Source organism: Microlunatus speluncae (assembly GCF_009299835.1).
GTDB lineage: Bacteria > Actinomycetota > Actinomycetes > Propionibacteriales > Propionibacteriaceae > Microlunatus > Microlunatus speluncae.
This window is the reverse complement of record NZ_VKCZ01000011.1, coordinates 57,672-115,342: the sequence shown is the minus strand read 5'-3', so window position 1 is coordinate 115,342 and position 57,671 is coordinate 57,672. Positions and strand designations below refer to the sequence as shown.

Sequence of the window (57,671 nt, the reverse complement as noted above, 5' to 3'; positions counted from 1 at the left end):
GCGGCCACCGCCAGGGCCAGGAAGAGGCCGGGGCGGAACTGGTCCAGCATCTGTTGCGGGGTCGCGGTCGCCCCGGCGGCGGCGTGGCCACCGCCGACCACCAGGGCGGTGGTCACGGCCAGCACCAGCGCGGCGCCGACCTGGGTGCTGGTCTGCAGCAGTCCGGCGGCCAGGCCCTGCTCGGAGTTCTTGATCCCGGAGGTGGCCTGGACGTTGATCGACGGGAAGCCGAGGGCGAAGCCGACACCGAGCAGGATCACCGAGGGCAGGATGTCGAGCAGGTAGTTCGGGGAGGTCCCGACGCGCAGGAACAGGATGTAGCCCAGGGCCAGCGCGCCCAGCCCGACCATGATCAACTTCCGGGCGCCGATCCGATCGATGAAACGGTCGGCGAAGGGGGCGGTGAAGGCCACCAGCAGGCCGGCCGGCAACAGGGCGAGGGCCATCTGCAGTGGCTGCCAACCGAGCACCGACTGCAGGTACAGCGTGACGATGAACTGGAAGCTCAGGTAGGAGCCGAAGAGCGCCACGATGCTCAGGTTGGCCCGGGCCACCCAACCCTGCTTGAGGATGCCGAATCTGATCAAGGGATGCTTGGCCCTGGTCTCGATCAGACCGAAGGCGCCCAGGATCAGCGCGGCCAGCACGAAACCGCCGATCGTCCGCGGTTCGGTCCAGCCGACGTCCGGCGCCGAGACCAGGGTATAGACCAAGATCAGCATGCCGATCGGCAGCGTGATCGCGCCGGCCAGATCATGACCGCCGCCGGGCTCGGGCTTGTCCTTCGGCACGAAGAGCAGGCCCATGATCACCGCGGCCACCGCGAACGGCACCGAGAAGAGGAAGGTCCAGCGCCAGCTGAGGGTGGTCATCAGCCCGCCGACGATCAGGCCGAGCGAGAAGCCCGAGGCGCCGAAGGTGGAGAAGATCGAGATCGCCTTGTTCCGGGCCGGGCCCTCGGCGAAGTTGGTGGTGATGATCGAGAAGCCGGTCGGCGCGGTGAACGCGGCGGCGACGCCCTTGATGAAGCGCATCGCGATCACCAGCGTCGGATCGGAGACCAGCCCGCCGACCAGCGACGCGAGCGCGAAGACGGTCAGCGCGATCAGGAAGATCCGGCGCCGGCCGAGCAGGTCGGCCAGTCGGCCGCCGAGCAGCAGCAGGCTGCCGTAGCCGAGCACGTAACCGGAGACGATCCATTGCAGGGCGGCGGTGTCGAGCCGCAGTTCGCGGCCGATGGAGGGCAGCGCGACACCGACCATCGAGACGTCCAGACCGTCCAGCGCCAGCACGATGCTGACCGTCAGCAGCAGGATCCACCGGCGACGGGTCCAGGTCGAGGAGTCCGCGGCGTTCGCCGCGGCGGTGTTGAGTGAAGTCACCTGAGGAAGATATATGCGGAAGCATTGAATGCGCAAGCAACTTATGCCTTTGCATTTTGTACGTCCGCATGATAAGACTGTGGTCATGAGCGGAGTCGTCGAGACTCAATTGGTCGAGCAATGGCGCGAGTTGCAGGGCACCTACCTGCGGACCTCCATGGCGATCGACCGCGAACTGACCCACGAGTTCGGCATCGGACTGAGCGAGTTCGAGGTGCTGGACCTGGTCTGCGACGTGCAGGACCCCGAGCAGCCGTGCCGGATGAAGGACCTGAGCCAGCTCACCTCGATGACCCAGAGCGCACTGTCCCGGGTCGTCGACCGGCTGCACAAGGCCGACCTGGTGCATCGCAAGACCTGCGACGACGATCGCCGGGCGCTCCTGGTCGGCCTGACCGAGAAGGGGCGCGAGCTGCACGACCGGGCCGTCGTCGCCCATCGTCACCTGCTCGCCGAGCACCTGTCCTGACGTCAGGGTAGGCCGCGCGCCCAGGCCAGCACGTCGTACGGATACGGCAGTTCGCGCTCGCTCGCCGTCGTCAACGTCTCCAGTTGATCATGGTCCAGGGACCAGCCGACGGCACCGAGATTGTCGTCGAACTGCTCGAGGGTCCGCGCCCCGATGATCGGGGCGGTGACACCCGGTCGCTGCAGCAACCAGCGCAACGCCACCTGGGCGACGCTGCGTCCGGTCTCGGCCGCCACCTTGTCGAGCGCGTCCAGCACCCGCCAGGTCGGCTCGCCCGCATACCTGCTCCAGGCCGGGTCGCCGCCGGCGTTCAGCCGCTCGATCCGGCTGCCCGACAAGGGTTCGGTCATCCCGCGCCGATAGCGGCCGGTCAGCAGCCCCATCCGCAACGGGCTCCAGGCGATCAGGCCGAGCCCCTCGGCCAGGCAGAGCGGCACCAGCTCCCACTCGGCGTCGCGGTCGAGCAGGTTGTAGAGCGGCTGCAGACAGACGTACGCCTCGCGGCCGGCCTGCCGGGCCAGGGCGATCGACTTCTGCAACTGCCAGCCGGAGAAGCTGCTGGCGCCGAGGTAGCGGACCTTGCCGGCGCGAACAAGATCATCCAGCGTCGACAGGGTCTCCTCCAGCGGCGTCGTCTCGTCGAAGACGTGCGCCTGGTACAGATCGAGATAGTCGGTGCGCAGCCGCCGCAGGCTGCCCTCGACCGCGGCGATCAGGTGCTTGCGGCCGAGGCCGCGGTCGTTGGGGCCGGGCCCGGTGCGATGGAACACCTTCGTCGCGATCACCAGGTCCTCGCGCGAACGGCCGGCCAGCCAGCGACCGAGGATCTCCTCGGACCGGCCGTCCTGGTATCCGTCGGCGGTGTCGATCAAGGTCCCGCCGGACGCCGCGAAGCGGTCCAGCATCCGGCCCGCGGTCTCCTCGTCGGTGTCGCCGCCGAACGTCATCGTGCCCAGGCCCAGCTCGGAGACCCGCAGGCCGGTCCGTCCCAGAAACCGTTGCTCCATGGCGATTCCCCCCTTGTTCATGATCATCACGTCCACGGTAGGTCTCGGACATTGATGCGTCCAATGCAATCATCGGGACGATTCCATGCATGCGACGCATAAAATGATGGGATGGAGTTCTATCGGTTGCGCTCCTTCGTCGTGGTCGCCGAGGAGCTGCATGTCGGCCGGGCAGCCGACCGGCTGCGGCTGGCCCAGCCGACCCTGAGCCGTCAGATCGCTGCGCTGGAAGGCGATCTCGGGGTGTTGCTGTTCAGTCGAGATCGCCGCCGGCTGCGGCTGACCTCGGCCGGCCAGGTGTTTCTCGAGCACGCCAGAGACCTGCTGCAGCGGGCGGACGGCGCGGCCGTCGCGGCTAAACGCGCGGCCGCCGGTGAGCTCGGTGAGCTCCGCCTGGCCTTCGTCCAGTCGGCCACCTACGAAGCGCTGCCCGAGCTGCTCGGCCGGTTCCGGCAGAGCTGTCCCGAGGTCCGGTTGAAGCTCAGCCCACTGACCACGTTGCGGCAGCTGCCGGCGCTGCTCGGCGGCGGGCTCGACGTCGGTCTGCTCCGCCCGCGGCAGCCCCGGGCCGGGCTGCCCGACCTGCGGACCCACGTGATCTCACACGACCCCTGGACCGTCGCGCTGCCGGCCGGGCACCGCCTGGCGCGGCTCCGCCGGGTCCGGGTCGCCGATCTCGCCACCGAGGATTTCGTGCTGTACGCCAGCGAGGCCGGATCGACCGGCCACGATCAGATCCTCGACGGCTGCCGGGCCGCGGGCTTCGAGCCCCGGATCATCCAGGAGACCGCTGACGCCCAGACCACCGTGGCGATGGTCGCCGCCGGCCTCGGGGTGTCGCTGCTGCTCCGCCCGGCGCCGCCGATGGATCCTGGCCTCGTCGCCTACCGGCCGCTCCGGGATCCCTGGCCTGGTTGGGATCTCGCGATCGCCTGGTCACCCGACAACCCGTCGGCCACGCTGCGCCGCTTCCTCGAGCTGGCCGGGGTGCGACCGGCGAGCCGGACGCCCGGCAAGGCCGGCATCCCAACGGCACCAGCAGGTGGCCCGGTCGCCGGGTAAGGTCGCCCGCGCGTCTGCGGGCGGCGCGACTGTCGGGCGAGCCGGGAGGCCAGATGAATTCACGCAACGCGGGCGGCGCGAACAGCTCCGCGACGACGCCCCGTCCCACCGCGCGCGACCTGCTCCTCGGTCGCCGCTACGGGGTGCACCGGTTGATCGTGTTCTGCCTCGTCGTCGTCCTGGTGGTCGTGATCGTTTACGCGGTCATCGCCGGCCGGACCGCCACGTTGGAGGGCCTGCCCGGAGTCGCTCGGATCGACGGCGTGAAGCACGAGGTGGAGCTGGCGGCCCGGGTTACCCCCGCCGAGGCCCGGGTGATCTTCGACCGCGCCCAGCAGCTCGAGGACTCCTGGACCCTGCGGCTCGGTTCGGTCAGCCTGGCCACCCCGCAGGAACCCGAGGTGATCGACCAGCCGAGGTCCGTCGACCTGTTGCAGCGGCTCGGCACCGCCCGGCTGGCCGAGCCGGGAGTGATCATCGTCGATCCGTACTCGCCGGTGATCGACGCCGAGCCCGCCACTCCGGACCGGGCCATCCCGCTGGCCCGGGCCCTGGTCGCCGCCCTGGCGGCCGGCGAGCCCGTGCCGGCCGACCGGCTCGCGGTGCGGGACTCCCCGACGGCCGGGGCCAAGGTGACCGTGGCCGAGGCCGCGCTGCACCGGCCGGCCGAGGTCGACGAGGTGCTGGCCCTGCTGCAGCGCGTACCGAAGCTCCACCAGGCGGTGCTCGGCGAGCGGCTCAAGGTCCGCGTCCAGGCCAAGGTGGAGGCGGGCGCCGAGTCGGCCTGCCGCGATGCCCGGCAGGTCCTCGGCCAGCGGGCCGACCTCGACCTCTCGGTGCAGTTCGGCCACCAGCCGGAGCCGGGCGATGATGCCGAGAGCAAGTCGCGTCCCTGCTGACCTCGGTCGGTGATGGTCAGCCGTCCGCCCGCCGCGGGAAGCAGAAATCGCACCAGTGGTAGCCGGTCGGTCGGGTGCCGACGACCTGCCGGTTGCGCTCGCCGATCAACGCCACGAACCGGCACGGCCGCTCCAACGAATGCGTCTCCCTGGTCCGTCGGTTGGCCACCAGTAGTTCGGTGACCGCCGAGACTCCGGCCGCGCAGGCCGGATGCCCGGACAGCGCGTCCCAGCCGTTCAGGAACCCACCGGCGAAGAACTCCTGCTCCGGAGTCAGCTCGAGCGGCGGCGGCGCCAGGCTGGTCGGCACCCGGCCCGGCAGCCCGTCGCCGAACTCCGGCGGCAGATACTTGCCGAAGAACATCGTCACCAGGTCGTCCACCGCCGGGCCGAGATGCGGACAGGCGCCGGTGCTGTTGCGGCACGGCACGTCCACGCCCTTCAGGTAGTCCCAGTGCTCGCCCTCGGCGAAGATCACCCGGTGCCGCGGCCGGCGCAGCTGATTCCACTCGGCGTCGGACAGTTGGGTGAACAGGTCGCCCGCCCCGCCCCAGACCAGCAGCGTCGGCAGGTCGAGCAGCGGCAGCGGCCTCGGCGCATCCCCGAACCAGTCGCCCCAGCCGCCGCTCAGTCCGGCGTAGCCGGCGACCGGCCGGGTGCTGGCAAACCGGGCCGCGAGCATGGCGCCGTAGCTGTGCCCGGCCAGCCCGGTGGCCGGTGGCGGCAGCAGCACCGCGGCGTGCTCCCAGCCGGACCGGGCCCAGCCGGCGACCGCCTGCAGCGTGGCCAGGTCGGGATGATCGGCGACCGACGGGCTCTGCCCGCTCGAGATGCCGGCCAGCCGGGGGACCACGACGACGTACCCGCTCCGGGCGAGCTGGGCCGGCAACCGGAACCAGCGCCGGTGATGATCGGGATCGCCGATGCAGTGTCCGTGACAGAAGATGATCAAGGGATAGCGACCGCAGCCGGCAAGGATCGGCGCGCTCTCGACCGCGCCGTCGAGGCTGGGGAAGAAGATCCGCAGCGGGACCGGCGCGCCGTCGGCCGGGCCGAGGCTGCGGGCCCCGAAGAACACCGGGGCCAGGGCGTTCGGCTGCCAGCCGATCGGGCAGGTGTCCGGCAGCGCCCCGCCGGTGCTCATGATCGACTTCCGGAGCGCCGGAAGCCGGCTGACGTCGTTGTCATGCAGCCACGGTACGGCGACGGCTCCCGCGCCGCCGGTGATTCGCCGAAGTCAGCCGGTACGACGACAGGGCGTCGATCAGGCCGGATACCGTCCTCGATCTCTGACCGAGGCTCAATTCTGCCGAGCTCGTGAACTGTCCTGTCGGCCGGATCGCGGACTCCCGAAAGGCTATGGTGCTCCGAGCCGGACCGAGCTGCCGAGGAGAACATGCCGATCCATCGAGTCGTCGCCGGTGACGATCTGCGGTCGCTCGCCCGACGCTATTACGGCGATTCGGCGCAGTGGCGACTGATCGCCACGGCCAACCGGGGCGTTGTCGGCGACGCCGAACGTGCGCTCCCCGCCGGGCAGGAGTTGATCATCCCGATCTCCGCCGCCGACGCGATGGATCATGCGGCCGCCTCCGTCCGGCCGCCCTACCCGGACGAGAAGGGAGCGACCTGGCATGTCCGTCGTCGGCACCGGGTCGCCGGCTCCGACGTGCCGCACGGCCATTGGTTGAGGGACCGTCGGGTCATGATCAGGGTGATCACCGGCGCCGTGATCATCGCGTTGGTGATCACGTCGACCGTCCTGTTCCGAGCCGTGCGACAGGACCGACTCGAGCAGGACCTACGGTCCCTGCCGGGAGTCGCTGGGAGCCGTGTCCCGGGCAAGGTGCTGGACCTCGAGCCGGGCAGTTCGCGGCGGGAGGTCCGAAGGATCTTCGACACCCTGATCGAGCTCCGGGCCTACAGCGGCACCGGCTGGACGGTCCGGATGGGCCGGGCAGTCCTGGTGACGAACGTCTTCCTGACTCCCGCCGCGGCCGACCTGCTGGTGGCGTCCGGGCGAGTCGACGCGGCCGGGGTCGACCGGATCGACCTGCAGCCGGTCCCGGGTCCCGATCCGACCGACCCGGACTCAGGGCCGGGACCAGCGATCCGGATCAGCATTCTGACCGACGGCCCCGAACAGCGCTCGGCGGCCGCAGAGGCCATGATCCGGGAGATCGCCGCGACCGGAGCGGCCGCGGACACTGTCGTCGAGACCCTCTCGGTCACGCATCGCGACCGCGACTCCGACTGGTTGTTCCATGGTCGTCCGCTCGTCGAAGTCGACCGTACGGTCCGCGCGTTGCAAGTCGTAGCGCGTATCCCCGACGTCAAGACCCTCAGCATGTACGACGAGACAAACAGCGTCACTCTGGTCGGTCAATGGGAACGCGACCGGGCAACCCTCTGTCGCCGGGCCCGGGAAGAGTTGGCCGCGCAGCCGCTCCACTTCGACCTCCGGGTCGTCGTGTCCGAACGCCGGGAGGACTGTTGACCCGGCGAGCTAGGACGCATCGATGATCAGGTTTGCCATGTCGACCACCGGTCGGTAGCCGATCGCCTCGTAGACCTTGTTCGAAACCGGGTTGGCCTGATCGGTGAACAGGCACATCCGGGTCCCGGCGGCCAGGCCGCGGGCGGTCAGTTCGGCGACCACGTGCGAGGCGATCCCGCGGCCACGGTGCGACTTCGGGGTGTAGACCGGGCCGATCCGGCTCACCCCGAAGGCCGGCGGATTGACTCCGGTCAGGTGGGCCGGAGCACCGTCCGGGCCGACGAACAGCCAGAGCTTGCCGGCGGCGATCTGGCGCCGGACGCCGTCGGGGTCGGGCCCGTTGTCGGTGCCGGGGTCCCGCCCGGCCTGCTCGGCCGCCTCGACGTGGAAGGCCTCGACCCAGCGCTGGACCAGGTCGAGGTCGGTCGCCTCGGCCGGCCTCAGGACACCGGCAACGGCCGCCGGCGGGACCACGGCGCGGCACTCGAACAGCCGGGTGCGCTGCTCCACCGCGGTCGAGCCGCCCCAGAGCCGGACGGACTCCTCGGCCAGCACCTGGGCCGCCGGCAGCGCGCCGTTGCTGCCGCCGGGGTGTTCACCGCGATCGTGCAGGGTGGTCGCCAGCAGTCGGGCCGCGGCGTCCGGCATCGGCAGCACGAACATCGGGTACGGCGGTCGCGGCGCGGTCCGCATGGCCAGGCCGACCACCGCGTCGCCGTCGGTGATCACGGCCCACCAGCACGGCCCGTCCGGCGGCGGCACACCGTCCGCCCGCTCCCGTACGGCTCGCTCGCTGATCGTCGCCACCACGCTGCCGACCACCGGATCGGCGGCCAGCACGCTCCCGGCGACGGCCAGGAACTCCGACGGATCGGTGAAGAACTGCAGCTTCATAGCGGCCGACTCTAAGCCGCCGGTGCCCGCCGGCGGAGCGATTTATTCGGTCGGCAGCCGGAAGACGTCGATCGGGATCGTGCTGACCAGATCCCGGGCGATCGCCTGCGCCTCGGCCGGCTCCAGCTGGTGGGTGGCGACCAGTTCGGCGAGGAAGGCGGCATCGGTGCGCCGGGACATGTCGTGCCGGGCCGGGATGGACAGGAAGGCCCGGGTGTCGTCGATGAAGCCGGAGGTCTTGTAGAACCCGGTGCTGTCGGTCACCGCGGCCCGGTAGCGCAGGATCGCCGCCGGCGTGTCCAGGAACCACCACGGTGCGCCGGCGTACACGCTCGGATAGAAGCCGGCCAGCGGCGCGATCTCCCGGGAGAACGTGGTCTCGTCGACGGTGAACAGCACCAGCCGGAAGGTCGGGTCGGTGCCGAAGTCGTTGAGGATCCGGCGCAGCGGCTCGGTGTAGCCGCCGACCGCGGGCAGATCATGACCGGCATCGGTGCCGTAGGCGGCGAGCGAGGGCGCGTGATGGCTCCGGTGCACGCCCGGGTGCAGCTGCATCACCAAGCCGTCGTCGGCCGACATCGCGGCCAGTTGGTAGAAGAGATTGCGCCGGTACGCGACCGCCTCGGCCGCACTCACCGTGCCGGCCAGGCCGGCGGCGTGGATCCGTTCCGCCTCGGCGTCCGGCAGCGGCTCGCCCCAGGTGTCGGCCGGGCTGGTGTCGGTCGCGGTGCAGCCGTGCTCGGCGAAATACCGGCGGCGGGCCCGCAAGGCCTCGATCAGCCCGGTATAACGGTCGGTCGACGTCCCCGCTGCCTCGCTCAGCCGGCGCAGCCGGTCGGACCAGCCGGCGGCCGAGGGATCGAGATAGGCGTCGGCCCGGAAGGTCGGCAACACCCGGCCGTGGAAGGTGGGATCCTCGGCCAGTGCCCGGTGCGCGGCAAGATCATCGGCCGGGTCGTCGGTGGTGGCCAGGACTTTGATCTTGAACCGGTCGAACAGCGGCCGGGGCCGGAATTCCTCGGTCAGCAACAGTTCCGACAGCTCGTCGTACAACTGATCGGCGGTCGCCTCGCTCGGCCGGGCGGTGAGGCCGAAGATCTCCACCAGCTGTGATTCCAGCCAGTAGCGGACCGGGGTGCCGGCGAAGATGTGCCAGTTGCGGCAGAGGATCCGCCAGATCTCCCGACCGTCCGGAGCAGGCTCCGAGCGACCGTCGAGCCGCGGCCGACCAAGATCACCAAGGCCGACGCCGACGGCGTGCAGCAGCCGCAACACGTAGTGATCAGGAGTGATCAACAACTCTGCCGGGTCGCCGAACGGCTCGTTGGCCAGCAGCAGGGCGGGGTCGACGTGCCCGTGCGGCGAATAGATCGGCGCGTCGGCGACCGGCTCGTACAGCTCCCGGGCCAGCGCGCGGACGCCGGGATCGATGGGGAACAGCCGATCCGGGTCGAGCTGAAGCGTCGGGGTGGCGATGTCGGTCACGCGGGTTCCTTAGCGTTCGGGGCGGCCGCGGCACCGACCCGGACCACGGGGCCGGTGGAGTCGCGGATGGTCAGGTGGGTCGGCACGAGGGTCAGGTGGCGCCGGCTCGGCCGGCCGCCGTTGCCGGGTGCGCCGATCAGGCCGGGGCTGATCTGCGACAGCAGCATCGTCGTCGCCACCTGGCCGACGCGTTCGATCGGCGCGGTGCAGGTGGTCAGCGGCGGATGGCAGAACGAGGCGCCGAAGATGTCGTCGCAGCCGACGATGCTCAGCTCGTCCGGCACGGCGATGCCACGGCCGCGGCACCGTTCCAGCATGCCGATCGCGATCAGGTCGTTGTAGGCGATGCAGGCCGTCGCGCCCGCGTTCAGCACGGCGTCGACCGCGGGCCCGCCCGACGTCGTGGTCGGCGCGAACGGGCCGAGCCGGATGACCTCGAGTTCCGGCCGGGCCTCCATCTCCTCCGACAGGGTCTTCCAGCGCAGCCCGTTGGAGAAGGAGTTGATCGGCCCGCCGAGGTAGGCCAGCCGCCGATGTCCCAACGACAGCAGGTGATCGACGGCCTGGCGCAGCGCCGTCGGGGTGTCGATCACCACGGTCGGCACCGTTCCGGCGTTGCGGTTGATCGTGACCACCGGCCGGGTCCGGTGGGTGGCCAGGATCTGCTCGTCGGTCAGCCGGGAGGCGGTCAGGATGACCCCGTCGGTGGCGGTCCGCAGCCGGTCCAGCGCCTCGGCCTCGACGTCGGCCGACTCCTCGGTGTCGACCAGCAGCTGGGTGTAGCCGGAGGCCTTCAGCTGGTGCTGGGTGCCGCGGATCAGGTCGAAGTAGAACGGGTTGGTGATGTCGGGGACCAGCAGGCCGACGGTGCGGGTCCGGCCGGAGGAGAGGGCCCGGGCCTGGGTGCTCGGCACGTAGTTCAGGTCCGCGGCGATGCGCTCGATCCGTTCCCGGGTCCGGGCGTTGACCCGGCCCGGGTTGTTCAGCGCCCGCGACACCGTGGACGCGGCGACACCGGCCGCCGCGGCGACGTCGCCGATGGTAGCCGGACGGTCGTTCCGATCGTCGGTCACGATCCGTAGGCAAACACATCTGGCAACCGACGACAAACGATTGCCACAAATTGCCACCGGCCGATTTCGGCCCCGGTGAACTCAGCGGGTCGGAATCGGGTTCGGATCGGTGTTCGGCACACCCCGATCGCGGCTCGTCCGGGTTTACGGTCTGCTGGCCGCGGGGTCTAGCATGAGGGCTTCCACCGTGTGCGAAAGGTGTCTCGTGTCCCAGTCTCCCGGTGACCTCACTGCGGCCGGCGTTCCTGATCCGTTCAACACGCTCGGCCTGACGTTCGACGACGTCTTGTTGCAACCCGGCCTGAGCGACGTCAATCCGTCCGAGGCCGATACATCGTCGCGGGTGTCGCGGCGGATCTCGATCAAGGTGCCGTTGCTGTCCTCGCCGATGGACACCGTCACCGAGTCCCGGATGGCGGTGGCGATCGCCCGCCAGGGCGGGCTCGGGGTGATCCACCGCAACCTGTCGATCGAGGACCAGGCGCACCAGGTCGACGTGGTCAAACGCTCCGAGGCCGGGATGGTCGACGAGCCGATCACCATCTCGCCGGATGCGACGATCGGCGAGGCCGACGCGATGTGCGGCCGCTACCACATCTCCGGCGTCCCGGTCGTCGACGCCGATCTCAAGCTGCTCGGCATCGTCACCAACCGGGACATGCGCTTCGAGACCGACCCGACCCGGCTGGTCGGCGACGTGATGACGAAGATGCCGCTGATCACCGGCCACGTCGGGATCAAGGGCGACGAGGCGATGAAGCTGCTGGCCCAGAACAAGATCGAGAAGCTGCCGCTGGTCGACGACCAGGGCCGGCTGCGCGGGCTGATCACGCTGAAGGACTTCGTCAAGTCCGACCAGTTCCCGAACGCCTCCAAAGATGATCAAGGTCGGCTCCGGGTCGCGGCCGCGGTCGGCTTCTTCGGCGACGCCTGGAAGCGGGCGATGGCGCTGATCGAGGAGGGTGTCGACCTGCTGATCGTCGATACCGCACACGGTCACTCGCGCGGCGTGATCGACATGGTGCGCCGGCTGAAGGCCGAGCAGGCCGCCTCCGGGGTCGACATCGTCGGCGGCAACGTCGCGTCGTACGAGGGCGCCAAAGCGCTGGTCGACGCCGGTGCCGACGGAGTCAAGGTCGGAGTCGGTCCCGGCTCGATCTGCACCACCCGGGTGGTTTCCGGGGTCGGGGTGCCGCAGGTGAGCGCGATCTACAACGCCTCCCGGGCCTGCAAGCCGGCCGACGTGCCGGTGATCGGCGACGGCGGGCTGCAGTATTCCGGCGACATCGCCAAGGCCCTGGTGGCCGGCGCGGACACGGTGATGCTCGGCTCGCTGCTGGCCGGCTGCGACGAGAGCCCGGGCGATCTGATCTTCGTCAATGGCAAGCAGTACAAGACCTATCGCGGGATGGGCTCGCTCGGCGCGATGGCCAGCCGGGGCCGATCGCGGTCGTTCTCGCGGGACCGGTACTTCCAGACCGACGTCAATTCGGATGAGCATCTGATCGCGGAGGGGATCGAGGGCCAGGTGCCCTACCGCGGCCCGGTCGCGGCGGTCGCGTACCAGCTGGTCGGCGGGTTGCGGCAGTCGATGTGGTACGTCGGTGCCCAGACCGTGCCCGAGCTGCAGCAGCGCGGCAAGTTCGTCCGGATCACCTCCTCCGGCCTGCGTGAATCCCACCCGCATGACATCCAGATGACCGTCGAGGCGCCGAACTATTCCGGCAAGTAAGCCCTTCGACTGGTTCGGCCCAACTCCAGGAACGGACGAGGTTTCATGATCGACATCGGTCGTAGCAAGCGTGCCGAGCAGGCGTACGCGTTCGACGACATCGCCATCGTCCCGTCCCGTCGCACCCGGGGCGAGGAGGAGGTGTCGCTGGCCTGGCGGATCGACGCCAATACGTTCGAGCACCCGCTGATCGCGGCGCCGATGGATTCGATCATGTCGCCGGAGACGGCGATCGCGGTCGGCCGGATGGGCGGGCTCGGCGTGCTCAACCTCGAGGGCCTGTGGACCCGCTACGACGACCCGCTGCCGCTGCTGGAGGAGATCGCGGCGATCACAGACCCGATCCAGGCGACCCGGCGGATGCAGGAGATCTACGCGGCCGAGATCAAGCAGGAGTTGATCTTGGCCCGGGTGGCCCAGATCAAGGAGGCCGGGGTCCCGGCGGCCGGCGCGCTGTCGCCGCAGAACACCGCCGAGTACGCCAAGGCCGTGGTCGAGTCCGGCGTCGACTACTTCGTCATCCGCGGCACCACGGTCTCGGCCGAACACGTCTCCACCACGAGCCAGCCGCTGAACCTGAAGCAGTTCATCTACGAGCTGGATGTGCCGGTGATCGTCGGCGGCTGCGCCACCTACCACTCGGCGCTGCACCTGATGCGGACCGGTGCGGCGGGCGTGCTGGTCGGCTTCGGCGGCGGCGCGGCGTACACGACGCGGTCGGTGCTCGGCATCGCCGTACCGATGGCGTCGGCGGTCTCCGACGTCGCCGAGGCGCGGCGGGACTACCTGGACGAATCCGGCGGCCGCTATGTGCACGTGATCGCCGACGGTTCGGTCGGCCGGTCCGGCGACATCGCCAAGGCGATCGCCTGCGGCGCCGACGCGGTGATGGTCGGCTCGCCGCTGGCCAAGGCCCAGGAGGCTCCCGGCCGCGGGTTCCACTGGGGCGCCGAGGCCTGGCACCCGACCCTGCCGCGCGGTGAGCGGGCCAGGTTCGACACCGTCGGCACCCTGGAGCAGATCCTGCTCGGCCCGTCCACGGTGCCCGACGGCACGATGAACCTGGTCGGCGCCCTGCGCCGGGCCATGGCCACCACCGGCTACACCGAGCTCAAGGAGTTCCAACGCGTCGAGGTAGTCCTCGGCTGAAACACCCCAAGTTGTCAGAACTAGGGGACGCTATAGCGTGCTCTCGTTCTGACAAGTCTGCGGAGAGTGGGCGATGGACGGGCGGTTGAATGCCGAGCAGCGGGCTGCCGCTGTGACGGAACTACCGAAGACGCGGTACGACCTCGTCGTGGTCGGCGGCGGGGTGCTCGGCGCCGGGATCGCGCTGGACGCGACCACCCGGGGGCTGCGGGTCGCGCTGATCGAGGCGGCGGACTGGGCCGGCGGTGCGTCGGGCCGGACCGGCAAGATCATGGCCGGACGGCCCCGGACCAGGACCGAGGATCTGCTGGCCATTCCGGTGCTGCGACGGGAACGGACCCGGCTGCTGGACCGGCTCGCCCCACACCTGGTCCGCCGGGTGCCGATGCTGCAGCCGGTGTCGTCGCCCTGGGACCGAGCGGTGATCGCCGCCGAACTGGTGGCCCAGGACGCGCCGGTGCCGCGGACCGGCCGGGCCGGACTGCTGCCGGCACATCGCCAGCTGCCGCGACGGGTGGTGCGCCGGATCGCGCCGGCGCTGCGGCCGGATCTGATCACCGGCGGCGTGCAGTATTTCGAGGCCGAGTGCGACGACGCCCGGTTCGTCCTCGGGCTGGTCCGCACCGCCGAGTTGTACGGGACGACGCTGGCGCACCACTGCCCGGCGACCGAGTTGATCACCGTCGACGGGACGGTCACCGGGGTCCGGGCGCGGGATGCGCTCGGCGGGGCCGAGTTCGTGATCAACGCCGCGACGGTGGTGGTCGCGACCGGGTCGGCGACGCCGAGCCTGGTCGGTGACCTGATCGCGCTGCCGCGGATCGAGCGGCAGCGCCGCGCCTACCTGGTGCTGCCGCGGGACCGGATCCGGGCCTCGACCGGGATCGTGGTCGATGATCAACTGATCGTGCCCTGGGGTCGGCATTGGATCGTCGGCCCGTCCGCCTCGCCGGTCGAGAGCGACGGAGTGCCGCCGACGCTCGAATCCGGCCCGATCCGGGGCTTCGACGATCATGATCGCCGGCTGATCCTGGATGCGATCAATCCCTGCCTGGGCCGTCCGCTCGGCCCGGACGACGTCGAGTCAGGCTTCGCCGGCAGCCATCCGGTGATCACCACCGCCGACGGCCGTGATCGGGACCGGTGGATCGGCACCGCGCCCGGTTTGGTCGCGGCGGTCACGGCCGAGGCGGCGGGTTACCGTGATCTTGCCGCCCGGGCCGTCGATGCGGCCGGCGGCCTGATCGGCGGGCTGGTGCCGAAGGCGATCACCGACCGGGTCCCGCTGCTCGGCGCCGACGGCTACTTCGCCCGCTGGAATCAGCGTCACCTGCTGGCCCGCCGGGCCGGCCTGCACGTCGCCCGGTTGGAGCACCTGCTCCGCCGCCACGGCTCGGCCCTGGACCCGGTGCTCGAGTTGATCATGAATTCCCCGGACCTCGCCCGCCCGATCCCGGGCGCCGAGGACTACCTGGCCGCCGAGGTCGTACACGCCGTGACGCACGAGGGTGCGGTGACCGTCGACGACATCCTCCATCGCCGGACCGGGATCGCGTACGAGACTGTTGATCATGGTGAGACCGCGGCCGCGGCGATCGCCGACCTGATGGGTGCCGCGACGTAAGAATCTCGTTCCCCGAGCCTTGTCGAGGGGCAAGCCGGGCCCCGTTCCGAGGCTCGGCCTGTCGGGCCGAACGACGCGCCGAGGCGGGTGGGTTTGGATGGTGGGTGGGGATCGCGGCCGGCCGCCGGTTCAGCGCTGATCCCGCCTGTCCCTTCCAGACTTGGGTGTGCGCGTCGCGACGGCGATGTGGAGAGCTACAGGCGGCAGCAAAAGGGGGCGGGTTCGGCGTTGGTCGGGACTGCTCGCCGGGTCGGGTTCGCCGAGTGGTGACCTAACGACGTCGCGAGGCGGAATTCAGGTAGTCGTCGCGGTACAGCGTGGGGTGCGCACGTGCGCGTCGAGTGTCGCCTTCCCAACCTCGAAGTTGCCGTTCTGGCGTGGATAAGGTCACTCTCGGCGCTCGACTCCCGTGACGGGACGACGCGACGCCGACGCCCGGCCCAGGGGGTTTACCTCGACGCGACCCTTCCAGGCCGACGCGACTGCTGTGGCGGTCGCGGGGACCGATACCGGTCGCGGCGCTGAATCTTGGCGGGTGAGCGGGGTCGTGACGGGGCGGACCGATCGCGAGCGACGCCGAGGCCGCCCCCACTCGCTGCTGTCTGAAGCTCTCCACGCGCCAACCCGAACCGCGACCGCATCGACGACCACCGATTCTCGCGTCCAGAGCCCGCCGGCAGCCCGGGGCTCGACGCGACCCTTGCAGGCCGACGCGACTGCTGTGGCGGTCGCGGGGACCGATACCGGTCGCGGCGCTGAATCTCGGCGGTTGAGCGGGGTCGTGACGGGGTGGACGATCGCGACCGACGCCGGGGCCGCCCCTTCGCTGCTGTCTGAAGCTCTCCACGCGCCAACCCGAGGCGCGACCGCATCGACGACCACCGATTCTCGCGTCCTGAGCCCGCCGGCAGCCCGGGGGCTCGACGCGACCCTTCCAGGCCGACGCGACCGCCGCAGCAGTCGCGCGGGCCGGCAACGGTCGCGCCGCCGAACCTCGCCGCCCCGAAGCCGAGGACGGCGCGGAGCTGACCGTGCGCTAGGAGAGGTCGATCAGGGTGAGGTCGCGGTCGATGGCGGTCCAGGCGGTGTTGCCGCGGCCGGAGGGGATGATCCGGGGGACGGTGTACCAGTTGGTGCCGATGCCGGTGTGCAGCAGCTCGGCCTGGGTCAGGCCGGGGCCGATCCGGTACAGGTTGTCGCCGAAGTTCGCGCCGGCGTAGACCTGGCCTCGGTAGGGCGTGATCACGCCGTAGCCGGAGAGCTTGCCCTGGGCGATCACGGTCCGCTGGGCCAGGTCGTACGCGATCCAGGTGCCCGAGGTCCGCTTGTACGACACGTACAGGATGCCGTCGTGCACGGCGACGCTCTGGATGCTCGGCTGGCCGGGCAGCGGCGCGATCCGTTCCACCACGGTGCCCGTGGCGACGTCGAAGATCGCGACCTGGCTGGTCGGCTCGGTCGGCGGAGTCCCGCCACCGCCCCATGTGTCACCGGCGATGTAGGCCAGGTCGCCGTCCAGCGAGATCGAGGTCAGGCCCTGGTTGGGCAGGATGTCCAACCGCACCTCGAAATCTCCGGAGACCGGATCGAGCAGCGTCAGTCCGCCCTGCAGGGAGCCGGTCGGCGGCGCGCTGGCGATCAGCACCGTGCCCGTCCCGGGGTGCCGGACGATCGACCACGGCCGCTGCTGACCGTTCATGATCCGGCCGTAGCTGCGGATGTGGCCGTTGTTCGGCCGGAGCATGATCAACTCGGTGCTCGGATACAGCGCGGCGATGATGCCGTCCCGCCACGGGATCATGTCCTTCGGCTCGCCGGCGACGTGAAAGCGTTCGGTGGTCCGCCGCGATGGCTGGTGCACGGTGATCGAGAAATGGCCGCCGGCGGCGACCGTGCCGCCCGGTCCGAGGCAGAGCGACTGCAACAGTTCCGGCCCGGCGGCGTCCGGATCCGCGGTCAGGTCGCTGGCCTGCAACTCGCCCGAGTCCGGGTCGAAGGTGAAGATCAATCCGCTGCCGCAGGCGCCGATGATCCGGCCGTCGTCGAGCACGGCGACGCCGCGGTTCTCATCGCCGGCGGGCCCCTGCCCGATCAATGCCATGGTGTTGCCGTCGCGGCGCAGGATGTGGCCGGTCCGCCGGCCGAGCCCGATCACCGTGCCGTCGGCGTCGAAGGTGAGCGCGTCGATCGAGTACTCGTCCGGCGGGGCCGGCAGGTCGACGAAGCCGGAGCCGTCCCGGTTGATCTCGATCACGCCCTGGCCCGTCCCGGCGTACACCTTGCCGTCGCGGACCGCCAGGGCCGCCAGCCCAGACAGGGTGGTGTCGGCCGGCAGCAGCTCGACCTTCTCGCCGCTGACCCGGTCGATCCGGATGATGTGCGCGGGGATGGTGCCGACGTAGAGGTACTGGTCGTCGACGGTGAGCAGCCGCGCGTACTGCGAGCCGGGCACCGTCTGGCCGAGATTGGTCAGCGTGCCGGTCGCCGGGTCGTAGGACCACACCTCACCCCGCGGATAGGTGCCGAGGTAGATCACGCCGTCCGGCGCGGCCACCGTCTGCCAGGGGATCGTCCCGGTCGGGCCGATGGAGCCGAGGGTGGTCGCGGTCCCCGTCGCAGGGTCGTACTCGATCAGGTCGCCGAAGCTGTACGTGCCGAGATAGAGCTTGCCGCCGGACAGCCCGGCCGCCCATGCGCCGTCGCCGCGCTCGAGCCCGACCACCCGGGTGACCGCCTGCGAGGCGATGTCGAAGGTGATCACCTTGGGCGGCGTCTGACCCCGGCTGACACACCAGGCGGTGCTGCCGTCGGTGGCGAAGCCGACGATGGCGGCGCTCAGGGCCGCGATGCCGTACGACTTCGGCGGCGCCGGCTCGGCGTGCGCGGGCAGGGTGCCGAGGCCGGTCAGTCCGCCGCCGGCCAGAGCGGCCAGGCCGCCGGACTTGAGGAGCTGTCGTCGATCCATTCGCTTACGCTAGATGGCCGTGCTCTTTCCGGCAAGACCCTAACTGTGATTCCGGTCGGTCACTATGCCCGGGGCTGGGGCGTTCCGGGCCGGTACTACGCTGACCCGGTGACAGATCAGGTGGTGGCGGAGCTGCGCCGACTGCGGGACAGCATCGACAACATGGACGCGGCCTTGATTCATCTGCTGGCCGAGCGGTTCAAGATCACGCAACGGGTGGGGGAGCTGAAGGCGCAGCACGGCCTGCCGCCGGCCGACCCGGCCCGCGAGGCCCAGCAGATCGCCCGGCTCCGCGATCTCGCCGTCGACGCCAAACTCGACCCCGAGTTTGCCGAGAAGCTGCAGAACTTCATCGTCGCCGAGGTCATCCGCCACCACGAGGCCATCGCCCAACACCACGCCGCCTCCTGAACACAACCCCGAATTGTCAGACTCTCACCATGCTCTGGCGTGGTGAGAGTCTGACAACTCGGGGTTGGGGGTGGGGTCAGTAGGGTGAGGGGGTGAGCTTGGCGCGGCGTCCGACCCTGCATGATGTCGCCGCTCTGGCCGAGGTCTCGCACCAGACCGTGTCCCGGTTTCTGCGGTCGGATCCGACCGTGGGAGCGGCGACGGGGCAGCGGGTACGGGCCGCGATCGACGAGCTCGGCTATCGGCCCAATCTGATGGCCCGGGCGATGCGAACCCGGAGCACCGGCGTGGTCGCGATCATCCTGCCCGGCTGGACCGGGCCGGAGCGTACCGTCGCCGCCGCCAGCGAGGAGGCTCAGCGGCACGGCTACCGGGTTGAGATCGTGATCGGGATGAACGAGTTGCCGGAGTCGCTCAGTACCGTGGCGGCCGAGTTGCTGGCCAGTGGTCAGGTCGACGGGGTCCTGTCGGTCACGCCGTTGATGATCACTCCGGACAGCGGCGGAGTGGTGGTGCAGACCGAGGAGTACGACGATCGGCTGCGCGCCGTCGAAGCGGTCGTCGCCGATGCCGAGACCATGATCGAGATCGTACGCCGGCTGGCCGACCTCGGCCATCGCGAGCTGTTCCATGCGGCCGGACCGCCGGACTGGCGCTCCGCGCAACTGCGTCGGGCCGGCTATCTGGAGGCCTGTGAGCGATTCGGGCTCCGGTCGCACGGGGAGTTCGCCGGGCCGTGGCACCCCGACACCGGGGTCCGGGCCGTCGAGTCGTTGCCCGACGACAGCCCGGTCACCGCGGTGGTCGCGGCCAGTGATCACATTGCGGTCGGCGTGATGCACGCCGCCTTCCGGCGCGGCTGGCGGGTGCCGGACGACCTGAGCGTCACCGGCTGGGACGACCTCACCCTGGTCCGCTATGGCACGCCCGCCCTGTCCACCGTACGGGTCGACCGGGAGACCTCCGGCCGGCACGGGATGCGCCGCCTGATCGCCGCCATCCGCGGTGAACCCGAGCCCGATCCGCCCACCGCGGCCCCCACCGAGATCGTCTTCCGCGACACCACCGTCCCTCCCCGCCGACCCGTTCCCTGAGCTTGTCCATTTGTTCGGTCCCTGAGCCTGTCCCCGCTCGTTCGTTCCCTGAGCCTGTCGAAGGGCAAGCCAGATCGTGCCCCTTCGGTTTCGGCCTGGCGGCCGGAAAGGCGCGCCAAGGGACGGGCAGGTCTCGGCGTCGCCTCGGAGTTCCGGCCGGGTTGCGGTTGGGCTGTGGCGGGATCGTCGACTGTGACGTTTCCCGGCTCGATCGGCGGCGGAAGGCCGGGAAACGTCACAGTCGATGTCCAGTCAGCGACTTTCGCCTTCCAAACCGGCGCCCGGCCGCATGAACGCGACGAACGGCCTGACCCGCCAGCTCCTTGGTGCGTCTTTACGGCCGCCAGGCCGAAACCGAAGGGGTACGATCTGGCTTGCCCTTCGACAGGCTCAGGGAACGAACGTGTGGGTCATTCGGGGTTCATGATCACCAGGGCGCCGAGGTGCCAGAAGCGGTCCGGGTGGCTGTCGAAGATCAGGTCGGCGGTGCGGCCGGTGGGGCCGCCGTCGAGCTCGAAGTGCAGCCAGTCGAAGGTGCCGCCGGGGAGGTCGGGGGAGGTGGCGAGCACGGTGCCTGCCTCGGCGATGATCGTCGGCGGGCAGTCGGGGCCGCCGTCGCCGACCAGCACGGCCACCCGGCGACGTCCGGCCGGCAGCCGCAGCCGCAGGGTCCGGGCGGGATAGTCGCCGCAGAAGTCCCGGCGCAGGGGATCCCAACTGCTGCCGCGATCCCGGCCCTGTGGCGCGCTGCCGACCCAGCCGTAGCCGCGCGTCTCGTCCCAGGCCGAGCCGGGCGCCAGCCGGGCATAGCCGGTGACCAGCGGGCTGTCCGCCGTCCCGACGTCCAACGCCAGGTCGCAGTGTTCGGCGGCGGGCGTGATCACGAACGTCTGGCCCTGTCCGCCGAGCGCGGTCAGAGCCGGCTCCAGGTCGACGGACAGTTCGGCATGATCGGCGATCAGCGGCGGTGTGACCGGCAGGGCGACCGTGACCGACTTCCCGGAGTCGATCATGGTCGTCGTCGGCTCGACCTGCCAGTCGGCGTTGACCGGGTGCACGGTCGCGATCATGGTCTGCCGATCCCGGGTCGCGTTGGTCAGCTCGACCGCGAGGTCGTTGGCCCGGCCGCCGAAGAGCAGCCGTCCGCCCGGGTACGCCAGCTGCAGCCAGCCGGCCCCGGTGGACAGGATCCGTGACCAGCCGAAGAAGTACGCGACGATGCTGTCCCGCCACCGGGTGGCCTCGACGACATGATCATCGAAGGTGGCGGCTATGTCGGCGTGCCGGGCCGGGTCGATCAGCTTGGCCAGCCGCTGCCAGTCGCTCCGGAACGCCCGGACCCGTTCCACCCCGTCGAAGTGGCTGTCGTAGATGTGCTGGATCACCGTCCGTCCGGAACGGAGCCGATGCGTGTATGGCACCCAGTGCAGGAACAGCAACAGTTCGTCCGGGCACTGCTCCAGCGACTCGTAGCGGTCGCGCCAGTGATCGGCGTACAGGGCCGGATAGCCGGTGCCGGTGGCCACGGTCCGATCGAAGCCGGTCCCCTCGGCCGTGCTGTGGTGGGACAGGTTCTGGGTCGTCGCCGGCGCCGGATCGAAGTGAGCTCCCAGCGGATAGGTGAGGTAACCCATCCCCAGCGGGGAGGTGTAGTCCTCGTAGGTCCGCCAGGAGGCGAGCATGATCGACTTCAGGGTGTCCACCACGCGGTGATCACTGCCGAAGGTGAGCTCGATCCACTCCGTCACCAGTTCCTCGGCGGACAGCCGCGGATCCCAGGCCAGCCGGGCGAAGCCGTGCGTGTTGGCGGCGCCCAGTTGATAGCCGGTCCAGTCGCGGTCGTCGCCGAAGTTGATCACTCCGGCGAACCCGACCTGCTGCTGGTCGTAGGCGGTGCCGGTGACGATGTCGGCGACGGTCGGCCCCGATCCGGAGCCGGTGTGGGTCGGGAAGTCCAAGATCGTCTTCCACTGCGGCACCAGATAGCACAGGTGGGTCGCGTGGCCGGTGTATTCCTGGGTGATCTGCAGCTCGATCAGCTGGTTGGTCTTCGGCAGGGCGCCGAACAGCGGATTGACCGGTTCCCTGACCTGGAAGTCGATCGGGCCGTTCTTGGTCTGCACGATCGCGTTGGCCGCGAAGTCACCGTCGAGCGGCTGGAAGACCCGATGTTGGTACTCGGCCCAGTCGTCGAAGCCCTCGTGGACGAAGGAGCGCCAGGCCAGCCGACCGCCGTGCGGTGCGAGCAGGTCGGCCAGCAGGTTGGCCCCGTCGGCGTGGGTCCGGCCGTAGTCGAGCGGGCCGGGCTGGCCCTCGGAGTTGGCCTTGACCAGGAAGCCGCCGAAGTCCGGCACCAGGGCGTAGAGCTCGGCGATCTTGTCCTGCCACCAGTCCCGCACCCGGGCGTCGAACGGATCGGCCACCGTGATCGGGTCGGCATCGCCGGCGGTCAGGGTGATCGGGCTGGCGTAGTTGGCCGACACCCACAGCCGCACGCCCCAGCCCCGAAACACGCCGGCCAACGCCTTCAGGTCGGGCAGCCGTTCGGTGCGCAGGAACTCAGCACTGGCGTTGACGTTGTTGATCACCGTGTGGTTGATCCCGACCGAGGCGAGCAGCCGCGCGTAGTCGGTGTAGCGCTGCCGCAGCTCGGGCAGCTGGTCCCAGTCGAAGATCGACTTCCCGGCGTAGCCTCGCTCCACGGTGCGGTTCGGGTTGTCCCAGTGGTTGACCATCCGCAGCGGTGCGGCCGGCCGGTCGGTCTGCGCCAGCCGGTCGACCGGCCGTTGCCGCTGCAGCTGCTGCAGGAACCGAAACGCGCCGTACAACACGCCGCGCTCACCGGCCGAGCCGATCACCAGCCGATCCGGGCGGTGCCGTCGGCCGATCACGAAACCCTCCGGGCCGAGGTCGTCGAGCTCTCCGGGACGGACGATCTCGGCCACTTCGCGGGCGGCCTGGGTGCCGATCACCACGGCGCCGGCGCCGATCTGATCACGCACCGGCACGCTGCGGCCGAGCAGCCCCGACAGCCCGCGCGCCAACTCCTCGCCGGCGGACCGCAGCACCTCGTGATCACCCAGGACCACCACATGATCGAATGCAGCCCGATAGCTCCGCAACAGGTCCCCGTCGGCGACAGTGCGGTAGCGCAGCCACAGGTCGTAGCCGTCCTCGGCCTGCGGGACGGCGAAGGCGTACGGCGTCGCCCCCGGCAGCAGCCCGGCGGCCAGGGCACCAGCCGCCCCGGTCGCCAGCAGGCCCCGGCGGCTGATGATCATCGGGGATTCGCGCCGGCCGTTCATGATCGAAACGTCCGCACGTAGTCGAACCGGGCGGTGGTCCCGGTGCCGCCCATCGACACCAGCCCGAACTGCAGCGGGCCGGCGTCGGCCGGCAGATGCCAGAAGCTGCCCCACTGCCAGTGCCGGCCGTCCAGGCTGGTCGCGGCCTGGAACAGATGCTCGCCGGTGTCCGGCTGTCGGGTGTGCCGCAGCCGCAGCCACATCGTGTCGGCGCTCGGGCCGAGCTGGATCGCCTCCGGCCACGGACTGTCGTCGGCACCGGGCCAGAGGAACGCCTGGCGGACGGCGCCGGTCCGGGTCGGCGCGAGCTGCAGCGACTCGGTCCGCGACGCCCAGGCGATCAGCCCGGCCCGCGCGTTGCCGGTGCTGCCCGAGAACGGCAGCGACAGCCGCGTCTCCACCGTGAAGTCACCCTCCGGCGCGTCCCGCAGCAGCACGGTCGCGGCCGGCCCCTTCTCCTCGCTCAGGTCGAGCGCCTGGGTGTCCCAGACCAGCCGGCCGTCCTCGAGCCGACCTTGATCAACAGCTCCGGTCCACCGCCACGCCGGGTCCAACGGCCCGCGGCGGAACTCGTCGCTGTAGTCGGCCAGCGGCCGGCCGATCTCGGGATCGGGCAGTTTCTCGGTGACCGGCCGATACAGCCGGGCCATCCCGAGGTTGTCGCCCCGGGCTCCGCCGACCGAGGCGACGCCGAGCTGGGCCGCCCCGGTCAGCGGCCGCGCCAGCTGCACGGTCAGTTCGGCCAGCGGGTTGTCGCCCTGGGCCGGCGCGACCTGGATGGTCGCCTGACCATCGCGCACCTCGACGCTGGCCGAGTGCCAGGTGTCGTACCGGAATCCCTGGTGCAGTGGGGCTTCAGCGATCTCGATCACGCGGCCGCCGACCCGTTGCTCGACCCGCAGCGACTCCTGATCGGGATCGAGCCAGGCCACCGCATAGTCCCGCGGCGACCGGTAACCGAAGACCAGGCCGGCCTTTCCGGACCGCTCGCTCGCCGTACGAAGATCACCTTCGACCCGGTAGTCGGCCGGCCCACGGGAGCGGCTGACCAGCAAGGACGGCTGCGTTGTGATGATCTTGGGATGCACGTACCCGCCGCTGGATGGGTCCTGGCCGACCGCCCAGTCGGCGCCGACGGAGCGCCAGTCGGAGAGTTCGGTGGAATCGTTGAAGCTGCTGCCGGCCGACCAGGCCGCGGCGGGCGCCGGCTGGGGCTGGTCGGAGGTCCAGCGCCCGGCCCGGACCGTCGGCCAGCCGTCGATCCAGTCCAGCCGATCCATCGACTGCGGCCGGCCGCCCCAGGGCAGCTCGAACCGGAAATCGGAGTTGACCAGATTCCACTGCTGCCCGGACCGGTCGACGGTGACCGCGTTGTGCCCGGTGGCCGACAGGGTGTTGCCGTTGAACGAGTTCACGATCGTGCCGCCCGGCTGCGCCGCGGTCAGCGAGACGCCGTTCTCGTCGAGGAACGGCCCGACCGGCGACTTCGACCGGCCGGCCAGCACCGGATAGCCACCGCCGCCGACATCACCCATGCAGCAGCCGTAACCGGAGTAGAACAGGTAGTAGAAGGAGTCGCGCTTGGTCACCCAGGCCGCCTCGCCGCGTTCGCCGGCGACGACCTGCCGCGATTCGCCGACGGTGCTCTTCCCGTCCGCGGCCAGCTTCACGACGTGCAGCCCGCCGCGCCGGAACGAGCCGTAGTACAGATACTTGGTGCCGTCGTCGTCGATGAACATCATCGGGTCGATCTCCATCACCTCGCTGTCGGCGACGAAGTTGACCACCGGATGCCCGATGTCGGTCCACGGCCCGGCCGGCGTCGGCGCGGTCGCGAGCCCGATCGCGGCGTCCAGTGCGGTGGAGCCGGGGGCGGAGTAGTACATGAAGTACTGCCCGTCGACGTAGCGCACGTCCGGCGCCCAGTAGCCCTTGTTCGGCCAGCCCGCCCACTGCGGATGGTTGGCCTCGTTGAACGCGTCGCCGAGGAACTCCCAGTGCACCAGGTCCGTCGAGCGGACCATCGGGATCAGGTGCCCGGGCCCACCGTTCTGCTGGTTCTCGTGGGTCATGATCGTGTTCGTCGCGTACGCATACCAGGCGCCGTCCTTGGCCCTGATCAGCCCGACGTCGGAGAACGCCTGCGCGACGTCCTGCATCAGTGGATTGCTGTAACGGCCGGAACCGTCGGGGGCGGCGCCGGCGGGTGCCAGCCCGGCGACGGTGGTGATCAACGCGACCACCAGGCCGGTGATGATCAGGCGGAACGAGAGCGCACGAGCCATGGACCTGCTCCTCATCGAGTCAGCTACGGCGGATTAACGATCACCCAGACAGTAAGTGATCGTTAATTCGGCTGACAAGAGCTTGCCGCCGTTGCCAGTAGGAGGGTCGCTGCCGGTCGGCTCAGACCGCGCCGTGATCTAGTACGGGCTCGTCACGCAACTGCTCGGCCAGGGCGGCCCGGCCGCGGGAGAGCCGGGCCTTGATGGTGCCCACCGGCACCCCGACCTCGCGGGCGATCTCGGCCACCGGCAGGTCGCACAGATGATGCAGCACGATCGCCCGGCGTTGCTCGGCCGGCAGCTTGGCCAGCGCCGTGGCCAGCGCGACCCGGGTCACGTCGGGCTCGGCGGGTGACTGTTGCGGCTGCTTGGCGCGGTCCGCGGGCTGGCGCGCGCGGACGACCCGGCGCCAGCGACTGACCGCCAGCCGGTAGGCGACCGTGCGCACCCAGGCTTCCGGTGACTGCTCGGCGTCGAGCATCCGGCGCTTGTCCCAGGCGCGGACGAACGCCTCCTGGACGCAGTCCTGCGCCTCGGTCACATTGCCGCACATGGCGTAGATCTGACCGACCAAGCGGCTGAACGACGTCGTATAGAACGCGTCGAACGCATCTGAATCCATCGACTGCCCCCGCGGCGGTAGGGCAGACAGCGGGGCCGATCGGGTGAGAGCACACGAGGCATACCGGAGTCTGCCTGACCATGTCTACGCCGCGGCCGTACTCCGGATGCATGCCGAATGCACTTCGGCGGAGCCGGTCACTCCCACTCGATGGTGCCCGGCGGCTTGCTGGTGATGTCCAGCACCACCCGGTTGACCTCGGCCACCTCGTTGGTGATCCGGGTGCTGATCTTCTCCAGGAGTTCGTACGGCAGCCGGCCCCAGTCGGCCGTCATCGCGTCCTCGCTGGTCACCGGGCGGAGCACGATCGGATGCCCGTACGACCGCCCGTCGCCCTGCACCCCGACCGAGCGGACGTCGGCCAGCAGCACCACCGGGAACTGCCAGATGTCCCGGTCGAGCCCGGCCGCGGTGACCTCCTCGCGGGTGATCAGATCGGCCTGCCGGAGCAGCTCGAGCCGCTCGGCGGTGACCGCGCCGACGATCCGGATCGCCAGCCCGGGGCCGGGGAACGGGTGCCGCCAGACCATCGCCGGCGGCAGCCCGAGCTGTTCGCCGACCTTGCGGACCTCGTCCTTGAACAGGGTGCGCAGCGGTTCGATCAGCCGGAACTGAAGATCATCGGGGAGCCCGCCGACGTTGTGGTGGCTCTTGATGTTGGCCGCGCCCTCGCCGCCGCCGGACTCGACCACGTCGGGATAGAGGGTGCCCTGGACCAGGAACTCGACCGTCTCGCCGCTGCCGGACTCGACGCTGGCCACGACGTCGCGCGCCGCCGCCTCGAAGGTGCGGATGAACTCCCGGCCGATGATCTTGCGCTTGGTCTCCGGGTCGCTCACGCCATCCAGCGCGGTGAGGAACTGCTCCTGGACATTGACAACCTTGAGGTTGACGTCGGTCGCGTCCACGTAGTCGCGCTCGACCTGCTCGGCTTCACCGGCCCGGAGCAGACCATGATCAACAAAGACGCAGGTGAGTTGATCACCGATCGCCCGCTGCACCAGAGCCGCGGCCACAGAGGAGTCCACACCGCCCGAGAGGGCACAGACGACCTGCTTGTCGCCGACCTCGGCGCGGATCCGCTCCACCTGCTCGTCGACGATGTTGACCATCGTCCAGGTCTGTTGGCAGCCGGCGATGTCGACCAGGAAGTGTTCCAGGATCTGCTGCCCGTGCTCGCTGTGCATCACCTCGGGATGCCACTGCACCCCGGCCAGCTGCCGGTCCGCGTTCTCGAAGGCGGCCACCGTGGCGCGCGGCGAGGTCGCGTTGACGACGAAGCCCTCCGGCGCACCGACCACCTCGTCGCCGTGCGACATCCAGGAACTCAACTGCTCCGGCAGCCCGGCCAGCAGCAGGCCCGGTTCCTTGACGGTGACCGCGGTCCGGCCGTACTCCCGCTGACCGGTGTGGGCCACGTTGCCGCCGAGTGCCTGGGCCATGGCCATGAAGCCGTAACAGATCCCGAACACCGGGGTGCCGCTGGTCAGCATCGCCGGGTCGAGCGCCGGGGCGCCCGGGGCGTAGACCGAGGCCGGCCCGCCGGACAGGATGATCGCCTTCGGCTTGCGGGCCAGGATCTCTTCCACCGATGCCGTGTGCGGCATGATCTCGGAATAGACCTTGGCTTCGCGGACCCGGCGCGCGATCAGCTGCGCGTACTGCGCGCCGTAGTCGACGACGATCACCAGGTCATGATCAAACGGGCTCATCTGGTTGTGCCTTCGCAGTGGTGCGGATCGAAGCCTGGAGTCTAGCCATCCCCGTCGCTGGTCAGGGGATCGGTAGCGTGTCGAGGTCGGCCAGCACGACCTCGCGGTTCTCCGGGTCCCGGACGGCCTCGGCCAGGGCCCGGGCCCGATCCCGGGCGTCCTGGGCGAGCTCACGTTCACCGGCGACGGCGTAACCGCGGGCGAGGGCCTCCTCGGCGCTGGCGGCGACCCAGTCCGCGACGCCGACCCGGCCGGCGTAGGAGATGCTCCGCCGCGCATGGTGCAGCGCAGGCTCGGCCCGGCCGAGCGTGGCGTAGACCCGGGCGCACTGCCACTCTCCGATCGCCCGCTGCTGGTCGCCACCCGCGTTGTCCCAGTGGAACCGCGACGCATGCGCCTGGTGCACCAGCCGGTCCTCCTCGTCGGCGGTCCGCGACTGCTGCTCGAGCAACGCCCAGGCGTCGTTGAACAACTGCGCGGCGAGCGCTCGCTCATCGGTGATCAACTCGGTACGAGCATCGTCGGGCATGATCGATCCCTTCCCTACGGCGAGCCCCAACCCCAAGCATGCCGCCGATCGCCCGGCCGCGGGAACGGCGGCGGGTTTGCGTGTTCGTTTCCCTGAGCCTGTCGAAGGGCAAACCAGTCGGTACGCCTTCTCGGGTTCGAGCCTGACGCCACAAAAAGAGACGCACCAAAGGGCGGGCCGGTTGGTGCGCCCGGAGGATTCGCGGCCGGGTGCCGGTTTTGCGTTACCCAAGCCCGGCCCGGTCATCGAGTGTGACGTTTCCCGTCCGTTCCGCGCCGATCGAGCCGGGAAACGTCCCACTCGATGAACTCACCCCGCCTCTCTCACCCACCGGCACCAGCGCGACCGCCACCCGGGCGCGAAACCCACCGGGCACTTCAACCCGCCCGCCCTTTGATGCGTCTTTCGGCCAACCGAACCACCGGCCGAGCCCACCTCGAACACCAAGACGCACCAGGGGCGGGGTGGCAGGACGCCCTCGCCGAGCTCAGCGCGACGGCGACTGGGATCGGTCGGAAGGGTGGACCCCGATGTCGCAGATCAGGCTGACTCTGTCGAACGGCAGCCACGGGTCAGGGAACGGAGCTCGGACCCGGGAAGTCTGGCAGCATGCAGTCATGGACGCTGATGTGATCGTCGTCGGCGCCGGCCTGTCCGGCCTGGTCGCGACCGCGGAACTCGCCGAAGCCGGCAAGTCCGTACTGCTGCTGGACGCCGAACCGATCCAGTCGCTCGGTGGCCAGGCGCACTGGTCGTTCGGCGGGCTGTTCCTGGTCGACACCCCGGAGCAGCGACGGCTGGGGGTCAAGGACTGCGAGGAACTGGCCCTGGCCGACTGGTACGGCTCGGCCCACTTCGACCGGACCGAAGACTTCTGGCCGCGCAAGTGGGCCGAGTCGTTCGTCCACTTCGCCTCCGGTGACGCGCGCAGCTGGCTGCATCAGCTCGGTGTGCGCTGGTTCCCGCTGGTGCAGTGGGCCGAACGCGGCGGCTACACCACGCCGGGCCACGGCAACTCGGTGCCGCGGTTCCATGTCACCTGGGGCACCGGGCCGGGGATCGTCGAACCGTTCGCCAACCAGGTGCTGGCCTCGCCCCAGGTCCGGCTGCGGAACCGGCACCGGGTGACCGGCCTGACCGCGGACGCCACCGGGGCGACGGTGACCGGCTCGGTGCTGGCGCCGACCGACGCGCCGCGCGGGGTGAAGACCGACCGGACCGAGATCGGTGAGTTCTCCTTCACCGCGCAGGCGGTGGTGATCGCGGCCGGCGGGATCGGCGGCAACCTCGAGCTGGTGCGCAAGAACTGGCCGCGGCACTGGGGCGGCGAACCGCCGGAGTCCATGATCATCGGCGTACCGGATTTCGTCGACGGCTCGATGCTCGGCGTCGCCGAGGCGGCCGGCGGCCGGGTGATCAATCCCGACCGGATGTGGCACTACCCGGAAGGGATCGTCAACCACTCGCCGATCTGGACCAAGCACGGAATCCGGATCCTGCCCGGCCCGTCATCGCTGTGGCTGGACGCGGAAGGCCGCCGGCTGCCGGCGCCGCTGTTCCCCGGCTTCGACGCGCTCGGAGCACTGCAAAAGATCACCACCGGCGGGTACGACTACTCCTGGTTCGTCACCGATGTCGAGACGGTGGGCAAGGAGTTCGCGCTGTCCGGGTCGGAGCAGAACGCCGACCTCACCGGCAAGAACCTGCGGCTGCTCGCCGGCCGGGTCGCCCCCGGCCCGACGCCCGAGGTGCAGTCGTTCCTTGATCATGGAGTCGACTTCCTCTCCGCGCAGACGGTGACCGAGCTGGCCGCCAAGATGAACCAGCTGGCCGGCCGGCCGCGGATCGATCCGGAGGGGCTGCAGCAGACGATCGAGCTGCATGATCTTCAGATCGGCAGCGGGCTGGGCAAGGACCCGCAGGTCACCGCGATCGCCGCCGCCCGCCGCTTCGTCGTCGACCGCTTGATGCGGGTCGCCCCGCCGCACACGCTGCTGGACAAGAAGCATCCGGGACGGGCCGGCACCGGCGGCCCCCTGGTCGCCGTCCGGCTGCACATCCTGACCCGGAAGACCCTGGGCGGCCTGGAGACCGACCTGGACGGCCGGGTGCTGCGGCCCGGCGGTGAACCGCTGCCCGGGGTGTACGCGGTCGGCGAGGCGGCCGGCTTCGGCGGCGGCGGGATGCACGGCTACCGGGCCCTGGAGGGCACCTTCCTCGGCGGCTGTCTGTTCAGCGGCCGGACCGTCGGACGGTCCCTGGCCGGCGCGCTGGCCTGACCGGTCGCGGGGGTCGTCCCGGCGGGAGGACACAGCACAACGCCCCACCTCCGATTCCGAAGGTGGGGCGTCGCGATTGCTGCGTACGGCCTAGCTATTGCTCGAGCCGGATCCGCTGTCCGAGCTACCGGATCCGCTGTCCGAGCCGGAGCCGCTGTCGGAGCTGGAGTCACTGTCACTCGCGCCGGAGTCGCCGCCGGAGTTGGAGTCGGTCGACTCCGCACCGGTCGCGCCGCCGAAGGACGAGTCCGATTCGGCCGGCGCGGTCTCGGCCGGTGCGTCGTCCGGAGCCGGGGTGTCCCACGGAGCCGGCGCGTCGGCCGAGGCGGGCTCGGCTTCGGCCGGGGCGTCGGGCTGGGCCGGGGCGTCGGCTTGGGCCGGAGCATCGGGCTGGGCCGGCGCGTCGGGCTGAGCCGGTGCATCCGACGGCGCCGGGAACGGATCGGGCGCCGGGGTCGGCGTCGGCTCCGGGAACGGGCCGGGCTCGGGGAAGGACGACGGCGGGAACGGCTGGGCCGGCGGCGGGGTGCCGGGGCCACCCTGCGGGAAGCCGGACTGCTGCTGCGGCTGCTGCTCCCACGGCGCACCGCTGCTGCCCCAGACCGGATCGGCGGACTGCTGCTGCTGCGGGGCCTGGTACGGCGCGTACCCCTGATCCTGCGGCTGCGGCCCGCTCACCGGCGGATAGCCACTCGGCGTCGTGTTCTCCTGCAACGCCAGGGCCAACACGATGTACAGGATCACGCCGATCCCACCGCCGGTCACCAGGGTGAGCACGACCCAGAGCACCCGGACCAGGGTGACGTCCATGTTGAGGTATTCACCGACCCCGCCACAGACGCCGGCCAGCACCTTGTTGTTCGTACTTCTCAGAAATCGCTTCGGTGGCGGGTACTGGTTGCTCATCGTGTGCTCCTTAGTTCTGGTCGACGATCCATGTTCTTAGATCTATTCCTTGCCCCGAGAGAGGGCAAGACCGAGAACGCCGACCACAACCAGGGTCAACGGTCCGGCCACCCGCAGTACGCTCCATTCGATCCGCCCTGCGATCGCAGTCCACAGTGCGAAGACAGCGATCGTACTGAGCAACAGCCCCGAGATGAGCGAGACCACATCAACCCGCTTCATCGTGTCACCTCCAACGTGCCCTGATCGATCGTGAGATGGAGGGTCAGCGTCGGCGCGTCGGGGCGGCTCTCGATCTGCAGGATGTCGCCGAGGTCCGAGCCGGACTGCTCGCGCCGATCCAGCACCCGCGCGCTGCCGTTGTCGATCCGGTAGCGGACGTTCAGGTTCACGTCATCGGGCACCTTGACCCGCAGCGCGCCGAACTCGACGTTCGCGGTCAACGTCGTGTCCCGCTTCAACTCGACCTGGCTGAGGTCGAGCTCGAGCCCGCCGAAGTCCTTGGTGATCGGTTCGGTCGGCAGCTCGGCGGCGGAGTTGTAGACCCGCGTGTCCCGGGCCAGGTCCCGCACCTGGTCGGCCTGGCCCGCCGCGGTCACGCAGGCCAGGGCGATCGCCAGCAGAATGCCGATCGGCAGCACCCCGCGGGCCCGGCCGAGCCAGGTGCCGGCGACCAGGGTCAGGCCGACCACCAGCAGGGCGACGCCGACGTAGATCGTCGCGGTGATCGGGGCGCCCAGCGCGTCGGCGGTGCCCAGTCCGGCCAGCACCAGCCCGAGCGCGACCAGGCCGACCAGCCGAAGCCGGCGGGCCGACGGCCGGTCGCCGGGCCGCGGCGGCGCGACCGGGACGGGCACGGCCGGCTCCGGCCGGTAGAGGCCGATCGGGTCGGGGTTGCTGAAGTAATCGGCCCTGGCCCGGCGGTCCTCCTCGGCCCGGGCTGCGGCCCAGGGCGGCTGAGTGAACTCGGTGCCGGTGGCCGGATTCGGCGGGCCGACCGGGCCGGACGGCTCGGCCGCCCGCGGCGCGTTCGGCGCGTTCGGTGCGGTCCAGGTGTACGGCGGTTGGGCCGGCGGCTGCGCGGCCGGAGGCTGACGATCCACCGGCGGAGCGGCGGCCGACTCCTCGGTGCCGGTCGACGCCTCCGCGACCCGACGCCGCCAGGCCTCGGCGGCCTGCGCGAACGGGCTGTCCGGGGGCGTACCGTACGGGGCCGTGCCGTGCGGGGCGGGGCCGACGGTGGGCGGGGCCTGGTGGTTCGGCTCCGGCGGGGACGGCTGGGACGACGGGCGGGAACCCCGGCTGCGGTAGTAGCCGAAATACCAGATCCCGGCCAGGATCAGCGCCGGGCCGAGGCCGAACGGCAGCAGCGAGCCGAGGATCCCGGTGGCGATCAGGCAGGCGACGACCACGATGACGATCCAGGCTCCGCGCGGCACCTTGTGCATCCGGGGCCCGATCAACTCCTCCAGCTTGGACCGGTCCGTTCCCTGCTCGGGGATGAACAGCCAGCCGGCCAGGTAGAGGACCAGGCCGATGCCGCCGCTGACCGCGAGCACGACCCCGCCGATCCGGACCAGCAGCGGGTCGATGCCCCAGTGCGCGGCGATGCCACCGCAGAGGCCGGTCAGCTTGCGGTCGGCCGTGCTGCGGCGGATCGTCCAGATCGATGCCATGCGCCTATCCTTCCCGGCCCGGCGGCGGAGACCATCCGGGACCACCCCCAAATCGACCGGACCAGCCCCAATCATCCTCGCTCGATTACCGCTCGCGCGGTTTAATGGCCGAAGAACAGTCCCGGCACCGGCGCCCCGCTGCCAGCCGGGCACGGCCACGGGCCGGCGCGGCACTGCGGGGACCGAAAGCGACGGCCAAGGAGCCCATGTCAGCCACCGAACCGCGGTCGAGGCCCGCTCCGGGTGATCCGGGCGCGGACGGATCCCGGCTCGACGTCGCGGCCGACGCGGACCAGGCTTCCACCAGCGGCCCGGAACGATCGGCCTCGGCCGCGAGCCCGGCACCGCCGCTGAACCTCATCACCCCACCGAGTCTGCTCGGCCCGTCCCAGCTCCCGACCCCACCGGAGCAGCCCACCCGCCCGGATCTCCCGACCCCGCCGGCCGCCGCTGCCGTACCGGCTGTGACTCCGGCGGCCCCCGTCGGCTCGGCGCCCACCGCGAAGCCGAACCCCGAAGCCGAGCCGGACCGGCCCCGAGCGATGCGGACCGCGGAGACGGCGATGCTCGGCGGGGTCTGCGCCGGCCTGGCCCGGCACCTCGGCTGGCCGGTGATGGTGCTCCGGGTCGGCTTCGTGGTGCTGATGTGCATCCAGTTCGTCGGCGTCGTGATCTACGGTCTGCTGTGGCTGCTGCTGCCGCCGGAGCCGATCCGCGCCGCGCCCGGGCTGGAGTCCGCCGCGCGCAGCGGGATGCGGGACACGGCGTCGCTGCACCGCCGCTCCGACTGGGGCGGGATTTTCGCCCTGCTCGCGCTCGGGGTCGGGCTGCTCTGGATGATCCAGATCAGCGGCCTCGGGATGAGCCAGCAGATCTTCTGGCCGATCCTGCTCGCCTGCGCCGGGGTCGCGCTGGTCTGGCGGCAGGCCGACGTCAGCCGGCAGCGGCAGGCGCTGGCCGAGTTGTCGGCCCGGCCGCGGACCGCGGCGTCGATCGCCCGCGGCCGCACCGTCACGGTGGTCTCGGTGATCGTCGGGCTGACCCTGGTCGCCGGCGCCGGGGCGCTGCTGCTGGCCCAGGCGGGCAGCGTCGAGCTGCTGCCACAGGTGCTGGCGATGACGATGCTCGCGCTGGCGGTGCTGGCGATCGTGCTGGCGCCCTGGCTGCACCGGTCCCGGGCCGAGCTGAACGAGGCCCGGGCGGAGAAGGTCCGGGCCGAGACCCGGGCCGACATGGCGGCGCACCTGCACGACTCGGTGCTGCAGACGCTGGCGCTGATCCAGCGGCAGTCCGACGATCCGAAGGTGGTGCAGCGGCTGGCCCGCCGGCAGGAGCGCGAGCTCCGGGGCTGGCTGTACGACGAGCAGACCGAGCAGGTGACCTTCAAGGCCGCGCTGACAGCGGCCGCCGGTGACGTCGAGGACGACCGCGGGATCCCGATCGAGCTGGTCACGGTCGGCGACAGCCGGCCCGGTGAGGCCGTCCAGGCCATCGTCGCCGCGGCCCGGGAGGCGATGGTCAACGCCGCCAAGCATTCCGGGGCGGACAAGATCGACGTCTACGCCGAGGTGTTCGACAACGAGCTCGAGGTGTTCGTCCGCGACCGCGGGCAGGGTTTCGACCCGGCTAGCGTGGGATCGGACCGGATGGGAGTACGACACAGCATCATCGACCGCATGCAACGCCACGGTGGCAGCGCCGAGATCCGCAGCGATCCCGAGGACGGCACCGAGGTCCGGCTCAAGATCAACAACGATTCATGATCACCGAAGGAAAGCCATGACGCAACCGCCCAACATCCCGCCGCAGCCCCGATCCGCCGGCCCCGCAGCCGGTTCACCGACCCCTGGTCAGGCAGCCGGGTCGCAACCGGCCGGCGCGCAGTCGACGGGACGGCATCGGGTCGTCGTGGTCGATGATCACGCCATGTTCCGGACCGGCGTCAAGGCCGAGATCGGCCGCGCCGTCGACGTCATCGGTGAGGCGGCCGACGCCGACACCGCGATCAAGGTTGTGCTGGCCACTCAGCCCGACGTGGTCCTGCTCGACGTCCACCTGCCCGGCGGCGGCGGGATCGAGGTCCTGCGCAAGGTGCACGAGAAGAACCCGGAACAGAAGTTCCTCGCCCTCTCGGTCTCCGACGCCGCCGAGGACGTGATCGGCGTGATCCGAGCCGGCGCCCGCGGCTACGTCACCAAGTCGATCGCCGGCAATGAGCTGATCGACGCGATCCGCCGGGTGGCCGACGGCGACGCCGTGTTTTCGCCACGCCTGGCCGGCTTCGTGCTGGACGCCTTCTCCGGCGCGATCGACATCGCCAGCGTGGACGAGGACCTCGACCGGCTCTCCCAGCGGGAGCGCGAGGTGCTGCGCCTGATCGCCCGCGGCTATGCGTACAAGGAGGTCGCGAAGGAGCTGTTCATCTCGATCAAGACCGTCGAGACCCACGTCAGCAGCGTGCTGCGCAAGCTCCAGCTCTCCAACCGGCACCAGCTGACCCGCTGGGCCACCGACCGCCGACTGGTCTGACCCCTGCGGTTTTCACGTTGACGGTGGCATGCGAAACCCGACCGGTGATCACCGGCCGGGTTTTCGCTGTCTCCGCGGTGGAGAGGTCAGCTGCGGGCCGAGGACTTGCGGCCCTTGATGACGCCGTAGAGGGCCAGTACGACGAGGCTGCCGGCGAGGGCCAGCACCCAGGTCCAGAGCGAGAAGAAGCCGCTCAGCCCGCGATTGAAGATCATGTCGCCGATGAACCCACCGACGATCGCCCCGACGACGCCGACGACCAGCGTGCTGATCCAGCCGCCGTTCACCCGGCCGGGAAGGATCGCCTTGGCCAGCGTGCCCATGACCAGGCCGACGATGATGTAGGAGAAGAAGCTCATGGCGGCGACGCTACTGCCGCCCCCCGGTCGATCCCAGCGCTCCGGACCGAATTCAGGGGAGCGGTCGCCGGAAACCAGGGAAGACCAGGACCGCCGTGGTGTTTCTGGACCTGAGGCGTGACCAGCAACACTAAGCTCGACGGCATGCAGCTCGCGCATCAGATCCTGCTGTTGATCACGCTGCTCGGGTTCGCTGCCACCTGTGGTGGGATTCTGGCCCAGGTCAAGGTCCGCGATCCCGAGGTGAACGAGGCGATGCTGGCCGGTGGCTGGGTCCAACTGGTCGGCTCGGTCGGCCTGTCGGTCTGGCGGATCGTCGGCCTGCCGCCGTACGCGGAGCCTTCGACCTCCTACGTCCAGCCCGCCGTCGTCGCGGTGATCATGGTGCTGCAGTTGATCTTGCTGGCCAAGAACAGGAAGTTCACCACCATTCCGCGGGGTTTGTGGGGAATTCTCCTCCTGATGTCCCTCGCGGAGTCTGCAGTCGCGGTCATCTGGCAGTAAGGTCAGCGGCACGATGAGACTGTCTGCCCGAGTGGATTACGCGCTCCGCGCCGCAGCAGAGCTGGCGGCGGCGGGAGAGCCACGCACCGTCGATCAGCTGGCGGCCGCGCAACAGATCCCGGCGAAGTATTTGGAGAGCATCCTCGGCGAGCTGCGGCGCGGCGGCCTGCTGCGCAGTCAGCGCGGCCCGGACGGCGGCTACCGACTGGCCCGGCCGGCGGGCGAGATCAGCATCGCCGACGTGATCAGGGCGCTGGACGGCGAACTGGCGAACATCCGCGGCAGCCGACCGGAACAGCTCGAGTACGTCGGCGCCGCGGTCACCCTGCAGAAGGTGTGGATCGCGCTTCGGGCCTCGGAGCGGGCGATCCTGGAGCAGGTCACGCTGGACCACGTGGCGAAGGCCCGGTTGCCCCGCCCCGTCGCGCACCTGGTCGACAATCCCGACGCCTGGGTCTGATCCTCTCCTCGGCCCGACGCGGCACCCGATTGGGCGCGGCCCAGGGGCGATCGGTATGCTGGAGTCTCAACTCGTCGAGTTCCTGCCGCGGGTTGACCGCGCGTCGTAGCAAGTGGCATCTGCTCCGTGCGTAACCTGCCGGATCCATCCGGCTCCGGTTGTCGGCGGGACGATCTCACAGATAGTGCAGCTTCTTTGACTTCTTTCACCGACCTCGGCGTGCCCGCACGCCTGGCCGACGTTCTCAGCGAACTCGGATTCGAAACTCCTACTCCCATTCAGCAGGCGACCCTGCCCGACGCGTTCGCCGGCCGGGACCTGCTCGGCCGCGGCCGGACCGGCTCGGGCAAGACGCTGGCGTTCCTGCTGCCGCTGGTCGCCCGGCTGACCGGGTCCAAGCGGACCCGGCCCGGCGCGCCGCGCGCGATGATCCTGGCGCCGACCCGTGAACTGGTCGCGCAGATCGACACCGCGCTGCAGCCGCTGGCGAAGGCGGCGCGGCTCACCTCGCGTACCGTTTTCGGCGGCGTCGGCCAGGGCGCGCAGGTCGCCGCGATCCGCCGCGGTGCCGACATCATCGTCGCCTGCCCCGGCCGGCTGGAGGACCTGATCGACCAGGGCCACTGCTCGCTCGCCGACATCGAGATCTCGGTGCTCGACGAGGCCGATCACATGGCCGATCTCGGCTTCCTGCCCGCCGTCCGCCGGCTCCTCGCCCGGACTCCGGCAGGCGGCCAGCGGATGCTGTTCTCCGCCACCCTGGACCGGGCCGTCGATGCCCTGGTGAAGCAGTTCCTGGTCAAGCCGCAGGTGCACCAGGCCGACTCGGCCCAGTCGCCGGTGAGCACCATGTCGCACCACGTCCTGCAGATCGCCCGGGAGAACCGGCTGCCGATCCTGGTCGACCTGACCAGCGCGCCGGGACGGACCGTCGTCTTCACCCGGACCAAGCACGGCGCCCGGGGCCTCGCCCGCCAGCTCAACCGGAACGGCGTTCCGGCCGTCGAGTTGCACGGCAACCTCAACCAGAACGCGCGGACGCGCAACCTGGACGCCTTCCACAGCGGCCAGGCCTCGACCCTGGTGGCCACCGACATCGCCGCCCGCGGCATCCATGTCGACGACGTGGCCCTGGTCATCCACGCCGATCCGCCGGTCGATCCCAAGGCCTACCTGCACCGCTCCGGTCGCACCGCCCGCGCCGGCAACTCCGGCTCGGTGATCACGCTGGCGACGCCGGATCAGGCGCAGGAGGTACGGCAGTTGACCAAGGCGGCCGGCATCTCGCCGACCACCACCAAGATCAGCTCCACTCAGCACGCGGTGCTCAGCGAGCTCGCCCCCGGACCGCGGGTGCGGGTCGAGGTCACTCCGCCGGCACCGCAGCCCGAATCGACGGGCCGACCGGCGCGCGGTGGTGGACGATCCGGCTCCCCGCGTGCGGGCGCGCCGCGGACGGCCGATGCCGGCGGCGGTGGTGGTCGTGGTCGTCGCCGCGGATCGGGCCGGGGTCGTGGCAATTCGGCGGCCAACGGTGCACCGGTCGCGAACGGCGCCTCGGCCGCGACCGCGACCGCGGATCGGGAGTCCAAGTCGGGCAACCGAACAGGCTCCGGATCCCGATCCCGGCGCCGCTCGCCGTCGTCCTCGAACCGGTCCTCCTCGCCGACCCACAGCGCGGCGGCGTTCAGCGCCAAGCGCCGCTGATCATGCCGCGGCGGATGCGTTAGCGTCGTGATCATGAAGGGCTACGCGATCTCCGAGGTCAAGATCATCGATCCCGCCGCGGCCGAGCGCTATCGGGCGCTGGCCGCGGCGTCGATCGCGCGACACGGCGGACGCTACCTCGTCCGGGGCGCGGACCCGATCGTCCCGGAGGGCGAGTGGGACGACGGACGTCGCGTCGTCGTGGTCGAGTTCCCCAGCCTGGACGGCCTGCGGCAGTGGTACTCCTCGGACGACTACGCCGAAGCCCTCGCCCTGAGCCCCTCCGCCCTCGACCGCCGGCTGATCTTCGTCCCCGGCTACGACGCCGGCTGACCCTCGCCCGCGACGGTCCGCCGGGACTCGTCGCGATCTCTCTTCGCGCTGGGTGTTGCCACGTGGAAACGGCCGTTAGCGGCCAGCCAGCAGTGAGATTGCGACACGTCATCCGGACCGGTCGGGTTCAGCTGCCACTAGCCCACGCCGTGCTCCGCTGGTAAGGGAACAGGTCCCAGGCGGGCGTGTGCAGGCCCGCTTCGAACTCGTCGCGGAAGTGCACGATGGCCGACGTGATCGGCGAGGTGGCCCCGTCACCCAGAGCGCAGAGGGAGCGGCCGAGGATGTTGTCGCAGAGGTCGAGGAGTTTGTCGACGTCACCCGCCTGACCCCGGCCGGCCTCCAGTCGGGTGAGGATCTGGACCAACCACCAGGTGCCCTCGCGGCACGGCGTGCACTTGCCACAGGACTCGTGGCGGTAGAACTCGGCCCACCGCTTGACCACTCTGACGACCGAAGTGGTCTCGTCGAAGATCTGCAAAGCCCTGGTGCCGAGCGTCGACCCGACCGCGGCCACGGACTCGAAGTCCAGCGGTGTGTCGAGGTGCTGGTCGGTCAGCATCGGAGTCGATGACCCGCCCGGCGTCCAGAACTTCAGCCGGTGACCGTGGCGCACGCCGCCGGCCAGCTCGATCAGTCGGCGCAGGGTGATGCCCAGTGGGGCTTCGAACTGGCCGGGGTGAGTGACGTGTCCGGACAGCGAATAGATGCCCATCCCCGGCGAACGTTCCGTGCCCAGGGCGGCGAACCAGGCCGGCCCGCGGCTCACGATGGTCGGCACGGAGGCGATGGTCTCGACGTTGTTGATCACTGTCGGCGAGGCGTACAGCCCGGCGATTGCGGGATACGGTGGTCGGAGTCGAGGCTGGCCGCGGCGGCCCTCGAGTGAGTCAAGGAGGGCGGTTTCCTCACCGCAGATGTAGGCGCCGGCGCCGGCGTGCACGATCACGTCGACGTCCAGGCCGCTCTTCAGGATGTTTCGCCCCAGATATCCGGCGGCGTAGGCGTGGAGCACGGCCTGTTGCAGCCGTCGGACGACCTGCAACACCTCGCCGCGGACGTAGATGAACGCCTGCCTCGCCCTGATCGCGTGGCAGGAGATGATCATTCCCTCGAGCACAGTGTGCGGGCTCGCCAACATCAACGGGATGTCCTTGCACGTGCCTGGTTCGGACTCGTCGGCATTGATGATCAGGTAGGTCGGCCTCGGATCGTCCGGTGGGAGGAGCGACCATTTCGTTCCGGTCGGAAAGCCCGAACCGCTACGGCCGCGGAGCCGAGAGTCCTTGATCATCGTGATGATCTCTCCCGGCTCCAGGGTCAGCGCCCGGCGCAGCGCCTGATAGCCGCCGATGCCTTCATACGACTCCAGTCGCCACGCCTGCTCGTCGCCCCAGTTGCTGGTGAGGACAGGGGTCAGGGTGCTCGGAACGGTCATCGGACCTACCTCCCGAATCGTGGGAGAGCCAGTCCAGCAGTGGCTGTCTCGGCTGGCAGTGGATTCGATCCGGATCGAATGATTGTGGCCGGATAGCGTGGGGCCGTGCGTTCCTTCCCGCTGTCCGGAGAACAGATCCGGGACGTGGAGTTCTCGGCCTCACCGGTGTGGGAGTTGCTGCTGTCCAGGTTGGCGTTGCGCTGGCCGAAGCGGCACGCGCAGCACACCTGGTGGATCGAACGGGTGGGTCGAGCCGACGCGGACCGAGGCTTCGCGGAGCATCGCGCGGTGCTCGATTCCCTGATCCGCCCGTACGGATGGATCCCGCAGTTCGTGATGCCGTCGAGCCTGCCGACGCCGCGGGCCTGGCCGGACGAACGAGCCTTGATCGTGCAGACGGCGCCGGACCGGGTCAGGTCCAACATCGAGGAATTGTCGGCGCGCGGCCCACTGCCCGACACGATCCGGCGCATCCTCGCCGAGCCCGATGCCGGACTGACCAAGATCATCGCCGCGCTCGACGCCTGGTGGGAACTCGGCATCGAGCCCTATTGGTCCCGGATCGTGGCACTGCTCGACGCCGACATCCAACATCGGCGGCACACCCTGCATACGCGCAGTCCGCGGCTGCTGTTCTCCTCCATCGATCGCAGGCTGCGCTGGGACGGCCACACCCTGCACCTTCCGTCGGAGTCGGGAAACGTGCCCAGCCACCCGACGACCGGCCTGATCCTGATCCCCTCGGTGTTTCTTGATCATCGACCGATGGCATCGATCGACGGTCCGGCGCCGCGGCTGCTGTTCTATCCGGCTCGCAACGTGGCCACGCTCTGGTCGGCCGCCCCGACGGCGCCGCGGCACAGTGAAAGACTGCTCGGAACCAGCCGAGCGCAGCTGCTCAGCCTGCTGGCCAAGCCCCGAACGACCGCCGGGCTGGCCGAACTGACCGGACTGGCGCCGGCGTCGGTGTCCTTCCACCTCGGAATCCTGCGTGATGCCGGCCTCGCCCGGCGTCAGCGCGTCGGTCGAGATGTCCTCTATACGGCGACGTCGCTCGGCACCCGGCTGATCAATGGGCCAGCAGGTTGAACCGGCAACGGGATCAGATCAGCGGCCGGAACGGGGAGAGTACGGCCTCGGAGAACTTGACCATCAGGTTGCGGCGGTTCCACGACTCCAGGGTGAGCTCGATCGTGTTCGACGAGTCGATGGAGAAGATCTCCTCCATCTGCCGGGCCACGCCGGGGTCGTACACCTCGAGGTTGATCTCGTAGTTGCCGAGCAGGCTGAGCCGATCGATGTTGGCGGTGCCGATCGTCGACCACTGGCCGTCGATGGTCGCCGTCTTTGCGTGCACCATGGCGCCCTGATAGAGGAACAGCCGGACGCCGGAGCTGAGCAGCTGGTTGTAGAAGCCGCGGGACAGCCAGTCGGCGACGATGTGGTTCGACTCCTTGGGCACGATGATCCGGACGTCGACGCCGCGCCGGGATGCCCGGGTGAGGGCGTTCAGCATGTCCTCGTCCGGGATCAGGTAGGCGTGGGTCAGGTAGACGTGATGCGACGCCCGGTCGATCGCCTCCAGATACATGCCGCGGATCGGGTAGACCATGTTGCGCGGGATGTTGCGGTGCACCCGGATGTTCGGCTGCCAGATCGGCGCACCGGTGTCGGGCAGCGCCGGCCGCCGGCGTCCGGCGAAGAGGTTCCAGTAGTCGATGAACGCGTTCTGCACGTCCCAGACCATGTCGCCGGTCAGCCGGGCGTGGGTGTCGCGCCAGTCGGTCGCGTACAGCGAGCCGATGTTGTAGCCGCCGAGGAACGCGGCCTTACTGTCCACCACCAGCAGCTTGCGGTGATCCCGGCCGGAGTTGCGCGGGAACCGCAGCGGGCTGGCGATCAGCGGGTGCCGGCGCAGGTGGATGTGCCCGGGGAAGGTGAAGAAGCGCCGCGGGACCACCAGGTTGGCGAACTCGTCGAAGACGATGTAGACCTCGACGCCCCGGTCGGCCGCGTCGAACAATGCCTCCTTGAACGCCTGCCCGACCGCGTCCGACTTCCAGATGAAGGTCTCGAAGAAGATCCGTTCCTTGGCCTGCCGGATCGCGTCCAGCATGTCGGCGTACAGATCCTCGCCGTACGTATAGACGGTGACCTCGGAGCCGCCCACCGTGACCGAGCGCGGCGGCAGGCGCGGGAACACCGCCGGTGCCCGCTTGCGCTTCCGCCAGACGTCGACGATCCGCAACCCGAGCAGGGTCGCACCCTGGATGGCGACGATCACCAGCAGGATCCGCTTGATGATGGTGCTGATCCGCAGCCGGCCGAGCCTCATGGGGCACAGCGTAGTGGGGTGGCCCAGTGGCCAGGCGTTCCGTCACCCGGGACGCGTCGTCGCCGCCCGGATTCGGTGCCCTGACGGAGTGTCGCCGCCACGCATTAGGGTGGTTCGAGTCATGAATTCCTCGCATCCGGTAGCAGCAGCCGACACCAGCATCGAGCTCGTCGCCTCGGCGGCCGAGGAGGTCGCGCGCGCCATGAGCGGAGGTCAGGACGGGCTGTTCGAGACCGCCGCCGAGCCGAAACCGAAGCGGAAGAAGTTCGATCTGGAAGCGTTGCTGGACGGGCTGAACCCGCCGCAGCGGCAGGCGGTGCTGCACGACGGCGGCCCGGTGGTCGTGGTGGCCGGCGCCGGCTCCGGCAAGACGCGGGTGCTGACCCGGCGGATCGCCTATCTGGTGGGCGAGCGGAGGGTGCATCCGGGCTCGATCCTGGCGATCACCTTCACCAACAAGGCGGCCGCGGAGATGCGGCACCGGGTGATGGACCTGGTCGGCAACCGGGCCAAGCTGATGTGGGTCTCCACCTTCCACTCGGCCTGCGTCCGGATCCTCCGGGCCGAGATCGGCCGGTTCGGCATGAACCGCACCTTCTCGATCTACGACGACGCCGACCAGAAGCGGCTGATGCAGCTGGTCGCGCGCGATCTTGATCTTGACCCGAAGCGGTTCGGAGTCCGGTCGATCATGAACTGGGTCTCCGACTGCAAGAACGACCTGGTTGATCACGAGTCGGCCCGAGAGCGGGTCAAGGGTCCGGACGACGAGCGCTTTCTCGAGGCCTATCAGGAATATCAGCGGCGGCTGGTCGCGGCGAACGCGCTCGACTTCGACGATCTGATCATGACCACGGTGCATCTGTTCCAGGCGTTCCCGGAGGTACGGGAGCAGTACCGCCGGCGGTTCCGGCACGTGATGGTGGACGAGTATCAGGACACCAACCATGCTCAATACGCCTTGATCCGGGAGTTGTGCGGCTCCGAGTTGGCGCAGCTGGACGGCCGGCCCGAGCAGCGCGAGGCCGACCCGCCGGAGCTGATGGTGGTCGGCGACTCCGACCAGTCGATCTATGCGTTCCGCGGCGCGACGATCCGCAACATCCTGGACTTCGAGTCCGACTTCGCCGGCGCCAGTACGGTCGTCCTGGACCAGAACTACCGGTCCACCCAGACGATCTTGAACGCCGCGAACTCGGTGATCACCAAGAACGAGGGCCGGCCGGAGAAGCGGCTGTGGACCGACCAGGGTGACGGCGACCTGATCGTCGGATACGTAGCGGACTCCGAACACGACGAGGCCCAGTTCGTCGCCGGAGAGATCGACCAGCTCAGCGACGACGGCAAGAGCCGGTACGCCGACTGCGCCGTCTTCTATCGCACCAACGCTCAGTCCCGTGCCTTCGAAGAGGTGTTCATCCGGGTCGGGCTGCCGTACAAGGTGGTCGGCGGGGTCCGGTTCTACGAGCGGCGCGAGGTGCGCGACGCGATCGCGTACCTGCGGGCGATCAACAACCGCGACGACGACGTATCAGTGCGACGGATCCTCAACGTGCCGCGGCGGGGCATCGGGGACCGGGCCGAGTCGGCGGTCGAGGAGTTGGCCCGGGAGAAGCGGATCTCCTTCGGCGAGGCGCTGCGGCGGGTCGAGGAGATCCAGGGGCTGGCGACCCGGTCGGCCAAGCAGCTGAAGCTGTTCGTCGACTTCCTCGATGATCATGAACGGATGGTGGCCGAGGCGCTGCCGGCCGACCAGATCCTGACCAGCGTGCTGACCGGATCCGGCTATCTGGCCGAGCTGCAGGGCTCCACCGACCCGCAGGACGAGACCAGAATGGAAAACCTGGTCGAGCTGGTCGCGGTAGCCCGCGAGTTCGTCGCCGGCACCGTCGGGGTCGAGGCTGAGCTGGAGCCCGGCGCCGCGCTGGCTGATCTCGATCTCGGCCAGCTCGGGGAACTGGAACTGGATCCCACGATCGCCTCGGGCGAGGCGCTCAACGCGGGCGCTCCGGAGCCGGACCCGACTCTCGGCGCCTTCCTGGAACGAGTGGCGCTGGTCGCCGACTCCGACCAGATCCCGAGCACGGAGGCCGACGACGCCGGCGTGGTCACGCTGATGACCCTGCACACCGCGAAGGGGCTCGAGTTCGACACCGTCTTCCTGACCGGCTGTGAGGACGGCGTCTTCCCGCACCAGCGAGCCCTGGCCGACGGCGGCGAGCTGGCCGAGGAGCGGCGACTGGCCTACGTCGGTCTGACCCGGGCCCGGAAGCGGCTCTATCTCAGCCGCGCCGCCGTCCGCGCCGCCTGGGGAGCGCCGCAGCACAACCCGCCGAGCCGGTTCCTCGGTGAGATCCCGGACCGGCTGATCGACTGGCGGCGGACCGAGAGCGCCCTCACCTCCTGGCGCAACACCTCGGCCACTTCCCGCCAGCCCGGCGGCCGCCAGTCCTCCTGGAACTCCCAACCGAACCGCCCCCGCCCCACCGAACGCGAGATCCCCTCCCTGACCGCGGGCGACAAGGTGCTGCACCCGACCTTCGGCCTGGGCAAGGTCGTGGCCACCTCGGGCGCGGACGACAACGCCAAAGCGGATGTGGATTTCGGGTCGGCCGGGTTGAAGCGCCTGGCCCTGAAGTACGCGCCGCTGCAGAAGATCTGATCGGTTGAATCCCGCGATGACTGTTGGGGGTCTGTGCGCGGGCAACCATCCGCCCGCGGGTCAGTAGGCGTGCCGCTGCCGCGGTACTGGTGTCCGCGGGCTCCCGCCAGGCCCGTCCACGCCCGCGCACAGACCCCCAACAGTCACCGCTCCCTTTGGCAGCCGGAAGGGGGTTTGCCCAAGCCGAGCGCCGATCTGGCCCGCCTCCACCCGCTGAGCCGAGCGCGAACCTGACCACGACGGTGAAGGGTGTCTCAGGTCTGTGGATAACGCCCCCACCATCACCGAGTTGTCAGAAGTGAGTTGTGCCATAGGGCAACTGAGTTCTGACAACTCGGGAAGGGGTTGTGGATAACGGCGCACCCCCAGGTGGGATTGGAGCCGGTGGGCGAGTGATCGTGATCATCTTCGCCGACTTGTCAGAACTGAGTTGTGCCATGACACAACTGAGTTCTGACAACTCGGCACAGGAGATCCACTGCGGCGGTGCCGCGTGAGGCATCAGCGCTCGGTTTGGCAGTTGCAGCGACCAGGGTTCCGCTCGGCTGTGGCGGTAAAAAAATGCGGCGCTGCCAAAGGAAGCGGTGGGGTCTGGGGGTCTGTGCGCGGGCGTGGACGGGCCTGGCGGGAGCCCGCGGACACCAGTACCGCGGCAGCGGCACCCACACAGGCCCGCGGGCGGATGGTTGCCCGCGCACAGACCCCCAGACCCCACCGCGGCACCAAGCCAAATCACCCAGAGATACGACGAAAGCCCGGCACCGAAAGAATGGGGCCGGGCCTTCGATCAAGAAGGAATCAGTTGGTGTTCACGCCGATCGCGTTCAGCCAGGGCTGCGGGTTCGAGGCGCTGTAGACATCCCCGTATCGGGCCCCACCCTTGTAGAGCTCGAAGTGCAGGTGGGCGCCGAAGGCGCGGCCGGTGGAGCCGACGTGGCCGATGACCTTGCCCGCCGGGACCTGCTGGCCGGGGCTGACCGAATTGCTCGACATGTGCGCGTACAAGGTGGTGTTGCCGTCGGCGTGCTTGATCGCGACGTAGTTGCCGGCCCAGCTGCCGGCGTTGCCGCCGTAACCGGCGTGCAGCACGGTGCCGGCCTTCACGGCCTTGATCGGCGTACCGGAGCCGGCGCGGAAGTCCAGGCCGGTGTGATAGCGGGCCCACAGTCCGGTCTGACCGAAGTAGGCACCGACCACGGCGCCCGGAACCGGGGAGGCGGAGCCGCCGCCACCGACCGGGGGCCCGGCGTTGTCGCTGTCGTCGACGCTGCCGTCGTCGGAGCTGCTGGGGGCGTCCTCGTTCTGGTCCCGCTGCTCGGCCGCGCGGCGCGCGGCGGACTCGGCCCGCTCGCGGGCGATCCGGGCGGCGTTCTCGTAGCTTTCCTTCTCGGCCTCGTCGAGATCCTTGGTGCGGCGCTTCATGGTCTCTTCGTACGCGGCCTTGAGGGCGGCCTCGGCATCCCGGGCCAGCGACTCCTCGCGGCTGGCACTGCGCTCCTTCGCCTGCAGCGCGCGGTCCTGGCTGCGGGACGGATCCTGCGCCTCGGAGTTACGCCGGTCGAAGGAGGATGCCTCGCCCTTGGACTGCACCTGCGGCATCCCGGGCACGGCGACCTGGCTGTTCTGGCTCTGCGACACGGTCGAACGGGCGGCGATCACCGGTGCACCACCCGACTCGGCGGCCGAGGTGTTCAGCGCGACCGATCCCGCGACGGCGAGGCCAAGGGCGGAGACGGTCAGTGCCGCGATGCCATGAGTGAGCCATCCGCGTCGTTCCTGGGGCTCGATGGAAGACAACGCCCGGCGGGACTTCCGCCGGAGCGGTTCGGGAATCACCTACGGTTCTCCTCGTTCATTCCAGTGTGGCGAACGTCGCCCGGTTGTTGCTTCTCAACCGTCAACGTCCGTCCCTTCTCGTCTGGGGTAGGTGACCCCGCATGTCCCTGCCGCGACTCACTCCAGGTGGCTGAGCGGCCACCTGGAAGAAGATAACGGAAAGATAACTCGACCACAAACCCCGAGGTGATTTTGCAGTTCGTGTCGCGGCCCTGCGGCCGGTCGCTGAGCCTAGTGGCAGGCGGCGTTGGGCGGAAAAATCCCGTCTCGCAGGATGGGAAACCGGGTTCTGATCGGGTCCGGCGCCGGTCGTGACACGGCGGATTTCTCGACTCCATCGGGGAATGCGGATGGTCGCTATTTCGAACAGGTGTTCGTAATTGTCGTAATGCCCGTCGGGCGGTTCGTCGAGTAGTAATCTGCGCTGGTGAATACCGTTCCATCGGAATCACCGGGTACGGCAGCGGCGCCGAGCGGATCCGGCCGGTTGCGCATCGTGGTCGCCAAGCCCGGCCTGGATGGTCACGATCGAGGCGTCAAGGTGGTCGCCCGGGCCCTGCGCGACGCGGGCATGGAAGTCATCTACACCGGCCTGCACCAGAGCCCGGAACAGATCGTGCAGACGGCCATCGCCGAGGATGCGGACGGGATCGGGCTGTCCGTCCTGTCCGGTGCTCATCTGACGCTGTTCGCCCGGGTGATCGAGCTGCTCCGCGAGGCCGACGCGGCCGACATCGTGGTGTTCGGCGGCGGGATCATCCCGGAGGCGGATCGCGAGTCGCTGGCCGAGTTGGGGGTGGCCCGGATCTTCACCCCCGGCGCGTCGATGGCCGAGATCGTCGACTGGGTTCGCGGCAACATCGGTCCCGGCGGCCCCTGAGCCAGGCTCGGCCCGGACCTGAGGGCCTTGCGAGGACCGGCGCCGGGAGACGTTAGGCTCCGGATCGCATCACTACAGCAATGGGCACAACGAATCTGGATGGAGCCGTCGTGGATCTGTACGAATACCAGGCGCGCGATGTTTTCGAGGCGCATGGGGTCCCGGTCCTGCGCGGGATCACCGCGACGACACCGGCGGAAGCGAGGGCCGCAGCGGAGCAGCTGGGTACGCCGGTCGTCGTGATCAAGGCGCAGGTGAAGACGGGCGGGCGAGGCAAGGCCGGCGGGGTCAAGATCGCCAAGAGCCCGGAGGAGGCCGAGGCCCGCGCCGCGGAGATCCTCGGCATGGACATCAAGGGCCACACGGTGCGGACGGTGATGATCGCCGAGGGCGCCGACATCGCCGAGGAGTACTACTTCTCTCTGCTGCTGGACCGGGCCAACCGGCAATACCTGGCCATGTGCTCGAAGGAGGGTGGCGTCGACATCGAGACGCTGGCCGTCGAGCGGCCCGAGGCCCTGGCCCGGATCCCGGTCGACCCGAACGTGGGCATCGACCAGGCCAAGGCCGACGAGATCGTCGCCGCCGCGGGCTTCGACGAGGCCGACCGGGCCGAGATCGCCCGGGTGCTGCAGCTGCTGGGCCAGGTGTACGGCGCGGAGGACACGACCCTGGTCGAGGTCAACCCGCTGGTGAAGACCGGCGACGGCAAGATCATCGCGTTGGACGGCAAGGTGACCCTGGACGACAACGCGGCGTTCCGGCACCCCGATCACGCCGCGCTGGCGGACAAGTCGGCGGAGGATCCGCTGGAGGCGGCGGCGAAGGCCAAGGACCTCAACTACGTCAAGCTGGACGGCTCCGTCGGCATCATCGGCAACGGGGCCGGCCTGGTGATGAGCACCCTCGACGTGGTGGCGTACGCCGGTGAGGAGTTCGCCGGAGCGCCCAAGCCGGCCAACTTCCTCGACATCGGCGGCGGCGCCAACGCCGAGGTGATGGCCTCCGGTCTGGAGATCATCCTCGGCGACGTGCAGGTGAAGAGCGTGTTCGTCAACGTCTTCGGCGGCATCACCGCCTGCGACGAGGTCGCCAACGGCATCGTGCAGGCGTTCCAACTGCTCGAGTCCCGCGGCGAGGCGGTCACCAAGCCGCTGGTGGTCCGGCTGGACGGCAACAACGCCGAGCTGGGCCGCTCGATCCTGACCGAGGCGAAGCTGCCCGGACTGGAGCAGGTGGACACCATGGACGGTGCGGCCCGCCGCGCCGCCGAGCTGGCAGCGATCTGAGAGGCGTCGAGGAATGGCAGTCTGGTTGAACGCGGATTCCAAGGTCATCGTCCAGGGGATGACCGGCTCCGAAGGTCGTAAGCACACCGCCCGGATGATCAAGTCGGGCACCAACGTGGTCGGCGGCGTGACCCCCGGCAAGGGCGGCCAGTCGGTCGACTTCGACGGCGCCGCCGTGCCGGTCTTCGGCTCGGTCGGCGAGGCCGTCGCGGCCACCGGCGCGAATGTCACCGTGATCTTCGTCCCGGCGAAGTTCACCAAGGGCGCCGTGGTCGAGGCGATCGAGGCCGAGGTGCCGCTGGTCGTGGTGATCACAGAGGGCGTACCGGTCAAGGACTCGGCCGAGTTCTACACCCTGGCCAAGGGATCGAAGTCCCGGTTGATCGGGCCGAACTGTCCCGGACTGATCAGCCCCGGCATCTCCAACGCCGGCATCATCCCGGCCGACATCACCAAGGCTGGTCGGGTCGGCCTGGTGTCGAAGTCGGGCACGCTGACGTACCAGATGATGTACGAGCTGCGTGACTTCGGCTTCTCCACCGCGATCGGCATCGGTGGTGACCCGGTGATCGGCAGCACCCACATCGACGCCCTGCAAGCGTTCCAGGACGATCCCGACACCGACGCCGTGGTGATGATCGGCGAGATCGGCGGCGACGCCGAGGAGCGGGCGGCCGACTTCATCAAGGCCAACATGACGAAGCCGGTCGTCGGCTATGTCGCCGGCTTCACCGCGCCGGAGGGCAAGACCATGGGCCACGCCGGCGCCATCGTCTCCGGCTCCTCCGGCACCGCCGCCGCCAAGCAGGAGGCGCTGGAGGCTGCCGGGGTCAAGGTCGGCAAGACGCCGAGCGAGACCGCCGAGCTGATGCGGGAGATCATGACCCGCCTCGGTGCCTCCTGATCTGAACCCCGACCATGCCCCGCTCTCCGCTCGGAGGGTGGGGCATGATCATGTCCGGAGCTCCTCCTACGCCGACTTGTCAGAACTGAGTTGCCCCAGGGCACAACTCAGTTCTGACAACTCGGTGGCGGGGGAGGTGCCGGGATGGCGGCCGATCGGTGGCGGGAGCTTGGTCCGGCCTACAGCCTGACCGGGGTGGCGGACGCCCCCGGCCGCGCTGGGCCGACTTGTCAGAACTGAGTTGCTCTATGGCACAACTCAGTTCTGACAACTCGGCGTCAGTTGACCTGGGTGGCGCGCTCGGCGGCGCGGACGGTGACCCGCTTCCAGTCGGATTCGCTGATGTCCAGCTTGTCGGTCGGGCTGAGGAACGTGTAGACGAGCTTGGGGCCGACCCAGGCAACGCCGACCCGGTAGGTCCGGGTCTCGTTCTCGGTCGGCACCTTCACCTCGGTGACCCAGCCGCTGATCCCGGCATCCTTGGCGCCGGTGCCCTTGATCTTGGCCGGGTCCTCGACGGTGGGCGTGACCTTGCGCTCGCGACAGTTCTTCCAGTCGTCGCGGAACTTCGTGGCCAGCTTCTTCGCCTCGGACTCCGACTTCAGGGTGACCATGTACTGGTCCAGGCCGAAGTTGCCGGCGTCGCCGTCGACCAGGAAGGTCCGGGCGACCGCACGGCCGCCGGCGACCTTCGACAGGTCGGCGGTCTCACAGCTGGTGCCGTGCTGGGGCTCGGTCAAGTTCTGTGGATCATCGGCGAACCAGGCGCCGGCCGAGCTCGACGGGGCCGGCAGGTCGCCACCCGACAGGTAGCCCGGCTGGTCGCCCACCGGCGGCGGGCCGGCCTTGTCGGCGGTCTTCTTGGCGCAGCTGCCCTCGGCGGCCGTGCACTGCCGGTTCACCGCGGCGGCGACAGTACGGACCGTGTCCTCGATCGGCACGCCCTCCTTCTGCTTCGCCACGTCGACGACGTTGAGCACCCGGCCGGTCCGGCTCAGGATCAGGCTCCGGAACTCCTGGTCCTTGCCGTTGGTCACCTTGACCACGACGCCCAGCGACTGGTCACCCAGACCCGTCACCACCCGACCGGAGTAGAGCCAGGCGCCGGTCCCCTCGGCGCTGCAGGTGCCGACCGCCTTGGCGATCAGCGCGTACGCCTGCGCGGCCTCCTCCGGCGTGCCGTACGCGGTGGCCTGGTGCAGGATCGCGGGCGGCTGCTTGCCGTCGCTCTCCAGCAGTTGCATCATCGTTTCCCGCGCCGTCGGCAGCCCGTCGATCGCGACGCCGAGACAGATCGGCTGCGGTGAGGTCCGGTCGATCTTGGTCAGCGTCCGGGAGACCTTCCAGGTCCGGTCGCCGTCGATCGGCTTGGCGTCCGGGGCGGCGACCAGCATCTCGGTCGTCAACAGTTCCCCGTCGGCCTGGCCGGGCGTGCCGGTGGTGCTCGATTCGCTGCTGGCCGGGCTCGGCCCCGGGCCGGGGTTGGCGCTCGGGCCGTTCGGCCGGCCGATCACCGCGTAGCCGATGGCCAGGCCGAGCACGACCACGGCCGCGACGGCGCCGATCAGCAGCGCGAGCCGGCCGCGCTGGCCCAGCCGCGGTGGTTCGTCGTCGATGTCGCCGAGGTCGTCCAGCATGTCCTCGTCCAGGTGCCGGTCCTTGGAGGGACGGACGCCGGTGTCGACCCGGCGCTGGTAGCGGGTCCGGTCGTCGGCGTCGTCCGCGGCCGGTTGCTGCGGCGCCGCTCCGCCGGCGGAGCCGGCCGCCTCGTACGGGCTCGGATCGGCGCTGCCGTAGGACCCGGTGTAGTTGCTCGGCCGGCCGTACGTGTCGGCATCGGTGTCGCGGGCCGATCCGCGGTCGGCACTGCCGCGTTCGCTGACCTCGTCCCGGTAGAGCGGCTTCGGGTTGTCCTCGCCGTCGGATTCCGAATAGGCGGGGATTCCGAAGGCCGTGTCGTCGTCCTCGGCCCCGAGGTCGTCGGTATGATCATCCGCCGGGGTCGGTGCTGGGGTTGCCGGGGTCGGTGCCGGAGTCGGAGGCGGGCTGACCGGCTGGTCGTCATCGTCGGCAGGTAGGGCTCGCCGCGGGCGGTACTCGGAGGGATCCTTGCCGACCATCGTTTCCTTCGTGTTCCTCGACTGTGTTGCTCGCCACACACCCCGATCGTGGGCACGGACCTGCAAACTTTACTCGGTCAGGGCGTGTCCGGGCGATTTTCGCCGATCGGCTGGGCAACCATTGGGATCACCATGGCCTTCCTCTCCTCGGGCAACACGTCCTCGCGGACTACCTCGCGCCGACCGGGAGCGACGATCGAACTCTCCACGACTGTGCCACGTGCGGCCGGTTCAGCCAATCCCTCGGCGGGTCCGGATCATCCTCTGATCGGTGGATTGCCGGCCGCCGCCGTCGGCGCCGCGGTCACCGTGCTGGCCGGGTGGGTGCTCGCGGCCGGTTTCGCGGTGGTCGGCTGGCTCGCCGCCGACCCCGGCACCCTGTGGCAGGCGCTGGGCGTCGGCACTCAGCTGTGGTTGCTCGGCAACGGGGCGGGAGCCGTGCTCGGAGCGACGAAGATCACGCTGATCCCGTGGGGTCTGGCGGCCGTCTTCGCGCTGATGCACTTCCAGTTCGCCGGCTGGGCCGTCCGGCGCAGCCGGGCGGTGACCTCCGAATCCGCCGTGCTCGGCGTGGTCGGCGTGATGGTCGGGGTGTACGTCCTCGCAGCGACCGGGATGACCGTGCTGGCCGGCGACCTCGCCTCGCTGCCGCGCGCGGCGGCAGTGTCCGCGGTGATCGCGGGCCTGCCGGCCGCGGTCGGAGCCTGCCGGGCCGTCGGCTTCGACCCGATCGCCTGGTTGCCCGGCTGGGCGGCCCCGCTGCCCCGGGCGGTGCTGGGTTCGCTGCTCTGCCTTCTGGTCGGCGGCTCCGGGCTGCTGGTCACCTCGCTGGTGCTGGCGTACGGGCAGGTGGGCGCGCTGATCGACGCCCTGGCCCCCGGCGTGGCCGGCAACCTGGCGCTGCTGGTGCTGCAGTTGGCGTTCGCGCCGAATCTGATCGTCTGGGCGGCGGCGTTCGCGCTCGGGGCCGGGTTCAGCTTCGGTCCGGGCACGGTCGTCTCGCCGACCGACACCGATCTCGGGCTGCTGCCGGTCATCCCGGTGCTGGCCGGAATGCCGGACGACGGCCCCGGCCAGCCGATCCAGCTGGCCTGGCTCGCGGTGGGCCTGGTCGCCGGCGGGATCGCCGCCTGGCTGACGCTGCGGCCGCGACCGGGGGCCCGACTGGACGAGAGCTGCCTGCTCGGCGGCCTTGCCGGAGTGCTCGCCGGGATGGCGTTCGTGGTGATCGCCTGGGCCTGCGGCGGGGATCTCGGCCGGGCCCGGTTGGCCGGCCTCGGGCCCCGGCTGCCGGAGCTCGGCGTGCTCGCGATCAGCACCCTCGGCCTGGCCGGACTCCTGGTCGGCCTGGGGTACGGAGTGGTCCGGCTGATCCGCCGGTAGGCTGCCGCCCGTGGAGCAGCCCGAGACCCGTCCGTCGAGTGCGAAACGACTCGTCGTCCTGATCTCCGGCAGCGGCACCCTGCTGCAGGCCCTGATCGATGCGGCCGCCGCCCCCGGGTTCGGGGCCGAGGTGGTCGGCGTCGGCTCGGACCGGGACGGGATCGCCGGCCTCGTCCGGGCCCGGACGGCCGGGATCGACACCTTCGTCCACCCGTACCGCAAGGGCGAGGACCGGGCGGCCTGGGACCGCGAGCTGACCGCCCTGGTCGGCGGCTTCCGGCCGGATCTGGTGATCAGCGCCGGCTACATGAAACTGGTCGGCCCCGACTTCCTGGCCGCGTTCGCCGGCCGGATGATCAACACCCATCCGGCGCTGCTGCCGTCCTTCCCCGGGATGCACGGACCGCGGGACGCGCTGGCGTACGGGGTGAAGGTGACCGGCGCGACGCTCTTCCTGGTCGATCACGGCGTCGACGACGGCGTGATCATCGACCAGGCGGCGGTGCCGGTGCAGGACGACGACACCGTCGAGACGCTGCACGAACGGATCAAGATCATCGAGCGCAAGCTGCTCGTCGAGACGACACACCGGCTGGTCACCCGCCCCTGGCGCGTGATCGACAGAAAGGTCTGCTGGGACTGATGACGCCCGAACACCCTGACACCGACAGCACCCGGATCGCGATCAAGCGCGCGCTGATCTCGGTCTATGACAAGACCGACCTGCTGGTGATCGCGCAGCAACTGGTCGACGCCGGAGTGGAGATCGTCTCCACCGGCTCGACCGCGGGCCGGATCTCCGACGCCGGCCTGCCGGTGACCCAGGTCGAGCAGGTGACCGGCTTCGGCGAGTGCCTGGACGGCCGGGTGAAGACGCTGCATCCGCACATCCACGCCGGCCTGCTGGCCGACCTGCGGCTGGATGATCACCGGTCCCAGCTTGATCAGCTCGGCATCGCGCCGTTCCAGTTGTTGATCAGCAACCTCTATCCGTTCACCGAGACCGTGGCGGCCGGCGCGAGCCAGGAGGAGTGCATCGAGCAGATCGACATCGGCGGGCCGGCGATGGTGCGCGCCGCGTCGAAGAACCACGCCTCGGTCGCGGTGATCACCGGGCCGGGACAGTACGAGCAGCTGACGGCAGCCCTGGCGGCCGGCGGCTTCACGCTGGCCGAGCGGCAGGCGCTGGCCGCCGCCGCGTTCACCCACACCGCGACCTATGACGTGGCCGTGGCGAGCTGGCTGGGCAACGTCGTCACCGACACCAGCGAGGGCACCGGCTTCCCGGGCTGGGTCGGCGCGACCTGGACCAAGCAGGCGGTGCTCCGCTACGGCGAGAACCCGCATCAGCGGGCGGCCTTGTACCGCAGCGGTTTCGGTCCGGCCGGGCTGGCCGGGGCGACCCAGCTGCACGGCAAGGAGATGTCCTACAACAACTACGTCGACGCCGACGCGGCGCGCCGGGCGGCGGCCGACTTCGCGGCGCCGGCGGTGGCGATCATCAAGCACACCAACCCGTGCGGCATCGCGGTCGGTGCCGACATCGCCGAGGCGCACCGCAAGGCCCACGCCTGCGACCCGGTGTCGGCCTTCGGCGGCGTGATCGCGGCCAACCGGCAGGTCAGCGTCGCGATGGCCGAGCAGGTGGCCGAGGTGTTCACCGAGGTGATCATGGCCCCCGGCTACGAGGACGGGGCGGTGGAAGTCCTGCAGGGCAAGAAGAACATCCGGATCCTGGTGGTCGAGCCGGCCGCGTCCGACGGGGTCGAGATCCGGCCGGTGTCCGGCGGGCTGCTGATGCAGTCGGTCGACGTGACGGATGCCGATCATGATCGGGCGGCGAACTGGCAGCTGGCCACCGGCGAGCCGGCCGCGGAGTCGGTGCTGGCCGATCTGGAGTTCGCCTGGAAGGCGTCCCGGTCGGTCAAGTCGAACGCGATCCTGCTGGCCAAGGACGGCGCCTCGGTCGGCGTCGGCATGGGCCAGGTGAACCGGGTCGACTCGGCCCGGCTGGCGGTCAGCCGGGCCGGTGACCGGGCGGCGGGATCGGTGGCGGCGTCGGACGCGTTCTTCCCGTTCGCCGACGGTGCGCAGATCCTGATCGACGCCGGCGTGGCGGCCATCGTCCAGCCCGGCGGCTCGGTCCGGGATGCCGAGGTGATCGAGGCGGCGAAGGCGGCCGGCGTGACCATGTATCTCACCGGGGCCCGGCACTTCTTCCACTGATCTCGTGGATACCGAGCACAACATGGCCACCGAACCGGCGCCGAAACCGGCCGCGGACCGGTCGTCGAACCCGTGGCCGTTGGTGATCATCGTCGCCGGGGCGCTGGCCGGTCTCGGCTACGCCGTCTTCGGCGGCCGGGACGCCTGGCGGCTCGGCTGCGTGATCATCGGCGCCACCCTCGGCATCGGGGCGCTGCTCCGGCTGGTGCTCCCGAAGCCGACGGCCGGGCTGCTCGCCGTCCGCGGTCGGGCCTTCGACGTCGCCTTCCTGGTCCTCGGTGGTGCCGCGATCATCGTGCTGGCGCTGGTAGTCCCCGGCGGGCGCTGAGAGCCCGACCACCGGCCGCGCGTCGCACCTGCCCCGCTTCGCCCCACTTACCCGCGCTCCGCGACGCCAGTAGGGGGCGCGAAGCGCGAGGAGCTGTCGCGAAGGCGACTGCCCGACCCGACCCGTCCCGGCCGGGCACGCCGCCGCCGTGAGAGTTCGCGATGCTCCTCGTACTCCGGCGATGCTCCTTCTGCAGAGGGAGCGTTGGTCGAGAAAGGGGAGCATCGCGGGTTTCGGGATGAGATGCCGAGGCGGAGGGTCCACCGGGGGAGACGTCACACTTGACGACGCAGATCCCTACCTGCGTCAAGCCCTGTCGCCGAGACCACGTCACTGACAGCCGGCCGCAACACCATCGCACCGGTCCAACTCTCCGCCCTTGCTGCAGCTTTCAACCCGGCCACCGCACCACTGTTCGCCCACGGTCCAAGCGACTCCCGCTGAATTCGCACACCCCAGTCCAACCCGCGGGCCTGATCATGAAGGATCCAGGCCGGGGTGGCCTCACGACACTAGGGTGGGCGGATGATCACGACCCGGGGCCAGCACCTGATCATCGACGGTGAGCCGCGGGTGATCTTCGCCGGCGAGGTGCACTACTTCCGGCTGCCGCGGTCGCTGTGGCGGGAGCGGCTGACCGAGCTGAAGGCGGCCGGGGCACAGGCGGTGGCAACGTACATCCCATGGGTCGCGCACGAACTGCCGGACGGCCGGATCGACCTCACGGGTGAGACGGCGGACTGGCGCGACCTCGGCGCGTTCTGCGATCTCGCCGCCGAGCTCGGGCTGATGTTCATCGCTCGGCCGGGGCCGTTCTGCATGGCCGAGCTGAAGAACGAGGGCATCCCGCACCGGATCTACGGTCTCGACGGCGTCGTCGCCGCCGGCTGGCGCGACGCCCGGCCTACGACCCGCGATCTCGACTATCTCGCCCCGGCCTTCCTGGCCGAGGCCCGGCGCTGGTACGACGCGGTGCTGCCGGTGCTCGCCGCCCGGCAGCACGACCTCGGCGGGCCGGTGATCGCGGTCCAGCTGGACAACGAGATCGGCATGCTGGCCTGGGTCTCGAACAGCCCGGCGCTGACCGAGACGGTGGCGGCCGACTGGCTCGACTGGCTGACCCGGCTGGGCCGACTGGGTCGCCATCCGGCCCTGGCCGCGGACGCCGGCCCGGCGGCGGCGCTGGCCTATCTGGCCGATCCGCCGGACGAGTCCGCGATCACGGTGGCCGACGACCTGATGCGGTTCTGCCGGGTCCGTTTCCGCCGTTACAGCGACACCCTGGCCGCCTGGGTGGCCGAGCACGGCCTGGACTCGGTGC

46 protein-coding genes (2 of these 46 cut by a window edge) are annotated in these 57,671 nt (G+C 70.1%); 26 read left to right on the top strand and 20 right to left on the bottom strand.

The annotated features are described in order from the left end of the window. Window positions 1-1,382, bottom strand: partial view of an MFS transporter gene (locus FNH24_RS14930; protein ID WP_217428236.1) — the 5' portion only. The gene continues 115 nt to the left of window position 1, outside the view; the window shows 1,382 of its 1,497 coding nt (coding positions 1-1,382); it begins with the start codon at window positions 1,380-1,382; the stop codon falls past the left edge of the window. An 85-nt stretch (window positions 1,383-1,467) separates the two neighbouring features. Here FNH24_RS14930 and FNH24_RS14925 point away from each other — a divergent pair, with 85 nt between their 5' ends. Beyond that, window positions 1,468-1,851, top strand: coding sequence for a MarR family winged helix-turn-helix transcriptional regulator (locus FNH24_RS14925; RefSeq protein WP_152362991.1), 384 nt, complete (start codon window positions 1,468-1,470; stop codon window positions 1,849-1,851). A gap of 2 nt (window positions 1,852-1,853) precedes the next feature. Here FNH24_RS14925 and FNH24_RS14920 read toward each other — a convergent pair whose 3' ends face one another. After that, entirely contained in the window at window positions 1,854-2,885 is a 1,032-nt protein-coding gene (locus tag FNH24_RS14920; protein ID WP_246186907.1) for an aldo/keto reductase, read from the bottom strand. A gap of 84 nt (window positions 2,886-2,969) precedes the next feature. Between FNH24_RS14920 and FNH24_RS14915 the strand changes: the two genes are divergently transcribed. Next, a complete protein-coding gene (locus FNH24_RS14915; RefSeq protein WP_152362990.1) occupies window positions 2,970-3,920 on the top strand; it encodes a LysR family transcriptional regulator in 951 nt (316 codons plus the stop codon). A 53-nt stretch (window positions 3,921-3,973) separates the two neighbouring features. After that, the gene (locus FNH24_RS14910; RefSeq protein ID WP_152362989.1) at window positions 3,974-4,819 is read left to right on the top strand and encodes a hypothetical protein; all 846 of its coding nucleotides are present in this window, start codon (window positions 3,974-3,976) and stop codon (window positions 4,817-4,819) included. A 16-nt stretch (window positions 4,820-4,835) separates the two neighbouring features. On the opposite strand, the gene FNH24_RS14905 is transcribed toward FNH24_RS14910, so the two are convergent. Continuing rightward, window positions 4,836-5,963 carry an alpha/beta hydrolase family protein gene (locus tag FNH24_RS14905; protein ID WP_152362988.1) on the bottom strand — a complete coding sequence of 376 codons (1,128 nt, stop codon included), beginning with the start codon at window positions 5,961-5,963 and terminating at the stop codon, window positions 4,836-4,838. A 252-nt stretch (window positions 5,964-6,215) separates the two neighbouring features. Between FNH24_RS14905 and FNH24_RS14900 the strand changes: the two genes are divergently transcribed. Further along, window positions 6,216-7,316, top strand: a complete 1,101-nt coding sequence (locus FNH24_RS14900) for a LysM peptidoglycan-binding domain-containing protein (RefSeq protein WP_152362987.1) — start codon at window positions 6,216-6,218, stop codon at window positions 7,314-7,316. Window positions 7,317-7,325: 9 nt separating this feature from the next. Here the strand turns inward: FNH24_RS14900 and FNH24_RS14895 are convergent, their stop codons facing one another. The 3 genes from FNH24_RS14895 to FNH24_RS14885 are packed head-to-tail and all read right to left on the bottom strand — an operon-like array spanning window position 7,326 to window position 10,768. Then, window positions 7,326-8,210, bottom strand: a complete 885-nt coding sequence (locus tag FNH24_RS14895) for a GNAT family N-acetyltransferase (RefSeq protein WP_152362986.1) — start codon at window positions 8,208-8,210, stop codon at window positions 7,326-7,328. A gap of 42 nt (window positions 8,211-8,252) precedes the next feature. After that, the gene (uxaC, locus tag FNH24_RS14890; RefSeq protein WP_152362985.1) at window positions 8,253-9,695 is read right to left on the bottom strand and encodes a glucuronate isomerase; all 1,443 of its coding nucleotides are present in this window, start codon (window positions 9,693-9,695) and stop codon (window positions 8,253-8,255) included. After that, on the bottom strand, window positions 9,692-10,768 hold the full coding sequence (locus tag FNH24_RS14885; RefSeq protein WP_246186906.1) for a LacI family DNA-binding transcriptional regulator: 1,077 nt from the start codon (window positions 10,766-10,768) through the stop codon (window positions 9,692-9,694). Before FNH24_RS14885 ends, uxaC begins: the two co-directional genes overlap by 4 nt. 205 nt (window positions 10,769-10,973) lie before the next feature. On the opposite strand from FNH24_RS14885, the gene guaB reads away from it, so the two are divergent. From guaB to FNH24_RS14870, 3 genes are all read left to right on the top strand, one after another. Next, window positions 10,974-12,500, top strand: a complete 1,527-nt coding sequence (guaB, locus tag FNH24_RS14880) for an IMP dehydrogenase (protein WP_246186905.1) — start codon at window positions 10,974-10,976, stop codon at window positions 12,498-12,500. 45 nt (window positions 12,501-12,545) lie between these two features. Beyond that, on the top strand, window positions 12,546-13,649 hold the full coding sequence (locus tag FNH24_RS14875) for a GuaB3 family IMP dehydrogenase-related protein (RefSeq protein ID WP_152362983.1): 1,104 nt from the start codon (window positions 12,546-12,548) through the stop codon (window positions 13,647-13,649). A gap of 112 nt (window positions 13,650-13,761) precedes the next feature. After that, a complete protein-coding gene (locus tag FNH24_RS14870) occupies window positions 13,762-15,273 on the top strand; it encodes a glycerol-3-phosphate dehydrogenase/oxidase (protein ID WP_161606142.1) in 1,512 nt (503 codons plus the stop codon). A 1,036-nt stretch (window positions 15,274-16,309) separates the two neighbouring features. Here FNH24_RS14870 and FNH24_RS14865 read toward each other — a convergent pair. Beyond that, window positions 16,310-18,238 (bottom strand): PQQ-binding-like beta-propeller repeat protein, encoded by a 1,929-nt coding sequence (locus FNH24_RS14865; RefSeq protein ID WP_152362981.1) that lies wholly within the window; start codon window positions 18,236-18,238, stop codon window positions 16,310-16,312. A gap of 108 nt (window positions 18,239-18,346) precedes the next feature. On the opposite strand from FNH24_RS14865, the gene FNH24_RS14860 reads away from it, so the two are divergent. After that, the gene (locus FNH24_RS14860; protein ID WP_152362980.1) at window positions 18,347-18,649 is read left to right on the top strand and encodes a chorismate mutase; all 303 of its coding nucleotides are present in this window, start codon (window positions 18,347-18,349) and stop codon (window positions 18,647-18,649) included. 92 nt (window positions 18,650-18,741) lie between these two features. After that, complete coding sequence (locus FNH24_RS14855; protein ID WP_152362979.1) at window positions 18,742-19,743, top strand: LacI family DNA-binding transcriptional regulator; 1,002 nt, start codon at window positions 18,742-18,744, stop codon at window positions 19,741-19,743. Window positions 19,744-20,153: 410 nt separating this feature from the next. On the opposite strand, the gene FNH24_RS14850 is transcribed toward FNH24_RS14855, so the two are convergent. From FNH24_RS14850 to FNH24_RS14830, 5 genes are all read right to left on the bottom strand, one after another. Continuing rightward, on the bottom strand, window positions 20,154-23,024 hold the full coding sequence (locus FNH24_RS14850) for an alpha-glucuronidase family glycosyl hydrolase (protein WP_152362978.1): 2,871 nt from the start codon (window positions 23,022-23,024) through the stop codon (window positions 20,154-20,156). A gap of 20 nt (window positions 23,025-23,044) precedes the next feature. Further along, the gene (locus FNH24_RS14845; RefSeq protein ID WP_161606141.1) at window positions 23,045-25,333 is read right to left on the bottom strand and encodes a family 43 glycosylhydrolase; all 2,289 of its coding nucleotides are present in this window, start codon (window positions 25,331-25,333) and stop codon (window positions 23,045-23,047) included. A 121-nt stretch (window positions 25,334-25,454) separates the two neighbouring features. Then, window positions 25,455-25,955, bottom strand: a complete 501-nt coding sequence (locus FNH24_RS14840; protein WP_152362976.1) for an RNA polymerase sigma factor — start codon at window positions 25,953-25,955, stop codon at window positions 25,455-25,457. 137 nt (window positions 25,956-26,092) lie between these two features. After that, the gene (gene guaA, locus FNH24_RS14835) at window positions 26,093-27,667 is read right to left on the bottom strand and encodes a glutamine-hydrolyzing GMP synthase (protein WP_152362975.1); all 1,575 of its coding nucleotides are present in this window, start codon (window positions 27,665-27,667) and stop codon (window positions 26,093-26,095) included. Window positions 27,668-27,728: 61 nt separating this feature from the next. Next, entirely contained in the window at window positions 27,729-28,196 is a 468-nt protein-coding gene (locus FNH24_RS14830) for a hypothetical protein (protein WP_152362974.1), read from the bottom strand. Between the two features lie 617 nt (window positions 28,197-28,813). Here FNH24_RS14830 and FNH24_RS14825 point away from each other — a divergent pair. Then, window positions 28,814-30,475, top strand: a complete 1,662-nt coding sequence (locus tag FNH24_RS14825) for an FAD-binding dehydrogenase (RefSeq protein WP_152362973.1) — start codon at window positions 28,814-28,816, stop codon at window positions 30,473-30,475. 90 nt (window positions 30,476-30,565) lie between these two features. Here the strand turns inward: FNH24_RS14825 and FNH24_RS32455 are convergent, their stop codons facing one another. From FNH24_RS32455 to FNH24_RS14810, 3 genes are read right to left on the bottom strand one after another with little or no spacing between them, the layout of a single operon-like run. Then, window positions 30,566-31,381 (bottom strand): PspC domain-containing protein, encoded by an 816-nt coding sequence (locus FNH24_RS32455; protein WP_152362972.1) that lies wholly within the window; start codon window positions 31,379-31,381, stop codon window positions 30,566-30,568. 42 nt (window positions 31,382-31,423) lie between these two features. Then, a complete protein-coding gene (locus FNH24_RS14815) occupies window positions 31,424-31,603 on the bottom strand; it encodes a hypothetical protein (RefSeq protein ID WP_152362971.1) in 180 nt (59 codons plus the stop codon). Next, complete coding sequence (locus FNH24_RS14810; RefSeq protein WP_161606140.1) at window positions 31,600-33,057, bottom strand: PspC domain-containing protein; 1,458 nt, start codon at window positions 33,055-33,057, stop codon at window positions 31,600-31,602. Before FNH24_RS14810 ends, FNH24_RS14815 begins: the two co-directional genes overlap by 4 nt. Before the next feature lie 206 nt (window positions 33,058-33,263). Between FNH24_RS14810 and FNH24_RS14805 the strand changes: the two genes are divergently transcribed. Together FNH24_RS14805 and FNH24_RS14800 are read left to right on the top strand one after the other, a co-directional pair. Then, entirely contained in the window at window positions 33,264-34,820 is a 1,557-nt protein-coding gene (locus tag FNH24_RS14805; protein ID WP_246186904.1) for an ATP-binding protein, read from the top strand. A 16-nt stretch (window positions 34,821-34,836) separates the two neighbouring features. Further along, window positions 34,837-35,586 carry a response regulator gene (locus FNH24_RS14800; protein WP_152362969.1) on the top strand — a complete coding sequence of 250 codons (750 nt, stop codon included), beginning with the start codon at window positions 34,837-34,839 and terminating at the stop codon, window positions 35,584-35,586. An 86-nt stretch (window positions 35,587-35,672) separates the two neighbouring features. Here FNH24_RS14800 and FNH24_RS14795 read toward each other — a convergent pair whose 3' ends face one another. Further along, entirely contained in the window at window positions 35,673-35,945 is a 273-nt protein-coding gene (locus tag FNH24_RS14795; protein ID WP_152362968.1) for a GlsB/YeaQ/YmgE family stress response membrane protein, read from the bottom strand. 117 nt (window positions 35,946-36,062) lie between these two features. Between FNH24_RS14795 and FNH24_RS14790 the strand changes: the two genes are divergently transcribed. The 4 genes from FNH24_RS14790 to FNH24_RS14775 all read left to right on the top strand — a co-directional run bounded on the left by FNH24_RS14790 (window position 36,063) and on the right by FNH24_RS14775 (window position 38,949). Beyond that, window positions 36,063-36,449, top strand: coding sequence for a hypothetical protein (locus FNH24_RS14790; protein ID WP_152362967.1), 387 nt, complete (start codon window positions 36,063-36,065; stop codon window positions 36,447-36,449). A 13-nt stretch (window positions 36,450-36,462) separates the two neighbouring features. Continuing rightward, entirely contained in the window at window positions 36,463-36,909 is a 447-nt protein-coding gene (locus FNH24_RS14785; protein ID WP_152362966.1) for an RrF2 family transcriptional regulator, read from the top strand. 219 nt (window positions 36,910-37,128) lie between these two features. Next, window positions 37,129-38,616, top strand: a complete 1,488-nt coding sequence (locus tag FNH24_RS14780; protein ID WP_246186903.1) for a DEAD/DEAH box helicase — start codon at window positions 37,129-37,131, stop codon at window positions 38,614-38,616. A 33-nt stretch (window positions 38,617-38,649) separates the two neighbouring features. After that, complete coding sequence (locus FNH24_RS14775; RefSeq protein ID WP_152362964.1) at window positions 38,650-38,949, top strand: DUF1330 domain-containing protein; 300 nt, start codon at window positions 38,650-38,652, stop codon at window positions 38,947-38,949. 127 nt (window positions 38,950-39,076) lie between these two features. Here the strand turns inward: FNH24_RS14775 and nuoF are convergent, their stop codons facing one another. Further along, window positions 39,077-40,387, bottom strand: coding sequence for an NADH-quinone oxidoreductase subunit NuoF (nuoF, locus tag FNH24_RS14770; protein WP_152362963.1), 1,311 nt, complete (start codon window positions 40,385-40,387; stop codon window positions 39,077-39,079). 105 nt (window positions 40,388-40,492) lie between these two features. Between nuoF and FNH24_RS14765 the strand changes: the two genes are divergently transcribed. Further along, window positions 40,493-41,476 carry an ArsR/SmtB family transcription factor gene (locus FNH24_RS14765; RefSeq protein ID WP_152362962.1) on the top strand — a complete coding sequence of 328 codons (984 nt, stop codon included), beginning with the start codon at window positions 40,493-40,495 and terminating at the stop codon, window positions 41,474-41,476. 13 nt (window positions 41,477-41,489) lie between these two features. Here FNH24_RS14765 and FNH24_RS14760 read toward each other — a convergent pair whose 3' ends face one another. Beyond that, window positions 41,490-42,722 (bottom strand): phospholipase D-like domain-containing protein, encoded by a 1,233-nt coding sequence (locus FNH24_RS14760; RefSeq protein ID WP_152362961.1) that lies wholly within the window; start codon window positions 42,720-42,722, stop codon window positions 41,490-41,492. A gap of 121 nt (window positions 42,723-42,843) precedes the next feature. Here FNH24_RS14760 and FNH24_RS14755 point away from each other — a divergent pair, with 121 nt between their 5' ends. Then, window positions 42,844-45,384 carry a UvrD-helicase domain-containing protein gene (locus FNH24_RS14755; protein ID WP_425486894.1) on the top strand — a complete coding sequence of 847 codons (2,541 nt, stop codon included), beginning with the start codon at window positions 42,844-42,846 and terminating at the stop codon, window positions 45,382-45,384. 798 nt (window positions 45,385-46,182) lie between these two features. Here the strand turns inward: FNH24_RS14755 and FNH24_RS14750 are convergent. Continuing rightward, window positions 46,183-47,220, bottom strand: coding sequence for a M23 family metallopeptidase (locus FNH24_RS14750; protein ID WP_152362960.1), 1,038 nt, complete (start codon window positions 47,218-47,220; stop codon window positions 46,183-46,185). 427 nt (window positions 47,221-47,647) lie between these two features. Here FNH24_RS14750 and FNH24_RS14745 point away from each other — a divergent pair, with 427 nt between their 5' ends. The 3 genes from FNH24_RS14745 to sucD all read left to right on the top strand — a co-directional run bounded on the left by FNH24_RS14745 (window position 47,648) and on the right by sucD (window position 50,293). Next, window positions 47,648-48,100, top strand: a complete 453-nt coding sequence (locus tag FNH24_RS14745; protein ID WP_246186902.1) for a cobalamin B12-binding domain-containing protein — start codon at window positions 47,648-47,650, stop codon at window positions 48,098-48,100. Window positions 48,101-48,210: 110 nt separating this feature from the next. Beyond that, on the top strand, window positions 48,211-49,389 hold the full coding sequence (gene sucC / locus FNH24_RS14740; RefSeq protein WP_152362959.1) for an ADP-forming succinate--CoA ligase subunit beta: 1,179 nt from the start codon (window positions 48,211-48,213) through the stop codon (window positions 49,387-49,389). Between the two features lie 13 nt (window positions 49,390-49,402). Further along, complete coding sequence (sucD, locus tag FNH24_RS14735; RefSeq protein WP_152362958.1) at window positions 49,403-50,293, top strand: succinate--CoA ligase subunit alpha; 891 nt, start codon at window positions 49,403-49,405, stop codon at window positions 50,291-50,293. Between the two features lie 278 nt (window positions 50,294-50,571). Here the strand turns inward: sucD and FNH24_RS14730 are convergent, their stop codons facing one another. Then, window positions 50,572-52,413, bottom strand: coding sequence for a hypothetical protein (locus FNH24_RS14730; protein WP_152362957.1), 1,842 nt, complete (start codon window positions 52,411-52,413; stop codon window positions 50,572-50,574). A 276-nt stretch (window positions 52,414-52,689) separates the two neighbouring features. Between FNH24_RS14730 and FNH24_RS14725 the strand changes: the two genes are divergently transcribed. The 5 genes from FNH24_RS14725 to FNH24_RS14705 all read left to right on the top strand — a co-directional run. Next, window positions 52,690-53,796, top strand: a complete 1,107-nt coding sequence (locus FNH24_RS14725; protein ID WP_152362956.1) for a cell division protein PerM — start codon at window positions 52,690-52,692, stop codon at window positions 53,794-53,796. Between the two features lie 10 nt (window positions 53,797-53,806). After that, window positions 53,807-54,439: a phosphoribosylglycinamide formyltransferase gene (gene purN, locus FNH24_RS14720; RefSeq protein ID WP_152362955.1), complete on the top strand. Its 633-nt coding sequence runs from the start codon at window positions 53,807-53,809 to the stop codon at window positions 54,437-54,439. After that, entirely contained in the window at window positions 54,439-56,022 is a 1,584-nt protein-coding gene (gene purH, locus FNH24_RS14715) for a bifunctional phosphoribosylaminoimidazolecarboxamide formyltransferase/IMP cyclohydrolase (protein ID WP_152362954.1), read from the top strand. Before purN ends, purH begins: the two co-directional genes overlap by 1 nt. Window positions 56,023-56,026: 4 nt before the next feature. After that, window positions 56,027-56,350 carry a DUF3017 domain-containing protein gene (locus tag FNH24_RS14710; protein WP_217428235.1) on the top strand — a complete coding sequence of 108 codons (324 nt, stop codon included), beginning with the start codon at window positions 56,027-56,029 and terminating at the stop codon, window positions 56,348-56,350. Between the two features lie 525 nt (window positions 56,351-56,875). Continuing rightward, window positions 56,876-57,671 carry the beginning of a beta-galactosidase gene (locus tag FNH24_RS14705; protein ID WP_152362953.1) on the top strand. Its footprint extends 1,475 nt past the window's final position, so 796 of the gene's 2,271 nt are visible here — the first part of the coding sequence; it begins with the start codon at window positions 56,876-56,878; its stop codon lies off the right edge, out of view.

Bases quoted from the DNA above. Each gene is read 5' to 3' on its own strand.
- FNH24_RS14925 (WP_152362991.1), top strand. From the start codon at position 1,468: ATGAGCGGAGTCGTCGAGACTCAATTGGTCGAGCAATGGCGCGAGTTG.
- FNH24_RS14920 (WP_246186907.1), bottom strand. From the start codon at position 2,885: ATGATCATGAACAAGGGGGGAATCGCCATGGAGCAACGGTTTCTGGGA.
- FNH24_RS14915 (WP_152362990.1), top strand. From the start codon at position 2,970: ATGGAGTTCTATCGGTTGCGCTCCTTCGTCGTGGTCGCCGAGGAGCTG.
- FNH24_RS14910 (WP_152362989.1), top strand. From the start codon at position 3,974: ATGAATTCACGCAACGCGGGCGGCGCGAACAGCTCCGCGACGACGCCC.
- FNH24_RS14905 (WP_152362988.1), bottom strand. From the start codon at position 5,963: ATGAGCACCGGCGGGGCGCTGCCGGACACCTGCCCGATCGGCTGGCAG.
- FNH24_RS14900 (WP_152362987.1), top strand. From the start codon at position 6,216: ATGCCGATCCATCGAGTCGTCGCCGGTGACGATCTGCGGTCGCTCGCC.
- FNH24_RS14895 (WP_152362986.1), bottom strand. From the start codon at position 8,210: ATGAAGCTGCAGTTCTTCACCGATCCGTCGGAGTTCCTGGCCGTCGCC.
- FNH24_RS14875 (WP_152362983.1), top strand. From the start codon at position 12,546: ATGATCGACATCGGTCGTAGCAAGCGTGCCGAGCAGGCGTACGCGTTC.
- FNH24_RS14865 (WP_152362981.1), bottom strand. From the start codon at position 18,238: ATGGATCGACGACAGCTCCTCAAGTCCGGCGGCCTGGCCGCTCTGGCC.
- FNH24_RS14850 (WP_152362978.1), bottom strand. From the start codon at position 23,024: ATGATCATCAGCCGCCGGGGCCTGCTGGCGACCGGGGCGGCTGGTGCC.
- FNH24_RS14845 (WP_161606141.1), bottom strand. From the start codon at position 25,333: ATGGCTCGTGCGCTCTCGTTCCGCCTGATCATCACCGGCCTGGTGGTC.
- FNH24_RS14840 (WP_152362976.1), bottom strand. From the start codon at position 25,955: ATGGATTCAGATGCGTTCGACGCGTTCTATACGACGTCGTTCAGCCGC.
- guaA (WP_152362975.1), bottom strand. From the start codon at position 27,667: ATGAGCCCGTTTGATCATGACCTGGTGATCGTCGTCGACTACGGCGCG.
- FNH24_RS14830 (WP_152362974.1), bottom strand. From the start codon at position 28,196: ATGCCCGACGATGCTCGTACCGAGTTGATCACCGATGAGCGAGCGCTC.
- FNH24_RS14825 (WP_152362973.1), top strand. From the start codon at position 28,814: ATGGACGCTGATGTGATCGTCGTCGGCGCCGGCCTGTCCGGCCTGGTC.
- FNH24_RS32455 (WP_152362972.1), bottom strand. From the start codon at position 31,381: ATGAGCAACCAGTACCCGCCACCGAAGCGATTTCTGAGAAGTACGAAC.
- FNH24_RS14815 (WP_152362971.1), bottom strand. From the start codon at position 31,603: ATGAAGCGGGTTGATGTGGTCTCGCTCATCTCGGGGCTGTTGCTCAGT.
- FNH24_RS14810 (WP_161606140.1), bottom strand. From the start codon at position 33,057: ATGGCATCGATCTGGACGATCCGCCGCAGCACGGCCGACCGCAAGCTG.
- FNH24_RS14805 (WP_246186904.1), top strand. From the start codon at position 33,264: ATGTCAGCCACCGAACCGCGGTCGAGGCCCGCTCCGGGTGATCCGGGC.
- FNH24_RS14800 (WP_152362969.1), top strand. From the start codon at position 34,837: ATGACGCAACCGCCCAACATCCCGCCGCAGCCCCGATCCGCCGGCCCC.
- FNH24_RS14795 (WP_152362968.1), bottom strand. From the start codon at position 35,945: ATGAGCTTCTTCTCCTACATCATCGTCGGCCTGGTCATGGGCACGCTG.
- FNH24_RS14785 (WP_152362966.1), top strand. From the start codon at position 36,463: ATGAGACTGTCTGCCCGAGTGGATTACGCGCTCCGCGCCGCAGCAGAG.
- FNH24_RS14775 (WP_152362964.1), top strand. From the start codon at position 38,650: ATGAAGGGCTACGCGATCTCCGAGGTCAAGATCATCGATCCCGCCGCG.
- nuoF (WP_152362963.1), bottom strand. From the start codon at position 40,387: ATGACCGTTCCGAGCACCCTGACCCCTGTCCTCACCAGCAACTGGGGC.
- FNH24_RS14760 (WP_152362961.1), bottom strand. From the start codon at position 42,722: ATGAGGCTCGGCCGGCTGCGGATCAGCACCATCATCAAGCGGATCCTG.
- FNH24_RS14755 (WP_425486894.1), top strand. From the start codon at position 42,844: ATGAATTCCTCGCATCCGGTAGCAGCAGCCGACACCAGCATCGAGCTC.
- sucD (WP_152362958.1), top strand. From the start codon at position 49,403: ATGGCAGTCTGGTTGAACGCGGATTCCAAGGTCATCGTCCAGGGGATG.
- FNH24_RS14730 (WP_152362957.1), bottom strand. From the start codon at position 52,413: ATGGTCGGCAAGGATCCCTCCGAGTACCGCCCGCGGCGAGCCCTACCT.
- purH (WP_152362954.1), top strand. From the start codon at position 54,439: ATGACGCCCGAACACCCTGACACCGACAGCACCCGGATCGCGATCAAG.